Origin of the sequence: Nonomuraea wenchangensis (genome assembly GCF_900111685.1) — a bacterium.
Taxonomy (GTDB): domain Bacteria; phylum Actinomycetota; class Actinomycetes; order Streptosporangiales; family Streptosporangiaceae; genus Nonomuraea; species Nonomuraea wenchangensis.
This window is the reverse complement of record NZ_FOHX01000016.1, coordinates 113,581-169,765: the sequence shown is the minus strand read 5'-3', so window position 1 is coordinate 169,765 and position 56,185 is coordinate 113,581. Positions and strand designations below refer to the sequence as shown.

At 70.9% G+C, this 56,185-nt stretch carries 54 protein-coding genes (2 of these 54 running past the window's edge); 14 read left to right on the top strand and 40 right to left on the bottom strand.

Annotated features, from left to right (window positions below; genetic code table 11):
- The 3 genes in view from glpK to BMW85_RS36565 are tightly spaced (at most 57 nt apart) and all read left to right on the top strand, a layout consistent with a single transcriptional unit that may run on beyond the window.
- Positions 1-185, top strand: partial view of a glycerol kinase GlpK gene (glpK, locus tag BMW85_RS36575; protein WP_091090907.1) — the 3' portion only. The gene continues 1,297 nt to the left of window position 1, outside the view; the window shows 185 of its 1,482 coding nt (coding positions 1,298-1,482); its start codon lies off the left edge, out of view; it ends in the stop codon at positions 183-185.
- The gene (locus BMW85_RS36570) at positions 182-1,732 is read left to right on the top strand and encodes a glycerol-3-phosphate dehydrogenase/oxidase (RefSeq protein WP_091090905.1); all 1,551 of its coding nucleotides are present in this window, start codon (positions 182-184) and stop codon (positions 1,730-1,732) included. Before glpK ends, BMW85_RS36570 begins: the two co-directional genes overlap by 4 nt.
- 57 nt (positions 1,733-1,789) lie before the next feature.
- A complete protein-coding gene (locus tag BMW85_RS36565; RefSeq protein ID WP_091090902.1) occupies positions 1,790-2,293 on the top strand; it encodes a hypothetical protein in 504 nt (167 codons plus the stop codon).
- A 116-nt stretch (positions 2,294-2,409) separates the two neighbouring features.
- On the opposite strand, the gene BMW85_RS36560 is transcribed toward BMW85_RS36565, so the two are convergent.
- Genes BMW85_RS36560 through BMW85_RS36545 form a run of 4 tightly spaced genes read right to left on the bottom strand, consistent with a single transcriptional unit; the run spans position 2,410 to position 5,985 of the window.
- Complete coding sequence (locus tag BMW85_RS36560) at positions 2,410-3,819, bottom strand: NAD-dependent malic enzyme (protein ID WP_091090899.1); 1,410 nt, start codon at positions 3,817-3,819, stop codon at positions 2,410-2,412.
- Positions 3,820-3,875: 56 nt separating this feature from the next.
- The gene (locus BMW85_RS36555) at positions 3,876-4,505 is read right to left on the bottom strand and encodes a cytidylate kinase-like family protein (RefSeq protein ID WP_091090896.1); all 630 of its coding nucleotides are present in this window, start codon (positions 4,503-4,505) and stop codon (positions 3,876-3,878) included.
- Positions 4,506-4,514: 9 nt separating this feature from the next.
- Positions 4,515-5,450, bottom strand: coding sequence for a tetratricopeptide repeat protein (locus BMW85_RS36550; RefSeq protein ID WP_091090895.1), 936 nt, complete (start codon positions 5,448-5,450; stop codon positions 4,515-4,517).
- Positions 5,434-5,985 (bottom strand): MarR family winged helix-turn-helix transcriptional regulator, encoded by a 552-nt coding sequence (locus tag BMW85_RS36545; RefSeq protein ID WP_020546658.1) that lies wholly within the window; start codon positions 5,983-5,985, stop codon positions 5,434-5,436. Before BMW85_RS36545 ends, BMW85_RS36550 begins: the two co-directional genes overlap by 17 nt.
- Before the next feature lie 228 nt (positions 5,986-6,213).
- Between BMW85_RS36545 and BMW85_RS36540 the strand changes: the two genes are divergently transcribed.
- From BMW85_RS36540 to BMW85_RS49970, 3 genes are all read left to right on the top strand, one after another.
- Positions 6,214-8,418 (top strand): hypothetical protein, encoded by a 2,205-nt coding sequence (locus tag BMW85_RS36540; protein ID WP_091090892.1) that lies wholly within the window; start codon positions 6,214-6,216, stop codon positions 8,416-8,418.
- Positions 8,419-8,780: 362 nt separating this feature from the next.
- Positions 8,781-9,452, top strand: coding sequence for a DUF4230 domain-containing protein (locus tag BMW85_RS36535; RefSeq protein ID WP_091090890.1), 672 nt, complete (start codon positions 8,781-8,783; stop codon positions 9,450-9,452).
- Positions 9,453-9,592: 140 nt separating this feature from the next.
- Positions 9,593-9,745, top strand: a complete 153-nt coding sequence (locus BMW85_RS49970) for a hypothetical protein (protein WP_177241071.1) — start codon at positions 9,593-9,595, stop codon at positions 9,743-9,745.
- A gap of 169 nt (positions 9,746-9,914) precedes the next feature.
- On the opposite strand, the gene BMW85_RS36530 is transcribed toward BMW85_RS49970, so the two are convergent.
- From BMW85_RS36530 to BMW85_RS36515, 4 genes are all read right to left on the bottom strand, one after another.
- Positions 9,915-10,886 (bottom strand): NAD(P)-dependent alcohol dehydrogenase, encoded by a 972-nt coding sequence (locus tag BMW85_RS36530; RefSeq protein ID WP_091090888.1) that lies wholly within the window; start codon positions 10,884-10,886, stop codon positions 9,915-9,917.
- Positions 10,886-11,110 carry a helix-turn-helix transcriptional regulator gene (locus BMW85_RS36525; RefSeq protein WP_091090886.1) on the bottom strand — a complete coding sequence of 75 codons (225 nt, stop codon included), beginning with the start codon at positions 11,108-11,110 and terminating at the stop codon, positions 10,886-10,888. The genes BMW85_RS36530 and BMW85_RS36525 overlap by 1 nt, the downstream gene beginning before the upstream one ends.
- The gene (locus BMW85_RS36520) at positions 11,104-11,532 is read right to left on the bottom strand and encodes a hypothetical protein (protein WP_177241070.1); all 429 of its coding nucleotides are present in this window, start codon (positions 11,530-11,532) and stop codon (positions 11,104-11,106) included. Before BMW85_RS36520 ends, BMW85_RS36525 begins: the two co-directional genes overlap by 7 nt.
- 153 nt (positions 11,533-11,685) lie before the next feature.
- On the bottom strand, positions 11,686-12,873 hold the full coding sequence (locus BMW85_RS36515) for an acetyl-CoA C-acetyltransferase (RefSeq protein WP_091090884.1): 1,188 nt from the start codon (positions 12,871-12,873) through the stop codon (positions 11,686-11,688).
- Between the two features lie 85 nt (positions 12,874-12,958).
- Between BMW85_RS36515 and mce the strand changes: the two genes are divergently transcribed.
- The 3 genes from mce (at position 12,959) to BMW85_RS36500 (ending at position 16,118) form a co-directional block, all read left to right on the top strand.
- Complete coding sequence (mce, locus tag BMW85_RS36510; RefSeq protein ID WP_091090881.1) at positions 12,959-13,390, top strand: methylmalonyl-CoA epimerase; 432 nt, start codon at positions 12,959-12,961, stop codon at positions 13,388-13,390.
- A gap of 185 nt (positions 13,391-13,575) precedes the next feature.
- Entirely contained in the window at positions 13,576-14,865 is a 1,290-nt protein-coding gene (locus BMW85_RS36505; RefSeq protein WP_091090880.1) for a DivIVA domain-containing protein, read from the top strand.
- A 107-nt stretch (positions 14,866-14,972) separates the two neighbouring features.
- Positions 14,973-16,118, top strand: a complete 1,146-nt coding sequence (locus tag BMW85_RS36500) for an AI-2E family transporter (RefSeq protein ID WP_091090877.1) — start codon at positions 14,973-14,975, stop codon at positions 16,116-16,118.
- 21 nt (positions 16,119-16,139) lie between these two features.
- Here the strand turns inward: BMW85_RS36500 and BMW85_RS36495 are convergent, their stop codons facing one another.
- From BMW85_RS36495 to BMW85_RS36470, 6 genes are all read right to left on the bottom strand, one after another.
- Complete coding sequence (locus BMW85_RS36495; RefSeq protein WP_281249648.1) at positions 16,140-16,949, bottom strand: alpha/beta fold hydrolase; 810 nt, start codon at positions 16,947-16,949, stop codon at positions 16,140-16,142.
- A gap of 78 nt (positions 16,950-17,027) precedes the next feature.
- Positions 17,028-17,786: an SDR family NAD(P)-dependent oxidoreductase gene (locus tag BMW85_RS36490; RefSeq protein ID WP_091090872.1), complete on the bottom strand. Its 759-nt coding sequence runs from the start codon at positions 17,784-17,786 to the stop codon at positions 17,028-17,030.
- A gap of 140 nt (positions 17,787-17,926) precedes the next feature.
- Positions 17,927-24,241: an RHS repeat-associated core domain-containing protein gene (locus BMW85_RS36485; protein ID WP_091090869.1), complete on the bottom strand. Its 6,315-nt coding sequence runs from the start codon at positions 24,239-24,241 to the stop codon at positions 17,927-17,929.
- Between the two features lie 59 nt (positions 24,242-24,300).
- The gene (locus BMW85_RS52135; RefSeq protein ID WP_091091108.1) at positions 24,301-27,552 is read right to left on the bottom strand and encodes a LamG-like jellyroll fold domain-containing protein; all 3,252 of its coding nucleotides are present in this window, start codon (positions 27,550-27,552) and stop codon (positions 24,301-24,303) included.
- Between the two features lie 217 nt (positions 27,553-27,769).
- On the bottom strand, positions 27,770-28,474 hold the full coding sequence (locus BMW85_RS36475) for an alpha/beta hydrolase (protein WP_091091105.1): 705 nt from the start codon (positions 28,472-28,474) through the stop codon (positions 27,770-27,772).
- 18 nt (positions 28,475-28,492) lie between these two features.
- On the bottom strand, positions 28,493-28,783 hold the full coding sequence (locus BMW85_RS36470; protein WP_091090867.1) for an Rv1322 family protein: 291 nt from the start codon (positions 28,781-28,783) through the stop codon (positions 28,493-28,495).
- Between the two features lie 86 nt (positions 28,784-28,869).
- On the opposite strand from BMW85_RS36470, the gene nucS reads away from it, so the two are divergent.
- The 3 genes from nucS to BMW85_RS36455 all read left to right on the top strand — a co-directional run bounded on the left by nucS (position 28,870) and on the right by BMW85_RS36455 (position 31,792).
- The gene (gene nucS / locus BMW85_RS36465) at positions 28,870-29,532 is read left to right on the top strand and encodes an endonuclease NucS (RefSeq protein WP_091091104.1); all 663 of its coding nucleotides are present in this window, start codon (positions 28,870-28,872) and stop codon (positions 29,530-29,532) included.
- Between the two features lie 79 nt (positions 29,533-29,611).
- Positions 29,612-31,084, top strand: a complete 1,473-nt coding sequence (locus BMW85_RS36460) for an aldehyde dehydrogenase family protein (RefSeq protein ID WP_091090865.1) — start codon at positions 29,612-29,614, stop codon at positions 31,082-31,084.
- 144 nt (positions 31,085-31,228) lie between these two features.
- Entirely contained in the window at positions 31,229-31,792 is a 564-nt protein-coding gene (locus BMW85_RS36455; RefSeq protein WP_245775268.1) for a TetR/AcrR family transcriptional regulator, read from the top strand.
- 108 nt (positions 31,793-31,900) lie between these two features.
- On the opposite strand, the gene BMW85_RS36450 is transcribed toward BMW85_RS36455, so the two are convergent.
- From BMW85_RS36450 to BMW85_RS36435, 4 genes are all read right to left on the bottom strand, one after another.
- The gene (locus BMW85_RS36450) at positions 31,901-32,218 is read right to left on the bottom strand and encodes an STAS domain-containing protein (protein ID WP_091090861.1); all 318 of its coding nucleotides are present in this window, start codon (positions 32,216-32,218) and stop codon (positions 31,901-31,903) included.
- 77 nt (positions 32,219-32,295) lie between these two features.
- Positions 32,296-33,462, bottom strand: a complete 1,167-nt coding sequence (locus tag BMW85_RS36445) for a sensor histidine kinase (protein WP_091090859.1) — start codon at positions 33,460-33,462, stop codon at positions 32,296-32,298.
- A gap of 14 nt (positions 33,463-33,476) precedes the next feature.
- Complete coding sequence (locus BMW85_RS36440; RefSeq protein WP_091090857.1) at positions 33,477-34,586, bottom strand: ABC transporter permease; 1,110 nt, start codon at positions 34,584-34,586, stop codon at positions 33,477-33,479.
- Complete coding sequence (locus BMW85_RS36435; RefSeq protein WP_091090855.1) at positions 34,583-35,479, bottom strand: ABC transporter ATP-binding protein; 897 nt, start codon at positions 35,477-35,479, stop codon at positions 34,583-34,585. Before BMW85_RS36435 ends, BMW85_RS36440 begins: the two co-directional genes overlap by 4 nt.
- A 127-nt stretch (positions 35,480-35,606) precedes the next feature.
- Here BMW85_RS36435 and BMW85_RS36430 point away from each other — a divergent pair, with 127 nt between their 5' ends.
- A complete protein-coding gene (locus tag BMW85_RS36430) occupies positions 35,607-36,197 on the top strand; it encodes a cob(I)yrinic acid a,c-diamide adenosyltransferase (protein WP_091090852.1) in 591 nt (196 codons plus the stop codon).
- Between the two features lie 40 nt (positions 36,198-36,237).
- Here BMW85_RS36430 and BMW85_RS36425 read toward each other — a convergent pair whose 3' ends face one another.
- The 19 genes from BMW85_RS36425 to rpmE all read right to left on the bottom strand — a co-directional run bounded on the left by BMW85_RS36425 (position 36,238) and on the right by rpmE (position 52,456).
- The gene (locus BMW85_RS36425) at positions 36,238-36,615 is read right to left on the bottom strand and encodes a DUF2550 domain-containing protein (protein ID WP_091090850.1); all 378 of its coding nucleotides are present in this window, start codon (positions 36,613-36,615) and stop codon (positions 36,238-36,240) included.
- Between the two features lie 20 nt (positions 36,616-36,635).
- On the bottom strand, positions 36,636-37,037 hold the full coding sequence (locus BMW85_RS36420) for a F0F1 ATP synthase subunit epsilon (RefSeq protein ID WP_091090848.1): 402 nt from the start codon (positions 37,035-37,037) through the stop codon (positions 36,636-36,638).
- A 66-nt stretch (positions 37,038-37,103) separates the two neighbouring features.
- Entirely contained in the window at positions 37,104-38,552 is a 1,449-nt protein-coding gene (gene atpD / locus BMW85_RS36415) for a F0F1 ATP synthase subunit beta (RefSeq protein WP_091090845.1), read from the bottom strand.
- A 1-nt stretch (position 38,553) separates the two neighbouring features.
- Positions 38,554-39,456: a F0F1 ATP synthase subunit gamma gene (locus BMW85_RS36410; RefSeq protein ID WP_091090842.1), complete on the bottom strand. Its 903-nt coding sequence runs from the start codon at positions 39,454-39,456 to the stop codon at positions 38,554-38,556.
- 3 nt (positions 39,457-39,459) lie between these two features.
- Positions 39,460-41,109 (bottom strand): F0F1 ATP synthase subunit alpha, encoded by a 1,650-nt coding sequence (gene atpA / locus BMW85_RS36405; protein ID WP_091090839.1) that lies wholly within the window; start codon positions 41,107-41,109, stop codon positions 39,460-39,462.
- Between the two features lie 24 nt (positions 41,110-41,133).
- Positions 41,134-41,943 carry a F0F1 ATP synthase subunit delta gene (locus BMW85_RS36400; RefSeq protein ID WP_091090835.1) on the bottom strand — a complete coding sequence of 270 codons (810 nt, stop codon included), beginning with the start codon at positions 41,941-41,943 and terminating at the stop codon, positions 41,134-41,136.
- Entirely contained in the window at positions 41,943-42,497 is a 555-nt protein-coding gene (locus BMW85_RS36395) for a F0F1 ATP synthase subunit B (protein WP_091090832.1), read from the bottom strand. Before BMW85_RS36395 ends, BMW85_RS36400 begins: the two co-directional genes overlap by 1 nt.
- A 28-nt stretch (positions 42,498-42,525) precedes the next feature.
- Complete coding sequence (atpE, locus tag BMW85_RS36390; protein WP_020546689.1) at positions 42,526-42,756, bottom strand: ATP synthase F0 subunit C; 231 nt, start codon at positions 42,754-42,756, stop codon at positions 42,526-42,528.
- A 77-nt stretch (positions 42,757-42,833) separates the two neighbouring features.
- Positions 42,834-43,631, bottom strand: coding sequence for a F0F1 ATP synthase subunit A (gene atpB / locus BMW85_RS36385; protein ID WP_177241068.1), 798 nt, complete (start codon positions 43,629-43,631; stop codon positions 42,834-42,836).
- A 67-nt stretch (positions 43,632-43,698) separates the two neighbouring features.
- Positions 43,699-43,914, bottom strand: coding sequence for an AtpZ/AtpI family protein (locus tag BMW85_RS36380; protein ID WP_245775267.1), 216 nt, complete (start codon positions 43,912-43,914; stop codon positions 43,699-43,701).
- A 66-nt stretch (positions 43,915-43,980) separates the two neighbouring features.
- A complete protein-coding gene (locus BMW85_RS36375) occupies positions 43,981-44,403 on the bottom strand; it encodes a Cg1360 family ATP-synthase-associated protein (protein ID WP_091090828.1) in 423 nt (140 codons plus the stop codon).
- 130 nt (positions 44,404-44,533) lie between these two features.
- On the bottom strand, positions 44,534-45,820 hold the full coding sequence (locus BMW85_RS36370) for a glycosyltransferase family 4 protein (protein WP_177241067.1): 1,287 nt from the start codon (positions 45,818-45,820) through the stop codon (positions 44,534-44,536).
- Between the two features lie 57 nt (positions 45,821-45,877).
- Complete coding sequence (locus tag BMW85_RS36365) at positions 45,878-47,143, bottom strand: serine hydroxymethyltransferase (protein WP_091090826.1); 1,266 nt, start codon at positions 47,141-47,143, stop codon at positions 45,878-45,880.
- A gap of 52 nt (positions 47,144-47,195) precedes the next feature.
- Positions 47,196-47,570, bottom strand: a complete 375-nt coding sequence (locus BMW85_RS36360) for a hypothetical protein (protein WP_091090824.1) — start codon at positions 47,568-47,570, stop codon at positions 47,196-47,198.
- Positions 47,570-49,444, bottom strand: coding sequence for a collagen-like domain-containing protein (locus tag BMW85_RS36355; protein ID WP_091090822.1), 1,875 nt, complete (start codon positions 49,442-49,444; stop codon positions 47,570-47,572). Before BMW85_RS36355 ends, BMW85_RS36360 begins: the two co-directional genes overlap by 1 nt.
- Before the next feature lie 117 nt (positions 49,445-49,561).
- Positions 49,562-50,209 (bottom strand): L-threonylcarbamoyladenylate synthase, encoded by a 648-nt coding sequence (locus BMW85_RS36350; RefSeq protein ID WP_091090819.1) that lies wholly within the window; start codon positions 50,207-50,209, stop codon positions 49,562-49,564.
- 21 nt (positions 50,210-50,230) lie between these two features.
- Complete coding sequence (prmC, locus tag BMW85_RS36345) at positions 50,231-51,085, bottom strand: peptide chain release factor N(5)-glutamine methyltransferase (protein WP_091090817.1); 855 nt, start codon at positions 51,083-51,085, stop codon at positions 50,231-50,233.
- A complete protein-coding gene (gene prfA / locus BMW85_RS36340) occupies positions 51,082-52,134 on the bottom strand; it encodes a peptide chain release factor 1 (protein ID WP_091090814.1) in 1,053 nt (350 codons plus the stop codon). The genes prmC and prfA overlap by 4 nt, the downstream gene beginning before the upstream one ends.
- 103 nt (positions 52,135-52,237) lie before the next feature.
- The gene (gene rpmE / locus BMW85_RS36335; RefSeq protein WP_091090811.1) at positions 52,238-52,456 is read right to left on the bottom strand and encodes a 50S ribosomal protein L31; all 219 of its coding nucleotides are present in this window, start codon (positions 52,454-52,456) and stop codon (positions 52,238-52,240) included.
- Between the two features lie 198 nt (positions 52,457-52,654).
- On the opposite strand from rpmE, the gene BMW85_RS36330 reads away from it, so the two are divergent.
- Positions 52,655-53,689, top strand: a complete 1,035-nt coding sequence (locus tag BMW85_RS36330; RefSeq protein ID WP_143082522.1) for a hypothetical protein — start codon at positions 52,655-52,657, stop codon at positions 53,687-53,689.
- A 25-nt stretch (positions 53,690-53,714) separates the two neighbouring features.
- Here BMW85_RS36330 and BMW85_RS36325 read toward each other — a convergent pair whose 3' ends face one another.
- The 3 genes from BMW85_RS36325 to rho all read right to left on the bottom strand — a co-directional run.
- A complete protein-coding gene (locus BMW85_RS36325) occupies positions 53,715-54,350 on the bottom strand; it encodes a response regulator (RefSeq protein WP_091090806.1) in 636 nt (211 codons plus the stop codon).
- 9 nt (positions 54,351-54,359) lie between these two features.
- Positions 54,360-55,619, bottom strand: a complete 1,260-nt coding sequence (locus BMW85_RS36320; protein ID WP_177241066.1) for a sensor histidine kinase — start codon at positions 55,617-55,619, stop codon at positions 54,360-54,362.
- Between the two features lie 149 nt (positions 55,620-55,768).
- On the bottom strand, positions 55,769-56,185 hold the 3' portion of the coding sequence (rho, locus tag BMW85_RS36315; RefSeq protein ID WP_091090803.1) for a transcription termination factor Rho. 1,653 nt of this gene lie beyond the right edge of the window; the window shows 417 of its 2,070 coding nt (coding positions 1,654-2,070); the start codon falls outside the window, past its right edge; the stop codon is at positions 55,769-55,771.

Here is a 56,185-nt window from a genome sequence, read left to right as displayed (position 1 = left end):
CGTACGCGGCCGGCCTCGCCACCGGCTACTGGCCGGACCTCGACAGTCTGCGCGCCAACTGGCACAAGGCGGCCGAGTGGCGGCCGGAGATCGACGAGGCGGCCCGCGAGCGCGAATACCGCAACTGGAGGAAGGCCGTGGCCCGCACCCTCGACTGGGTCGATGAGCAGGAGTTCCAGCAATGATGATCAGTACGGGGACCGACCGCGCGGAGACCAGGGAGGAGTTGTCCACCACCACCTACGACCTGCTGGTCATCGGCGGCGGCATCCTCGGCACGTCCGTGACCTGGATGGCCGCCCAGGCCGGGCTGCGGGTGGCCATGGTGGACGCGGGCGACTTCGCCGGCGCCACCTCCAGCGCCTCGTCCAAGCTGGTCCACGGCGGCCTGCGCTACCTGCAGACCGGCAACGTCCGGCTGGTCGCCGAGAACCACCGGGAGCGTCGCGCCCTCGCCGCCGACATCGCCCCGCACCTGGTCAAGCCGCTGACGTTCCTGGTGCCGATCTATAAGGGCGGCCCGCACGGGGCGGCCAAGCTGGGCGCGGGGGTGTTCCTGTACTCGGCGCTGTCGGTGTTCGGCGACGGCATGGGCCGGGTCATCACGCCGCACCAGGCCCTGGCCAGGGTGCCCGCATTGCGCGCCGAGGGGCTGCGCGCCGCCGCCGTCTACGGCGACCACCAGATGAACGACAGCCGCGTCGCGGTCATGACCGTACGCGCGGCCGTGGACGCCGGCGCGACCGTGCTCAACCACGCCGAGGTCGTCGGCCTGCGCAGGAGCGGCGGCACGGTGACCGGCGCCGAGCTGCGCGACCGGTTGGAGGGCGCCGAGTTCGGGGTGAGCGCCCGTCTCGTGCTCAACGCCACCGGCCCGTGGGTGGACCACCTGCGGCGCATGGAGGACCCGGGCGCGGCCCCCAGCATCCGCCTGTCCAAGGGCGCCCACCTGGTGCTGCGCCGGCACGAGCCGTGGAAGGCGGCGCTGACCACGCCGATCGACAAGTACCGGGTGTCGTTCGCCATCCCGTGGGAGGACCACCTGCTGCTCGGCACGACGGACGAGGCGTACGACGGCGATCCGGCCGACGTGCGGCCCACCGAGGCCGACCTCACGCAGATCCTCGACGAGGCCGGCCACGCGGTGCGCGACACGCAGCTCCGGCGCGAGGACATCACCTACGCCTTCGCCGGTCTGCGCGTGCTGCCCGGCGGCCCCGGCGAGGTGACGGCGGCCAAGCGGGAGACCGTGGTGACGCGCGGCGCGGGCGGCATGCTGTCGGTGGCGGGCGGCAAGTGGACGACCTACCGGCACATCGGCCGTACCGTCCTCGACACCCTCGCCCACCTGCCCGGCCGGCCGCTCGGCGACGACCTGGCCGACATCCTGCCCGCCGTGCCGTTGCCCGGCCTGGCCAGCCCCGACGCGGTGGCCCTGCGCCTGTGGACGGACCGCGAGCGCGGCGCCCGCATGGACCCGCTGGTGGCCCGGCACCTGGCGACGCACTACGGGTCGATCGCGTTCGACCTGGCCCGGCTCATCAGGGAGGACCCGGCGCTCGGCGAGCGCATCCACCCGGAGGGGCCGGACATCTGGGCGCAGGCCGTCTACGCGCGCGACCGCGAGTGGGCGGCGACCGTGGACGACGTCGTACGCCGCCGTACGACGCTGACCGTCCGCGGGCTCGACACGCCGGAGGTACGGGCCCGGATCGCCGGGCTGCTGGGCTGAGCCCGCCGCGCGGGCGGCGGGAGGTGGCTGGGGCCGCTGGCGGGGAAGGGGGTGGGCATGAGCACTCCCATCAACGAAGCCCTGCTCCGCCACTTCCGCGACCTGCGGGACGGCGTGCACGGCCAGGCCGTCTCCCGGGAGGACAAGGAGCGTGTCTTCGCCACGGCGGTCGAGCTGCTCGACCCCGTGGCGCGGCGGGTGCTGGCGGAGTTCGACGCCGACCTGCTGCTCGGGACGGGCGAGGTGGTGGCCAGCGGGGTCACCCGTTCCAAGGAGGGCGGGCTGAACGCGATGTGGTCGCTGACGTGGCCGGAGCAGCGGGCCGCCCAGGAGCAGCCCATCGCCGTCGTCGCCCACTACGGCGCCGGCTTCCACCACCCGCACCTGCGCGGGAACACGGTGGGCGACTGGCCGATGAACGTCTTCGACGCCGCCGACGCCGAGGCGCAGGCCGACACGCTGCGCGTCATCGCCGCCGGCGACGCCCACAACCTGGTCTTCCAGGAGTCCTACCGCCTCATGCCCGCCCTCACCCGCTCCGCGCCCACCGCCCGGCACTGAGGGCGCTGGGGGACGCCCGGGTCAGGCCCCGATGAACTGGTCAGGCCCCGGTGAACTGGTCAGGCCCCGGTGAACTGGTCAGGCCCCGGTGAACTGGTCAGGCCTCCGTGAGCTGATCAGGCCTCGGTGAAGCCGCGGGCGCGACCGCCCGCGGACTCGCGAACCGCCGCCGCCACCGCGCCCGCCACGTCCGGGTGGAACACGCTCGGGATGATGTAGTTGGGGCCCAGCTCCTCGGGCGTGACCACGGCCGCCAGCGCGTTGGCCGCCGCCAGCAGCATCTCCTGCGTCACCCCTGCCGCCTGCGCGTCGAGCAGCCCGCGGAACACGCCGGGGAAGGCCAGCACGTTGTTGATCTGGTTGGGGTAGTCGGAGCGGCCGGTGGCCACCACGGTCGCGTGCTCGCGGGCGTCGTCGGGCGACACCTCGGGCTCCGGGTTTGCCAGCGCGAACACCACGGCGCCCTTGGCCATGGTCGCGATGTCGTCGCCGGTCAGGATGCCCGGCGCGGACACGCCCACGAAGACGTCGGCGTTCTTGAGCGCGCCGCGCAGGTCTCCGGCGTAGCCCTCGGCGTTGGTGTGGTCGGCGATCCAGCGCAGCGACTCGTCGAGGTCGTCGCGGCCCTTGTGCACGGCTCCGAGGTAGTCGCAGACGACCACGTTGCGCGCCCCGGCGGCGAGCAGCAGTCGCAGCACGGCGTTGCCGGCCGCGCCCGCGCCCGCCATCGTGATCCTGACGTTCTCCAGGCTCTTCTCGACGACCCGCAGCGCGTTCTGGAGCGCCGCCAGCACGCAGATCGCGGTGCCGTGCTGGTCGTCGTGGAAGACCGGGATGTCGAGCAGCTCGCGCAGGCGCCGCTCCACCTCGAAGCAGCGCGGCGCGCCTATGTCCTCCAGGTTGATGCCGCCGAAGCCGGGCGCGATGACCTGGACGGTGCGCACGATCTCGTCGACGTCCTGGGTGTCGAGGCAGATCGGCCAGGCGTCGATGCCGGCGAAGCGTTTGAACAGCGCCGCCTTGCCCTCCATGACCGGCAGCGCCGCCTCGGGGCCGATGTTGCCGAGCCCCAGCACGGCCGAGCCGTCGGTGACGACGGCCACGGTGTTGCGCTTTATGGTCAGGCGGCGCGCGTCCTCCTTGTTGCGCGCGATCGCCATCGACACCCGCGCCACGCCCGGCGTGTAGGCCATCGACAGCTCGTCGCGGTTGCGCAGCGGCACCTTCGACTGCATCTCGATCTTGCCGCCGAGGTGCATGAGGAACGTGCGGTCGGACACCTTGTGGATGACGACGCTCTCGACGGCCTCGAGCTGGTCGACGATCGCCTGTGCGTGGTCGGTGTCGCGGGCGGCGCAGGTCACGTCGATGCGGAGCTTCTCGTGGCCCGCGTTGGTGACGTCGAGTGCGGTCACCACCCCCCCGGCCGACTCTACGGCGTGGGTGAGCTGGCTGACGGCCTTGCCGCCGGCCGGCACCTCGAGACGCACGGTGATGGAGTACGACACACTCGGGACGGTCGCCACGTCAATCGCTCCTTCGGGACTGACCAAGAAGTCCTCCCATGTTAGGGGGCGTTCGGTCAGTCGAGTGCCGCGGAGGCCAGGACGATCAGCTCGACGCAGGCCGCGACGGGGATCCTGGTGCTGTCGACGACCAGGTGGTAGTGGCCCGGGTCGGCCGGATCCGCCCGGTAGAAGTGCCGCCAGTAGGCCGCGCGGGCGCGGTCGTTGTCGTCCAGGACGCGCCGGGCCTCGCCCTCGTCCGTCCCGGCGAGCGCGGCCGCCTGGCGGACCCTGCGCGGGAGCGGGGCGTCGAGCCGGACGTGCAGGGCGCCCGGCTCGTCGGCGAGGACCAGAGCGCCGGCCCTGCCGAGGAAGACGCCGCCCCGCTCGCGGGCGGTCTCGCGCATCATGCGCTCGGCGCGGCGCACGAACTCCTCCGGGGCGTGCGGCAACGCGCCAGGAACGTACATGTCGACGCCGCCGAAGGCGACGGTGGGCAGCCGCATCGCGCCGTAAATCAGCCGGCCCAGCCCGTGCTCGGCGCGGTCGTCGTGGGCCAGCGCCTCCTCCAGCGTGCAGCCGAGCTCCCGGGCGACGGCGCTGGGGATGGCGCGGTCGACGAAGGGCACGTCAAGGCGCTCGGCCACGGCCGGGCCGATCTGACCGCCGGCCGTGCCGTATGTCGCCGAGATGGTGACGACCCGCATATCCCCAGGCTAGAACAGCGCGCTCGCCAAAGCTCTGCGCGCTTTCGCCAGAGAAGGGTCATCGCTCGGCAAGGTGTCGAACAGGCCGAGCAGGTGACGCCGCGCCCGGTCGCGATCGTCGCCCGAGGTGCGCTTGACCACGGCGATGACCCGGGCGAACGCCTCGTCGACCGCGCCCGACAACATCTCGAGGTCGGCGGCCAGCAGGTGGGCGTCGAGGTCGGCGGGGTCCTGCAGGCGGCGCTGGAGGTCGCCGGGGTCGACGCCCTCCGTGCGCTTGATCAGGGTGACGCCGGCCAGGCCCATCTTGGCGTCCTCGTGGCCCGGGGCGCGGGCCAGCAGCCGCTCGTAGGCCGCGGCCGCCGCGTCGAGGTCGCCGCGCTCGACGGCCTCCTCGGCCGCCGCGAGGTCGGGGTCGGCGGGCGGGCCCGCCGGAGCCTCCTCGCCGCCCTCGGCCGTGGACGGCCGGGCCGCGGGGTTGGCCTGGTAGAACTGCTCGACGGCGGCCATCAGCTCGTCGAGCCAGCGGCGCACCTCCTGCTCGGGCAGCACCTGCTGGAAGCCGGTGACGGCCTGACCCTGGAAGATCGCCAGCACGGTGGGCACGGCCTGCACGCGCAGCGCGGCCGCGATCTGCGGGCTGGCGTCGACGTTGACCCTGGCCAGCACGGCCCGCCCGCCGAGGTCGCCGACCACCTTCTCCAGCACCGGCCCGAGCTGCGCGGAGGCCGGCGCGCGGGGGGACCAGAGATCGAGGACGACCGGCACCTGCATGGAGCGGTCGACGACATCGGTCGTGAACGTCTCCTCGGTCACCTCGACGACCGAGGCCGACGCGGCCTGAGGACCTGCGGCCTCACGCCGGGCCTGCGCCTCCAGTGCCTGCTTACGAGCGCCCAGATCGATCGCCCCGTAGAGCGACCCGGGCCTAGAGAAGTCCGCCATGCCCTTCATCTTGCCGCATGGACGAGCCGTCGAAGTCACCCGCCGCGACCCGCAACGTGCGCAACTGGTCGAACAGGCCGTGGAGTTCGTCCTCGGCGTACATCGCCAGGCCGAACTCGGCGTCCATGAGGTCGCGGGTGGCGCGGCGGACGACGTCGCGGCCGGCGTCGGTGATCTCGGCGAGCACGCCGCGGCCGTCGCGCGGATTGGGCAGCCGGCGGACGTAACCGGACTTCTCCAGCCTGTCCACCGTGTTCGTGACGCTGGTGGGGTGGACCATCAGCCGCTCGCCGATCTTCGACAGCGGCAGCGCGCCGGTCTTGCTGAACGTCAGCAGGACGAGCCCTTCGTACCGCGCGAAGGTCAGCCCGTAGGGCTTCAGCAGCCCGTCGAGCTGCGACAGCAGGATCTGGTGCGCTCTCATGATCGAGGTCACGGCCGCCATGGCGGCGGAGGGCCCGAAGTGGGCGCGCCAGCTCTCCGCGGCGCGGTCGATGGGGTCGAACGGCAGGTTGAGCGGCTTCTGCTGTGACACGCAGCTACGTTAGCGCGCCTCTCGTCCCGGTTCGTCGGGCGATCTGGAGCGACAGGCGATCCTCCTTGACCAAGAATCCGGACATCAATCATCACGCTCAGTTATGGTTCTCGTACGTATGGTGACGCGGAAGCCAAGTCCATCAGCCTGTGGGGACCGGCCGGACTTCCCGCTTCCGTCTTGCCGAGGGGCACGGGGGGTGCTTGATGGACGTCAACGGGGCAAAGGGTGCGTGAGCACGCGGGCGTTTCACGGGAGGAGCTGAAGCAGAGCGCGGCCGTCACGGTTGCCGTGCTGCTCGCTGTCGGCTTGATCGCGGCGTGGAACGTCCTGATACCGGGCGTGGACGCCTGGGAGAACATCGTGGCCGCGGTCATCGGCTCGCTCCGGCTCACCGGGCCGGTGGCGGCGGCCTTCGCCGCCTGGGTGGCGCTGCGCAAGCGCCGCGCGCTGCGCGGCCGGTCGCTCACCACCTGGCGGGCGTTGAAGGCGCCGCTGGCGATCGTGCTGGTGGTGCTGGGGTCGTTTGCGGCGACGGTGCTGGTGCTGGCCGTCAAGACGGTCCTCACGGACCAGGCGGGCCGGCTGAGCCTGCCGGGGCTGGGCATGGGCATGGCGGGGCTGGCGCTCTACTCGGTCATCGGCTGGGTGGCCGGGTGGGTGCTGCCGAAGGCGTTCACGCCGCCGCTGGCCGGGCTGGCCTGCTACGCGGCGTTCTCGTGGCTGGCCGACGACCGGGGCTGGGCGGACAAACTGGCGCCCGGCACCGGCGAGCCCTACGACCTGTTCCAGGAGCTCAGCGGGGCCGCGTTCTTCGACCAGACGATCTGGCTGCTCGGGCTCACCGCGGCGCTGCTGCTGGGCTGGGCGGCGACGGTGACGCGGCAGGCGCTGGTGCTGGCGTGCGCGCTGCTGTCGGTGCTGGCGGCGGGCATGGGCGTGTCGCGGGTGCTGGCCCAGACCCGGCCGGCCGCCGCCGAGGACATCGCCTACGCCTGCCAGGACTGGCCGATCACAGTGTGCGTGCACCCCGGGATGCGGGCCGGGCTGACCGAGCTGGGGGCGGTGTTCACCCAGATCGCCATGCGGCTCGATGGCACGCCGGCGGCGTTCAAGCGGGTGGAGCAGCGTCCGCTGGAGGAGAAGCTGCGGCCCTCGCTCGGCCTCGCGCCCATCCACCTTCCCGACCTTTCCGCCGGGTTCGCGGAGAAGGCGGCGTACGAGTACATCGAGGCGCTGTCCGACCCCTGCCCCGGCGTGGTCGCGGAGGGCTACCGCGAGATCGTCATGGTCTGGCTGCGCGGCGAGCCGCCGGCGGGCGGGCCGCTCGCCGAGCACCAGTACGCCACCTCGTGGTTCTCCTGGCTGAGCGAGCACCAGCGGCGCGAGTGGCTGCGCATGTTCTACAGCGACTTCCGCAACTGCCGGCTGTCGAGCACGCACTTCGGCGGCAGCCCCGCCCGGCCGCAGCTCGTGCCGCAGGCGGTGCAGCCGTCGCCCGACTCGACCCACGTCTACCCGGTCTACCCCGACCCGGCCGCCACGCCGGCCGCCCCGCCCACGTCGTACGGCAGCACGCCGGGCACGTCCGGCACCGCGCCCTCCCTGGGCTACGCGCCCGAGCCCGCGCCCGGATGGGTGGCGGCGGGCCCGCCCACCTGGTCCACAGCGGGCGCCGCCACCGAGCCCGGCCCGGGGTACGGCGGGCACACCGGCCGGGGGCCGTTCGGCTGGGCCTCCCACGACCACTGGCACGGTCGGGGCTGGGGCCCGAGAGACGGCACGACGACCGCTGGTGCGAGAGGCGGCACGGCTGCCGGGCAGCCCACCGCTGGTCCGGGAGGCGGCACGGCGACCGGACAGCCCGCCACCGGTCCAAGGGGCGGCACAGGGGCCGGGCAGCCCACTGCCGGCGACGCCCCGGCCCCGCGCCCCACTGCCCCCGGCCACACCACGCCCTCCGCCCCGTCCGGCCACGGCCCGCTCGGCCACGGCTCATCCGGGAACGCCCCCTGGGCGCATGGAGCCCCGCGCTCTGGAGCACCACGCGCTGGAGACCCACGCACCGGAACACCGGGATCGGGAACACCACGCGCTGGGGATTCGCGCACCGGAACACCGGGATCGGGAACACCACGCGCTGGGGATTCGCGCAGTGGAACACCGCGCATCGGAGACTCGCGCACGGGAGCGGGGCGCGCTTGGGCCCACGGCAGGACCGACGCTCTCGGGTCCCGCGACGAAGGATCGCGCGGCCACTGGCCCACCGTTGACGCGACGCCCGGCGACCGGGCTTACGCCGCCGAGCCCCAGAGCGTCCGGAGTCAGGGCGCCCAGAGTCAGAGCGTCCGGGGTCAGGGCGCCCAGGCTCAGGGCCTCCAGAGTCAGGGCCTCCAGAGTCAGGGGCTCAGGACGCCCGGTGGCAGGGCGTAGGACGACCGGACAGCCGGGAGACGACGCCGAGGGGCGGTGCGCGCGCGTCGGCGTGACGCGACGACCGGCCATCCCGCCGCCCGCAGAGCGGCATCTCATCGGCCGGCGGCATCCGGACCTAAGGCCGCGCACGGGAGCCGGGCGCGCGCCGGGAGGCGTCCAGCCTGCCCCCACCCGCGCATAACGGCCGCACGCCCCAGGACGCGTCCGGCGCGTCCCGCCTCCCCTCCCCCTTACGCCGTCGCCCAGCAGCCGGCCGGGGTGAGTGTGAGGTCTCTCGCGCAGTGGGTGTAAGCGGGCGGAATCGGAGATGTCACCCTGGGGCTGGCACTGATGATCGCTGTGCGGGTAGTCATGCCACCATGACGACTTCCCGTACGACGCCACCGGAGGTCACCCCCGTACGGCGTCGCTGGTGGCGATACGTGGCGGTCCTGCTGGTCCTGGCGGGCCTGCTGGTGGTGGCCGGCCGGGTGGCATGGACGTACCTGGACCCCACGGGCGAGCGGACCATCGACCGCAGCCAGCCGGTCCTCCTCGAGTCCCTCAAGGACCTCAGCCGTTTCGAGGCGGCGACCGGCACCTTCCAGGTGGTCGTGGACCTGGAGAAGGACGCGAACTTCCTGCCTGACGCGATCAAGGGCACCAGGACGTTGTTCGTCGGCGCGGGCGGCGTGGACGCCTACGTGGACTTCTCCTCCATCGCGACGAACGCGGTCACGGTGTCGAAGGACCGTACGGAGGCGACGATCCGCCTCCCCCACGCCCAGCTGGAGAAGCCGAACCTCGACAACGACCGCTCGTACGTCTTCGCCCAGCAGCGCGGCCTGTTCGACCGCGTCTCGGACTTCCTGTCGGGCTCCCCGGGCGACCAGCGCGAGCTGTACCTGCTGGCGGAGAAGAAGATCACCGAGGCGGCCGTGGCGAGCGACCTGCGCGCCCGCGCGGACGCAAACACCAAGGCGATGATGACGGGCCTGCTGAAGTCGCTCGGCTTCACGAAGGTCACCGTCAAGTTCACCGACGAGCCCTGAGCCGCAACGTCCTAGGTACCTACCTAGGACTCCTGACGCCCGGAGATAAGGCATAAGCCCGATGTGCCGGGGAGGGCCTTAGGAGCAATCTTGAGAGTGCAGACGACAGGCAACGCGAAAAAGCCCAGAGGAGCACTCGAATGAACGCCGAACTCGAATACAGCGTCATGCAGCACCACGCCTCCGAACTCCGTCGGGCCGCCGCCGAGCAGCGGCGCGTACGGGAGGCGCTGCGCGGGCCGCAGGCCGAGCGCCGCCACCGCTCGTTCTTCGCCCGCTTCCGTTCCGCATGACCGCCTGCAAGCAGCCCGGCCGCCGCCTCCCTCGCGGCCGGGCTGAGCAGCCCCCGTAGGGGGCGCCCGGAGCATTCCTGGTCGAACAGCTCCGGGAGCGTACGCGAAGCCCCGGTCCATCCTGGTCGGACCGGGGCATCGCGCTGTCCGGGCACGAGGGCCCGACGGCTCACACGGTGATGACGAGCTTGCCGCGCGCGTGCCCCTTCTCCAGCTCGCGGATCGCCTCGGGCACCCGCTCCAGCGGGTACGTCGCGCTGACGACCGGCGTGATCCGCCCCTCCCCCGCCAGCTCGGCCAGCGTCAGCAGGTCGGCCTCGCGGGGGAAGGCGAAGAACATCCGGGGCCGCTTGCGGGTGAACGGCCCGTACAGGGCGGTCCGCAGCTGGCGGTCCAGCCCGGCGAGCCACCGGCCGCCGCCCTCCCCGCCCACGATGACGTACGTGCCGCGCGGCGTGAGCGCCCGCCGCAGGTGGGACAGCCGGCGCAGGCCCGCGATGTCGATGATGAGGTCGTACGGGGGCCGGCTGCCGTCCGTGAAGTCCTCGCGCGTGTAGTCGACGACGTCGTCCGCGCCGATGGAGCGGACGAGCTCCTCCTTCGCCCCTGAGCACACGCCCGTGACGTGCGCGCCGAACGTCTTGGCGAGCTGCACGGCGAACGTCCCGACGCCGCCGCCCGCGCCGGTGATGAGCACGCGCTGCCCGCGCCGCACCTGCCCGGAGTCGCGCAGCGCGCGCAGCGCGGTCATGCCCGAGGTGGGGATGGCGGCGGCCTGCTCGTACGTCAGGTTCGCGGGGATCGCCGCGAGCCGGTCCACGCGGGCGCAGGCGTGCTCGGCGTAGGCCGCGCCGCAGGTGCCGAAGACGCGGTCGCCGGGCTTGAAGGCGGTGACGCCGGTCCCGACGGCCGTCACCTCGCCCGCCACGTCGGCCCCGACCCAGGGGCTCCTGGGGCGGCGCAGGCCGATGCCGAGCCGCATGACGTACGGGAGGCCGGTGAGCATGTGCCACACGCCCTGGTCGACGCCCGCCGCGTGGACCCGTAACCGCACCTCGCCGGCGCCGGGCTCGGGCTCGGGCACGTCGGCGAGGCCGAGGACGCGGGGCGGGCCGTACACGCTTCTGATGATCGCTTTCATCAGTGGTCTCCGTCCGGGTACTGGAACACGTCGTCGAGCGGGACGCCGAAGACCCGCGCGATCTGGAAGGCCACCTCCAGGGACGGTGAGTACCGGCCCTGCTCGATGGCGATGATCGTCTGTCTGGTGACGCCGATGCGGTCGGCCAGCTCGGCCTGGGTCATCTCGCCGTGCGTGAAGCGCAGGGCGCGGATCGTGTTGGTGACCTTGGTGGGCTTCACCATCCCGGCAGCCCCCGCCGGTAGGCGACGATCTTGAGCGTGGACCCGAGGACGGCCGACAGGACGAACCCCAGGTAGATCACGTTGGCGATCCAGAAGTGCGGGAGCTCGGCCATCGCCATGGCCAGCGCCGCCACGGCGCCCGCGACGAGGAACCACTGCCCGGTGTACTCGCCGTAGCGGTGGATCTCGCGGTCCCGCTGGTCCTTCTTGCCGACCTCGGCGGGCGCGGTGGTGCTCACCGCGATGAACAGCACCATCGAGGCCAGGAACGCCCCTCCGATGCTCCACAGCAGCGGCGCCACGTAGGGGACTTCGGTGAGCGGCACGGAGCCCGCCCGGCCGAGGATCGTGGCGACGTAGATGCCGTACGCCGCGACCGTGACCACCAGCATCACCCAGGCGCGTTTCTCTTCGGAAGCCATACTTGGAATGTAAAGCAGCGCAGACATCATGTCTAGGATTTTTTACATCGCGACGCAGAGTGACGCGACGATCGCACGCACGCGAACGGCCCGGCGACGGTCAGAGGCGACCATCACCGGGCCGGTGAGCGGTGATCAGAAGAAGGACAGGGGTCAGGACTTCGGCACGCTGATGAGCAGGGCGTCGCCCTGGCCGCCGCCGCCGCAGAGCCCGGCCGCGCCGAGCCCGCCGCCCCTGCGCCGCAGCTCGTGGGCGAGGGTGAGCACGATGCGCGCCCCGGAGGCCCCGATCGGGTGCCCGAGCGCGATGCCGCCCCCGTTGACGTTGACCTTGTCCAGCGGCACGCCCAGCTCCTTGGCCGACTGGACCACCACGCTGGCGAACGCCTCGTTGATCTCGACGAGGTCGAGGTCGTCCGCGCTGACGCCCTGCTTGGCCATGGCCTGCTTGATGGCGTTGGCCGGCTGGGACTGGAGCGAGGCGTCGGGCCCGGCGACGTTGCCGTGCCTGCCGATCTCGGCCAGCCACTCCAGGCCCAGCTCCTCGGCCTTGGCCTTGGACATGACGACGACCGCGCAGGCGCCGTCGGAGATCTGGGACGCCGAACCGGCCGTGATGGTGCCGTCGGCGGCGAAGGCCGGGCGGAGCTTGGCAAGCGTCTCCGCCGTGGTGTCGCCGCGTACGCCCTCGTCCTCCTTGACCAGCACCGGCTCGCCGCGCCGCTGCGGGATCGGCACCGGGACGATCTCGTCGTCGAAGACGCCGTTCTTGATGGCGGCGGCGGCGAGCTGGTGGGAGCGGGCCGAGACCGCGTCCTGCTCCTCGCGGCCGATGCCGAGGCGGGTGTTGTGACGCTCGGTGGACTCGCCCATCGCGCACTGGTCGAAGGCACAGAACAGGCCGTCGTGCGCCATCGAGTCGACGACCTCGGAGCCGCCGTACTTGACGCCCTTGCGCAGGCCGGGCAGCAGGTGGGGGGCGTTGGTCATGGACTCCATGCCGCCGGCCACCACGATCTCGAACTCGCCGGCCCTGATGAGCTGGTCGGCCAGCGCGATCGCGTCGAGGCCGGACAGGCAGACCTTGTTGATGGTGATGGAGGGGACGGTCATCGGGATGCCGGCCTTCACGGCGGCCTGGCGGGACGGGATCTGCCCGGCGCCGGCCTGGAGCACCTGACCCATGATCACGTACTCGACGGCTTCGGGGGCGACTCCGGCACGTTCCAGAGCGGCCTTGATCGCGATGCCGCCCAGCTCGACGGCCGACTGGCCGGACAGGGAGCCGAGCAGTTTCCCGATGGGGGTGCGAGCTCCGGCGACAATGACGGACCTGGACATGACAACGGCCTCCTGTGCTCGCGCGTCGGGTCTTTGACACGATACCCACGGGTACAACGTCGCTCGCCATGGAGGTAGACCACACATGTTCATGCGGATCGACCACATAGGGATCGCCTGCCACGACCTGGAGGAGAAGATCCGCTTCTTCTCGGAGACCTTCGAGCTCACGGTGGTGGCCCGCGAGGTCAACGAGGAGCAGGGGGTCAAGGAGGCCATGCTGCACATCGCCGACGGCGAGGGCGGAGGCTCCTACATCCAGCTCCTGGAGCCTCTCTCCGAGGACTCGCCCGTGGGGAAATTCCTCGCCAGGCGGGGTGAGGGTGTGCACCATGTCGCGTTCGGTGTACGCGATGTCACCGAAACCATGGCTAAGATCGGCGCAAAGGGTGTGAGGCTGCTGGACGAGCGTCCCAGGCACGGTTCCATGGATTCGCGGATCGCCTTCCTGCATCCCAAGGATGTGGGCGGAATGCTGACGGAGCTGGTCCAAGCTGCCGATCCCGACAAATCGTAAAAAAAGCTCATATGTAACTAGTCACGCAGAAAATTGGACGGGGCTTCGCGGGTGGCACCGGCGGAGTACGCTGGTCCTCCCAACCGGACAGGGAGCCTGCCGTGAGGCACAGGCTCCCGGCTCGGATGCCCCGAACCCCCCGTCCGGCACGTGTAGCCGTCTCGACAACCCAGGATCGAGCCTCCATGCAGTCCGACATCGACGCCCAGCTCAACAATTTCTTCGAGGACGCACCCGCACGCGAATTCGATGTGGTGCTTCGCGGTTACGACCGGCATCAGGTCCACGACCACCTCAAGCAGCTCGACCAGGAGATTCGCCAGGCGCGCGAGCAGATCACCGGCCTGCAGCGCGACCTGTCCGACTCCCAGCGCCAGCTCCAGGAGCAGGAGCGCCCGACCTACTCCGGTCTCGGCGCCCGCATCGAGCAGCTGCTCCGGCTGGCCGAGGAGCAGGCCACCGAGCTCGTCCAGGCCGCCAGGTCCGAGGCCAACGAGATCAAGGCCGCGGCCAAGGTCGAGGCCGCCGACCTGCGCGCCGCCGCCGAGGCCGAGGCCGCCGAGAAGCGCGCCCAGGCCACCCGCGAGAGCGACGAGATGCGCACCGCGGCCGAGCGCGACGCCGAGGAGATCCGGGGCACCGCCCGCCGCGAGGCCGACGAGCTGACCAACACCACCGAGCGTGAGGTCGCCAAGCTCCGGGCCACGGCCGACCACGAGGTCGCCGAGAAGCGCGCCGACGCCGAGCGTGAGATCGCCAAGCTCCGCACCACGACCGAGCGCGAGGTCGCCCAGCTCCGGGCCTCGACCAAGCGCGAGCGCGACGAGGTGCTGACCACCGCCAAGCGCCAGGCCGACGAGATGCGCGCCCAGGCGCAGCGGGTGCTGGAGGAGTCGGAGGCCAAGCGGGCCCAGGACGAGGCGGAGTTCGAGATCCAGCTCGCCTCCCGCCGCGAGGAGGCCGAGCGCCAGGAGGCCGAGCGCCACGCCACCGCCCAGGCCGCCACACAGAAGCTGGTCGCCGAGGCCGAGCAGCGCGCCGCCACCGCCGAGTCGCGGGCCACGAAGGCGACCCAGCAGGCCGAGCAGACCCGCCGCGAGGCCGACCTGCACGCCAAGCAGCTCGTCGCCAACGCGCGCAAGAACTCCGAGTCCATCGTGGCCGAGGCGAAGTCGAGCGCCGAGACCATCGTCACCGAGGCGAAGACCGAGGCCGAGCGCACCCGTACGGCGATGCAGCGCCAGGTCGACGAGCTGACCCGCCAGCGGGACAGCATCACCAGCCACCTGGCCCAGCTCCGTCAGCTCCTCGGCGGCGCGGCGCTGCCCGGCATGGAGCCGGAGCCCGCGGTCACCGCGGCGCCGCCGAAGCCCGCGATCCCGGCGCCCGCGCCGGCGGTCGAGGCGCCGGCCACGACGCCCGCGCCCAAGATCGAGGCCAAGTCCGACGACGACGCGGAATGGTGGCAGGAATAACGATTCACCACACGGGGGCTGCTTGACGGCTGGGAGAGAGCCTGGCGATCGCTTGATCGCTAGGCTCTCTCTGTGTTTTCGGCCCGATAGTGAGGAGTTGCTGGCACGTGTCCGCTAATGCCGAGACCGCCGCCGAAGAGGCCGAGCCCAAGGCTCAGGACGGGCCGTCCAAGGTCGAGGACGGCCCGGGGCACGGTGGCCCGGCGCAGCCGTACGGCCTGCCGGGCAAGCCGCTCGCCCGCGGCCCGTTCCTGTTCGGGCTGGTCGGCGGCCTGGGGGTGCTGACCGCGATCGCGATCGCGCAGATGGTCGTCAACTCGCTGAGCACGATCATCCTGGTCGTGGTGGCGATGTTCCTGGCCGTCGGGCTCAACCCGGCCGTCGAGGCGTTGCAGCGGCGCGGCCTCGCCAGAAGGGCCGCGATCTCCATCGTGTTCATCGGGGTGATCGTGGCGTTCGTGCTGTTCGGGCTGGCGATCGTGCCGCCGGTGGGGCGGGAGCTCGCCGACTTCGTCGCGGCGGTGCCGGGCTACGTCAACGAGCTGAGCAACCATCCGACGCTGCGGCAGCTCGACGCCGACTACCAGATCATCCCGCAGGTCGCCCAGTTCGTGACGACCGTGCTGGGGCCGTCGCTCGCGACCGGCATCATGGGCGCGAGCCTGGTGGTGCTGGACGGCGTGTTCACCACGGTGACGCTGCTGGTGCTCATGCTCTACTTCCTCGGCTCGCTGCACACGATCAAGGCGTACATGCTGAAGCTGGTGCCGGCCTCACGCCGGGAGCGGACCAGCGCGATCAGCGAGGAGATCCTGACCGGGATCGGCGGCTACGTCGCCGGCAACGTGCTCATCTCGGTCATCGCGGGCGTGGTGACCTGGATCTTCCTGTCCATCGTGGACGTCAGGTATGCGCTCGCGCTCGCCCTCATCGTGGCGCTGACGGACCTGATCCCGCTTGTGGGCGCCACGATCGGCGCGGTGGTGGTCTCGGCCGTTGCGCTGCTGCAGTCGGTGCCGGCCGGCATCGCCTGCGCGATCTTCTTCATCATCTACCAGCAGATCGAGAACTACCTCATCTACCCCAGGGTGATGAAGCGCTCGGTGGACGTGACGCCGGCCGTGACGGTGATCGCCGCGTTGTTCGGCGGGGCGCTGCTCGGCATCGTCGGCGCGCTGCTCGCGATCCCGGTGGCCGCGGCCATCGCGCTGATCATCCGCGAGGTGGTGATCCCCCGGCAGGCCCGCTCCTGAGCGGGCCTCCGCACGAGCCCGTCACCGGCGGGCGGCGCCGAGCTCGGTCTGCAGGAACTCCGACACGGCCGCGTTGAAAGCCTCCGGCTGCTCGACCGCGCTGAGGTGGCCGGCCTTGGGGATGACCTCCAGCCGCGCGCCCGGCACCGCCTCCGCCATGGCCTTGGCCTCGGCGGGCGGCGTCAGGTCGTCCTCCTCGCCCACGACGACCAGCAGGGGGACCTTCAGCGCCGCGAGCGTCTCGGTGGAGTCCGGCCGCCCGGCCATCGCGCGCTGCGCCCAGGCGACCGCGCCCGGCGGGGCGGACTGCACCAGCCCCTTGACCCGCCCGAACACCATGGCGCGCCGCTCCTTGGTCGTCGGCCCGATGAGCCCCGGCAGCACCTCGCTGACCAGCACGTCGCTGCCCTCGGACAGCACGGCCCGCGCGATGCGCTCCCTGTTGTCGCGCGCCGGAGCGGCGTCGGGGACGGCCTTGGTGTCGGCGAGGATCGCGCCGAGCAGCCGGTCGGGGTGCCTGCGGCAGAACGCCAGCGTGACGTAGCCGCCCATGGACAGCCCGCCCACCACCGCCCGTTCGATGCCCTCGTCGTCGAGCAGCCTGGCGACGTCGTCGGCCATGAGGTCGAGCGAGGGGTCGTCCTCGCCCAGCCGGGAGCCGCCGAAGCCGCGCAGGTCGGGGGTGATGACCCGGCAGACCTTGGCCAGCCCTTCCCGCTGGGCCAGCCACATGGCCGACGACAGCGGGAACGCGTGAAGCAGCACAACCGGGAGCCCGGTCCCGGACGATCTCGTGTAGAGCTGCACGGCCCCCACGGTAACGCGGATCACGCCTGTGAGCACACGATGTCGCATGCCTATATGCCGCAAAGCGCGCGACCGCTTCCACCGGACCCGCTGGACAGCAGGTCAGACCGCGGTGGCGCCGCCGTCGATGAAAAGGACCTGCCCGGTCATGTACGCCGAAGCCCCGCTCGCCAGGAAGATCGCCGGCTGGGCCATCTCCTCGGCGGTCCCCCAGCGCCGCATGGGCACGGTGGCGATCGTGGCCGCCCCGCCGCTCCCGTCGTCCCAGAGGTTGCGGTTGAGCTCGGTGGCCGTCCAGCCGGGGCACAGGGCGTTGACCCGTACGCCGGCCCGCGCCCACTCCAGGGCCAGCGTCTTGGTGAGCGCGACCAGCCCGGCCTTGGCGGCCGCGTACGGCGCCAGGAAGGGCGCGCCGAGCGCCGCGACGGAGGCCACGTTGATGACCGACCCGCTCCCCCGCTCCAGCAAGTGGGGCGCCACCGCGTGGCAGACGACCATGGCCGAGTCGAGGTTGAGCCGCATGAGCTTGTCCCAGCCGGACAGCCGCAGGTCCTTGAACTCGACCATGAAGTTCGAGCCGCCCGCGTTGTTGACGACGATGTCGAGGTGGCCGAGCCCGTCGATGGCGGCGGCCACCATGCTCGCGGCGGCGTCGCGGTCGGTGAGGTCGGCGGGCAGCACGACGGCCCGGCGGCCGAGCGCCTCGATCTCCTTGGCGACCTCGGCGAGCGCGTCGGCCGACCGGGACACCAGGGCCACGTCGGCGCCGGCCGCCGCGTAGGCGAGCGCGATGGCCCGCCCGATGCCCTTCGATGCCCCCGTGACCAGGGCCTGCTTACCGTTGAGATCGAACGCGCCCACGCCGCCTCCTCCGTTGCGTGCCAGCCGAACCGAACAAGATTCTATGGAGGTGGCGTCCGGGAACGCCACCGGCGCGGAGCCTCGTGAGCTCCGCGCCGGCGCGCTCGCGGTCATCGGGCCGGAAGCCCGCATCGGTCAGGTCACATGCCGCCGAAGAATCCGTCGATGATGTCGGCGATGCTGTCGATCATCTTGGGAGCCCGGTTGAAGGTCTGCATGGCCTGACCTGTCCTGTTCGGTTCGAGCTCGACCTTCTCGGGCCTGAAGATCTGCTTCTCACCCTGGCCCGAGCCGCCCCTGTTGGGCAGGTTGGACGGCGGCCGGCCCTGCGGGTACAACCGGCCGTTGCCGTACACGGTGTACGACTGCGTCGGCTGCGTGGTCCCGTCGTTCCGGTACACCTGGCTCGGTCTCGGCTGCGCCGGCTGCCGGTTCGCCCGCGGCGGCGAGGACCGCTGCGTCGCACGATGGCTGGTGGGCCGCCGCGCGGGAGCGGACCTGGCCTGCCGGATGCCGGCGGGAAGGCGGCCGCGGTAGTGGTTGCGCTTGCGCGCCTGGAGCGCCATGCGCCGCTTGAACGCCGCCTCCCGGGCCTCCTTGCGCGCCTTCCTCGCGGCCTTCATGGCCGCCCGCCGCTTGGCCGCCGCCTGGCGGGCCCGCTCGAGCTTCTCGCGAGCCCTCTTGCGCGCCGCCTGGAGGGCCTTCTTCCTGGCCTCGCGCATGGCCTTCTTCCTGGCTTCCTCCCTCGCCTTCCTCTTGGCCGCCTCGATGGCCCGCTTGCGCGCCTCGGCGAGCGCGCGCTTCCTGGCCGCCTCCCTGGCCCGGGCGAGCGCCGCCCGCCGCAGCGCGGCCGCGGCCGCCCGCTGCGCCGCCTTCTTCGCGGCGTAACGGATGCCGACCCGGACGACCACCGCGACCACGAACCACACCCACTGCCCGTCGGGGTCGCTCATGGTGACGGGGCTGTTGCCGGCGTAGGCGTAGGCGTTGAGCTGCTGCGGGTCCACGTCGTCGATGACCGGGTCCACCGACAGGAAGCGGCCGAGCTTGGGATCGTACTCACGGGCGCCCAGGTGGACCAGCCCGGTCGTGGCGTCCTTGGTGCCGCCGACGAACCCGCGATCACCCGGCCACCAGGCGGGTGGCGAGCCGCGTTCCTCGCCGAACGGGGTCGTCCTGCGCACCGCCAGCTCGCCCGTCGCGGCGTTCACCGCGGCCTGCGCCGTGCTCTGGTGGTCGCTGACCAGGAAGAACACCTGGTTGTCCGGCGTGCGGACGGCGATCGGCTCCTCGTTGACCGTGTAGTAGCGGGTCTGCTCGACCACGTTCTTGGCGTAGTCGAGACGCAGCTCCATGTCGTCGATGTAGAGGGTGGCGTCGGTCGGCGTCTTGCGGATCAGCCGGTCGCCCTCGGCGTCGTAGATGAAGGAGGTCGTCTTGCCCGCCTCCGTCACCGACTCGAGGTTGCCCTCGGCGTCCCAGACCAGGGCCTGGTCGGCGTTGCCGATCTTGCGCCTGGTGGTGTTGCCGGCCGTGTCGTACTCGAACAGGTCGGCGCCGACGCTCTGCAGCGCGTGCGGCTGCTTGCCGCCCGGCTGCGGGTAGGCGTAGGACCGGCTGGTCTCGGCCGTGCCGCCCCAGGCGTGCTTGGTCTCCTTGATCCGGTTGCCGGTCACGTCGTAGGCGTAGCTCACCGCGTACGGTGCCACGCCGCCGATCGTGGCGGACTTCGGCGAGCCGGACGCGCAGTCGTCCGTGGCCGTCCACGCCGAGCTCAGCCGGCGCTGGTGGTCGTAGGTGAAGCACTGCGTGTCCTGACCGCCCGCCTCGGCGATCTTGGTGATGTTGCCGACCGCGTCGTAGGTGTAACCGAGGTTGAGGTCGGTCGCGGACGAGCCCTCGCGGTCCAGCCGGAAGCTGCTCAGCCGCCGGGTGGACTCGTCGTGGTTGTACGTCAGCCACGCCTTCTTGCTGCCCGAGCCGCCCAGCTCGTACTGGAGGGTCTCGCCCAGCTTGGAGTAGCGGGCCGCGTTCACGTACGTCGACAGACCGGCGACCTTGACCACCTGGCCGAGGCCGTCGTAGCTGTAGACGACCTGCTCCTCCGCCAGCCCCCCGACGCCGGGGAAGCTGACCGACTGCACGTCGTCGTCGGCCGTGTAGCGCGTGTTGAGCAGGTAGGAGCCGGCCAGCTTGCCCTCACGCTCGGGGATGGTGACCGTCTCGCGCAGCGGCCGGTAGTTGATGTCGATCGCGTTGATCTCGGCCTTGTACGCCTGCCCGCCGATGTAGCGGATGCTGGCGTTCATGTGCCCCTTGGCCAGGGCGTCGTACTTCCACTCTGCCAGCAGCGGGCCGGTGGCCGAGCCCTCGCGCATCTCCGTCTTGCGGCCCATGGCGTCGTAGACGTAGTACAGCGTCTTGCCGCGCGCGTCGGTCGTGCTGACCAGCTCGTCGGCGTCGTTGTACGTCATCGTCGTGACGCCCTTGTCGGGGTCCTCGGTCTTGATCTCCCGGCCGCGCAGGTCGTAGTGGTGACGCCACACGTTGCCCGCGGCGTCGGTCACCGTGGACAGGCGGCCGGCATGGTCGTAGGTGTACTTGGTGGCCTCGTACTCGCCGGTCGGGGCCGGGCCCTTGTACTGGCGCAGCTCGATGAGCCGGTCCTCGGCGTCGCCGATGCGGGTGGTCGCGGTGCCGCCCGGCGGCGGCGTGATGTGGATGCGGTCGCCCTCGTTCACGACCGACACCCGGTACTTCTCCGCGCCCTTCGACTTGAGGATCTGCGCGATGGCCTCGCCGGTGCCGTCGAAGTTCGTCACGACCTGGTTGGGCACCGCGGCGTCGGCGACGCCGAACAGGTCCGTGCCGGGGTTGCCGGTGGCGAAGTAGCCGGTGTTCGACTTGTACTCCTCGCCCTGCGAGTTGTAGTACGTGTCGGTGATCGTCCGGCCGTCGCGCAGCGCCGGATCCTGCGTCTGGTCGTCCCTGGGCGCGGGCTCCTGGGTCTGGCGCTCGCGCATCAGGCCGTCGTACAGCTCGTAGCTGGTGACGTAGCCGCCGCCGTCGTCGCGCAGGGTCTTGGTGGCGACGTAGCTGGGGCCGTTGGACCGGATGACGTAGGAGTACTCGGTGTTGGGCGACTGCTGGGCCTCCTTGCTGCGGTCGGGCTGCCACACCTTGACCAGCCGGCCGAGCGCGTCGTGCTCCATCTCGCTCCGCCGGTTGTTGGCGTCGATCTCCGCGACCGGCTCGCCCCACGCCGGCTCGATGAGCACGCGCTCGACGTGGCCGAGGTTGTTGGTCTCGGTGACCTCGGTGGCGTGCCCGCCGGCGGCCGGGGAGTAGGCGGTGATGGACTTCGTGCCGACGGTGTCGGTCTCGCTGGTCTCGCGGCCGTACACGTCGTACGTGCGCGTGGTGTCGGTCATCGTGCCGCCGTCGTCGCCGACGACGACCTGGACCGACGTCACGTCGCCCTTGCTCGGGGCCTGGCCGTGGGCCTGGCCGTCGTACTGGATGCGCTCGTCGGAGATGAGGTCGCCGGTGGCGAGCGTGGACACGCCGGCCGAGCAGGGGGCGGCGACCTTGTGGACGCGGCTGGTGAAGTCGAGCATCCAGCTCGTGTCGTTGCGCGCGTAGGTGTAGCGGGTGCACTGGTCGTCGTCGGCGGTGGACAGGTCGCCCTTGTCCTCCACCGAGAGCAGAGTGCCCGTGGCGTCGTACGAGCGCTCCTCGCCGGTGCGCCGCCACTTGCCGCCGGCCACCGCCTTGCGGGTGACCATCGACTGGGCCTGGACCACGTACGCGGTCTTGGTGATGCCGCCCTGCGTGGACTCGGCGGTCTTCACCGACCACGGCTTCTCCACGGTGGCGCTGAGCAGCGCGCCGCCGTCGCCGTCGTAGAGCATCTCCTCGCGTTCGAAGCCCGCGTACTGGTCGAGGTCGTCGAGCTTGACGCCCTCGCTGTCCTCGACCTGGACGGCGCGCTTGGAGCCGTCGGCCTGCTTGTCGCCGTGCATGCCGCGGAAGTAGCGGAACTCGGTGAGCGTGCGCTTGGTGTCCTGGCCGTCGCCCTCGCGCACCTTGACCCGGCCGAAGCCGCGCCATTCCGACCAGGTGCGGTGCTCGGGCTTGACGAGGATGTTGTCGGCGTAGTGCCAGCCGCCGCCGCCCAGGTATTCGTAGGAGGTGATGACGGGGGTGCCGCCGGCGACCCGGTCCACTTCCATGGTCTGCGCGACCACGTACTTGTGGAACCAGTCGACGACCTCGGCCTCGTCCGGCGGGGCCCAGCGCTGCGGGAAGCAGAGCTTGGTGTTCTTGTCGGCGGCCGGCAGCGCGCCCGGCGCGCACTCGGCGGCCTTGTAGTTGACGCGCAGCTCACCGCCGGTGCCGTTGTCCACCGCCTGCACGCGCCACTTGACCAGCGGGGCGCGGCCCTCGTTGGCGTCCACCCGGTTCGGGAGCTGGACGCCGATGAAGCTCGTCTTCGGCAGCGAGAGCGTGCCGCCGACGTGGCCGGTCTGCTGGATCGAGGCCAGCCAGAGCGACGGGCTGAGGCCGTCACCGGTGGCGGGGAACTGGTGGGTCAGCGTCCAGGAGTCCACCGGCGCGTACGTGCCCGCGGCGGTGAGGATCTGCGTGGTGACCTTGGTCAGCCGCTTGCGGGTGAAGAACGTCGGCGTCAGCCGGTCGGTGCACTTCACGCCCGAGTCGCAGATCTGGTCGAACGGCACGTCCGGCCAGTGCGCCGCCGTGTCCTTCTTCAGCTGCTCGGGGGCGCAAGTGATGGTGCCGCTCGGCAGGCAGCGCTCGGCCACGTCGAACACCACCCGCGAGGCGGGCTGCTTGGTGAACAGTTCGTTCTTCAGGTAGCCGTAGTCGATGCGGCTCAGGTAGGCGGCGCGGTCGTAGACGGTGCCGGACTCGGGCTTGCCGTTACGGCCGTAGTAGTTCTTCTCCTGCGCGTACCAGTAGGTGATGGAGTTGCCGTGCGGGTCCACGACGTAGTCGAGGTTCCAGCGGTACGCCTGCTGGCACCAGGCGTTGGCCGGGGTGCTGTTGTAGCAGGGCTCGCCGCTGTTGTTGCCGAACACCGGGACGGTCTGCACCGACTTGGTCTCGGCCTTGCCGGTGGCCCAGCCGGGCAGCCGGTTGAGCCCGAAGGTGTACTGGGTGCCGTCCTGCGTGGTGACACGCCAGTACTCGCCGTTGTTGTCGCCGTTCGTGGCGCCGGTCAGGTACTCGATCCTGATGCCGTCGTCGCTCTTGGGCCGCCACTGCTTGGTGGTGGCGTCCTTGACCAGCTCCACCGACGAGTCGCCGAGGGAGAGGACGGCGTTGTCCTGGTCCCAGCACAGGTCGCCGGTCTTCTTGCCGTCGAGCGTGCACGACTTGTAGCGGCGCTCGACGAAGCCGCCGGGGTTGAGCTCGAAGCCCTCGCCCACCCAGGACGACTGGTTGTTCGTCGAGACGGTGCGGCCGTCCACGCTCTGCGAGGAGTAGCCGAGCCCGACCTCCGGCTCGTCGCCGCCCAGCGCGGGCGGGACGCGCAGCGGGTAGCCCCAGTTGAAGTCGCCGGACTGGGCGCCGACGCTCCACTGCGCGGACGGGCCCAGCGGGCTGGCCGAGTGGTCGCCGGACGAGCCGGAGGCCGCAGCGGTCAGCGCGTACAGGCCGGCCGTCTCGAACTCGGCCGTCACCGTGCCCTCGGTGGTGTCGTTGGCGCTCTTGACCGGGGCGGGCGCCGGACAGTCCGCGGCGCCAGTGAGCGCGCACTCCTCCAGCTTCACCACCCGCAGGCGGGCGCCGTAGTCGCCGCCGTAGGCGTAGCGGAATTTGGAGTAGTCGATCTGGAGCCGGGTCGTCGCCTTGCCGGCCGAGCGGGCCGCCACCCCGTTCTCGCTCGATGAGACGCGCATCGTCAGGCCGAGCCGGTCGGACTTGGCGGGGTCGAGCAGCTCGACCTTGACGGGGGTCGCCGCCTCCGCGGCCTCCGCCGCCTCGGCGGTCTTGGCGTTCTTCGCGGCCTTCTGCTGCGGAGCCAGCCTGACGGGGAAGTCACCCGCGGCGAGGGTTCTCGCCGCGGCGTCCGTGCCGCCCAGCTCGGCGGTCTGCGGCTTCGGCCAGCTCACGCCGGGCGGGGCCGTCCAGACCTGCTTGGTGACCGGATTGTCCAGCGGGGGCAGGACCGGGACCTTGGTGCCCTTGACCGGGGTCTCCTTCTGCACCTGGGGAGCAGGGCGAGGGGCGGCCTGGGCGGGCAGGGCGTACGCCATGGGGGCGATGAGGATGACGGACAGGACCGTCGCCAGGCGGCGCGGCCATGGGGACTCGGGCTTCGGGTGGAGGAAGCGGTTCCAGTAGGGGTCGGGGGCGTCGCCGAATTCCGAGGTTTCCGGAGGGCGATTCCACCTGGATTCGGGCAGCTCTAACTCACTCGGCAGATCCATGAACTCTCCCAGTCGGGTGGTGCTGCTCTTCGAGGGGGTGTACTGGGCGAAAAGACTGGCTATTGGGCGGCGAGCTGGGCGATCTGATCGGCGTTGAGCACGCCGTCATAGGTGCGGACGTCGTCGACGGTGCCCGGCCAGTAGCCGGTCAGGGCGCCCACGCTCTTGGTCCGGCCCAGGTGCAGCGGTCCGGTGGCGTTCCAGGTGCTGGTGTGGCCGGTGACCGTGGTGGCGGACAGGCGGCCGTTGACGTAGATGCGGAGCTGTCCGGTAAGGGCGTCGTAGACGCCGGCCAAGTGGGTCCACTCCATCGCGTTGGCGAGGGAGTCGGAGCGGGTCCGTACGAGGGTCGCGGTGTCGGTGTCGGCCGAGGCCATCCCGAACACCCAGCGCTGCTGCGCGGTGTCGTAGCCGAGCTGGAACCCGGCGGCCCGGTTGCCCGCCTGGGACACCGCGGTGACGTCCTTGGTCGGCAGGTAGTCGAGCTGGGTCCACAGGGCGACGGTGAATCCGGTGGCGGTGGAGACGGCCGGCTTGGTGGTCTGGGCCGCGCCGGTGACGCCGTCGAGCGCGAGCGCGCCGTCCAGCCAGCCGGAGGTCCAGGAGGCGGCCCCGGCGAGCGTGGCGGGCGTGGCCCGGCCGGAGGAGTCGGCGGCGGCGGTGCCGCTCTCCTCGTCCAGCGTCCAGTGGCCGACCAGCGTGGACGCGCTGTTGATCAGCTCGGCGACCTCGTCGGCGAACATGGCCCGGCCGTAGGCGCGCACGTCGTCCACGTCGCCCGGCCAGAACTCGGCCGCCGCCCCCGCCGCCTTGCCGCGGCCCGCGACGAAGGAGCCGGTGGCGTTCCACGGCTGGGTGAAGGCGACCGTGGACTCCAGGCGGCCGTTGACGTAGAGCGAGAGCTGCCGGGACGCCGTGTCGTAGACGCCGGCCAGGTGGGTCCACTCGTTCAGCCGGGGCGCGGCGGCCGACAGGGCGCGCGTGGTCGCCGCGCCGTCGGCGTCGGCGGCGGTGCGGGTGAACGCCCAGCGGTCGTCGCTCTTCGAGTACTGCAGGGCGAACGCGCCGGTCCTGCCGCCCTCCTGCGTGACCAGGGTCGCGGTGGCGGCGTTGGAGGTCAGGCGGGCCCAGGCGGCGACGGTGAGGTTGCGGCTCGTGTCGAGGACCGGGCCGGAGGTCTGCGCGGAGCCGTTGGCCAGGCGCAGCGCCGAGCCGGTGCGGCCGGTCGTCCACGTCGCGCCGGTCAGCGTCACGGGGCGGGCGCCCGCGGCGTCGGCGGAGGTGCTTCCCTGGCCCTCGTCGAGCGGCCAGTGCCCGGCCGGCGGGGAGCCGGAGTTGACGTTGAAGACGTACGTGCGGATCGGGCCGAGCTGCCCGGCGTGGTCCTTGCTGCGGACCGACAGCACGTTGGGGCCGTCGTGCCTCGGGGTGATCTGGATCGTGGCCTTGCCTTCCGCGCCCGCCGCGACCGCGGTGTTGGGGCCGGTGTCGAGTCCGTAGAGGTAGGAGGCCACGTCGGTGACGCCGTTGGGGCCGAAGTTGAACGTCCCCGCCAGGCCGAGGCCGTCGGACCAGGTGTTCTCCGGGTATTCGGAGGAGGTGATCGCGGGCTGCGTGCCGGGCGCGGTGGCGTCCACCGTGGCCTCGCACCAGGGGCTCCAGGCGCTGTTCGCCTTGCCGTCCTCGCCGCGTACCCGCCAGCGGACCAGTGCGCCGTCGGCGTACAGGCTGGTCGGGACGGTGGCGGCGAAGGCGGTGCCGGAGGAGCCGGTGGCGGTGACGTACTCGCCGGTCTTCACGCCGGCGGCGTTGTACCACTCGAAGCGGCCCTTGACCGAGTTGTCGGCGTCCTTGAGCTTGGCCCACAGCTTGGGCGTGGCGGTGCTGATGATCGGCCGGTCGGCGCCGGAGACGCAGGGGCCGCCCGGGTCGGACCAGACGTCGGCGGCGACCGGGTCGTTGGGGATGGAGTTGTACTCGATGACCGCGACGGGGTTGTTCTTGAACTTCTTCCAGGCGTACACGTCGGTCTCGCTGGTGGCCCGGAGGCCGACGGTCATCTGGTTCCACTTCTTGGCCGCGGCGTCGGCGGCCCAGGAGGTGATGTCGAACTCGACGCCGCCGGGCATGCAGGAGGCGCCCCAGCCCTTGGCCACGTTCACCGTGCTCAGCAGCCTGGTCCAGGACGGCTGCTTGTTCCAGGTGGTGCTGGAGCTGATCGCGCCGGTGCCCCACGCCTCGACCTTGCGGGCGCTGCACGAGTACGACCACGTCTCGTACGTCCGCAGCGTCGCCTTGACGATCTGCTTGCCGTGGATGGTCGCGCCGGTCGCCATCTGGAAGAACGAGCGGTTCTTCTGCGACTCGACGTGCCCCACCCGGGCGACGTCGCTGGAGTTGAGGTAGTTGGAGTTCGGCCAGTTGCTCCAGACCGCGGTCCACGAGCCGCGCGAGGCCGAGAAGTAGGGGTCGAGGTAGACGGGGAACTGCGTCCCCGGGTCCGTCAGCATGGCGCGGTCCGGCTTGAGCCGCAGCTCACGGCCCTTGACCGTGACGCCCATCGTGGCCTCGCGGGCCTCGGGCGAGCGGCCTTCCCTGAGCGCCTTCGGGCTGGTCATGCCCTCGGAGTCCCACATCTTGGGTGTGGGGGCGAGGAAGAGCGCGCCGCCGGCCTCGTCGAGCGCCCGCAGGTTGCCCGCGGCGTCGGTCTTCACCGTGAGCCCTTCGGCGTCCAGCGGGTACGCCAGCTCGGTCAGGGCCTCCGCCGCGGCCCGCGTCTTGACCACGAGCAGGTGCGAGAAGCCGTCCACGTCGGCCGTGACCTGGAGGTCGACGCCCGGCCTGACCTCGGCGTAGGTGGCGGTGTCGCCGTTCAGCGTGGGTTTGGGCAGCGGGCCGGTCCAGCCGAGCTCCAGGGTCTTGCCGCCGCGCGACAGGCGGGCCAGCGGGCCGTCGCCGCCGCCGGAGAAGGTGACCCCGACCGCGGCGGCGGCCGGCTCGATCGCGCCGTCGGGGCGCAGGCGGAGCGTGGTGTCCACGGGCACCCAGCCGCCGTCCCTGCGGACCTGGATCGGGCGTACGTACTGCTCAAGAGTGAATGTGCCGTCGGGCTTGGCGAAGACGCGGCGGGTCTCGCCGCGCATGGACTCGATCTCGACCAGGCGGTTGTCCCGGCGGGCCAGCGCCGCCGCCTGCCGCTCCGCGCTCTCCTGGCCGGGCGGCCCGGCCTGCTCCGGCGGCGCCGCGGCATACGCCGCCGGAGGGGTCTCGGCCGCGGCCGGTGGTGCCTGTGTCAGGACCACCGCCACCATCGGAAACGCCATAGCCGCCGCACCAAGTAAACGCACGACCCGCATTTGTGCCTCGCCCACGCTGAGCAGGGGTTACGCGCGGAACGGACACCGTCCGGCGTCTCCACGATCTTCGATTGACGCTCGGATTGTCACCCTGTGTCAGACGTGGAGTCCAGAGTTCTGCTCATTATGTTCACGAAAAGCTTCAAACTTCGCGTCCGCGCGCAAATCCTCGTCAGACCTCGGTGGGAAGCGGGTAGGCCGCCGGGTTGACCCGCTTGACGATCTCGTCGAGCACGATCCGCACGTACGGCTCCCCCACCCACAGGTGCTTGGCGCCGTCGACGCCGACGACCTCAGCCTGCGGCACCCGCGCGAAGCGCTTGCGCGCCTCCTCCGGCCGCAGGTAGTCGTCGAACTCCGGCACCAGCGCGGTCAGCGGCCGGCCGAACGCGGCCCAGGCGTCGAGGTCGTCGTCGGTGGCCCGGTGCAGCGGCGGCGAGAGCAGGATCGCGCCCTGCACCAGCGGGTCGTGCGCCCACTTCAGCGCCAGCTCGGTGCCGAACGACCAGCCGACCACCCAGACCTTCGGCAGGTCGTGGAACTCGGCGTACTCCAGCGCGGCGGCGACATCGTAGCGCTCACCCTCGCCCCGGTCGAAGGCCCCCCCGGAGGTGCCGCGCTCGGAGGAGGTGCCGCGCGTGTTGAAGCGCAGCACCGCCAGGTCGGCGAGGGCCGGCAGCCGGTTGGCGGCCTTCTTGTAGAGGTGGCTGTCCATGAAGCCGCCGTGGGTCGGCAGCGGATGCAGGGTCACCAGGGTCGCGACCGGGGGCCGGTCGGCCGGCAGGGCCAGCTCGCCGACCAGGGTCAGGTCGTCGGCCGTGTGCAGCTCGATCGGCTCCCGCCGGGCCGGCAGCACCGTCGCCGCGCGAATCTCCACCATCGTTCCTTTCGGGGGCTAGTAACGGCTGCGGCCGGGGCCGCGATCGAGCCTCTTGCGCCAGCAGGGCTGGTGCCAGTGGCGGCGTTCCTCGTCGCCGCCCGTCCAGGCGGGCCAGGCCACCAGGTGCGGCTGACCGGGACGGATCTCCTGGTCGCAGCCGGGACAGCGGTAGTTCTTCGCCGACGAGGCGCCCGTGAGCATGCGGACCTTCCAGTCGCCGTCCGGCCACTCCTCCACCTTGTCGAGGCCGGTCGGGAAGCCGAAGGGGCGGGAGGACTCCCTGCGGCGGGCCCGTCGTGGGCTCATCCCGTGCCGCCTCCGGACCCGCGCGAAGTCATGCCCCCGTCGAACGCCATGACCCCAGTTTTCCAGAGCCGCTAAGGTGGGTGGTCATGCGGCTGGTCATCGCGCGATGCAGCGTGGATTACGTAGGACGGCTCACGGCTCACCTGCCGATGGCGCCGAGGCTCGTGCTCATCAAGGCGGACGGCAGCGTGAGCATCCACGCCGACGACCGCGCGTTCAAGCCGCTCAACTGGATGAACCCGCCGTGCAAGCTCAAGGAGGACGGCGGCACCTGGACGGTCACCCACGGCAAGACCGGCGAGAAGCTGGTCCTGACCATGGACGAGATCCTCCACGACTCCAGCCACGAGCTGGGCGTCGATCCCGGGCTGATCAAGGACGGCGTCGAGGCCCATCTGCAGGAGCTGCTCGCCGAGCACATCACGACGCTGGGCGAGGGCTACTCCCTGATCCGCCGCGAGTACATGACGGCCATCGGCCCCGTCGACATCCTCTGCCGCGACGGCCTCGGCGCCACCGTGGCCGTGGAGATCAAGCGACGGGGCGAGATCGACGGCGTCGAGCAGCTCACCCGCTATCTGGAGCTGCTCAACCGCGATCCGCTGCTCGCGCCGGTCCGCGGCGTCTTCGCGGCCCAGGAGATCAAGCCGCAGGCCCGGGTGCTCGCCACCGACCGCGGGATCGACTGCGTCACGCTCGACTACGACGCGCTGCGCGGCATCGAGCCGGAGAACCCGACCCTGTTCTGACCCGCCTTTCCGACGCACCGCAGGTCGTCACGCCCCCCTTGCCCTAGTAAGCGATGGCTTACCGGATTATCGTGACGCCATGACCACGGTGACGTTCGACTCACTGAACCCGGCCACCGGCGAGATCGTCGGCAGCCACCCGAAGCAGGGCCCCGACGCCGTCCGCGAGGCGGTCGGCCGGGCCGACGCGGCCGCCGCCTGGTGGGCGGGCCTCGGGCACGCCGAGCGCCGGCGCCGGCTGCTCGACTACAAGGCGGTCGTCACCCGCGACCTGCGGGAGCTCGCCCGGCTCGTCCACGAGGAGACCGGCAAGCCGGTCGGTGACGCCACGCTGGAGATCGTGCTGGCGATCACGCACATCGACTGGGCCGCGCGCAACGCCCACAAGGTGCTGGGCCGCCGCCGGGTCGCGACCGGCATGATCGGCCTCAACCTGGCAGCCACGCTCGAATACCTCCCGCTCGGGGTCGTCGGCGTGATCGGCCCATGGAACTATCCGGTCTTCACGCCGATGGGCTCCATCGCGTACGCGCTGGCCGCCGGCAACGCCGTGGTGTTCAAGCCGAGCGAGTTCACCCCCGGCGTCGGCGTACGGCTGGCGGAGCTGTTCGCCGAGGCGGTGCCCGAGCAGCCGGTGTTCCAGGCGGTGACCGGCCTGGGCGAGACCGGCGCGGCCCTGGCCGCCGACCCGCGCGTGCGCAAGATCGCCTTCACCGGCTCGACGGCCACGGCCAAGCGCGTCATGGCCGCCTGCGCCGAGAACCTCACGCCGATCGTGGCCGAGTGCGGCGGCAAGGACGCCTTCATCGTCGACGCCGACGCCGACCTCGGCGCCGCCGCCGACGCCTGCCTGTGGGGCGCCATGTCCAACGCCGGGCAGACCTGCGTGGGCGTCGAGCGCGTCTACGTCGTGGACGCGGTCTACGACGGGTTCATGCGCGAGCTGTCCGAGCGGGTGACCAAGGTGCGGGCGGGCGAGGACTACGGGCCGATCACCATGCCCGCCCAGGTCGAGGTCATCAAGCGGCACATCGACGACGCCGCCAAGGTGGGCCGGGTGGTCACCGGCGGGCCCGGGTCGGTGCGTCCGCCGTTCGTGGACCCGGTCATCGTCGAGGACGTGCCCGAGGACTCCGCCGCCGTACGCGAGGAGACCTTCGGCCCCACGATCACCGTCCGGCGCACCCGCGACGCGCAGGAGGCGCTGGAGCTGGCCAACGCCTCGTCGTACGGGCTCGGCGGGACGGTGTTCTCCAGGAACGCGCGCCGGGCGACCGAGCTGGCCCGGCTCATGCGGACCGGCATGACGGCGATCAACTCCGTCATCTCGTTCGCCGGGGTGCCGTCCCTGCCGTTCGGCGGCGTCGGCGACTCGGGCTTCGGGCGCATCCACGGGGCCGACGGCCTGCGCGAGTTCAGCAGGCCCAAAGCGATCTCCCGGCAGCGTTTCGCGATGCCGGGGATGAACCTGACCTCGTTCTCCAGGGGGCCCGCCGAGCTTGAGCGGCTGATCAGGCTTGTCACGTTCTTGCACGGCCGACGTAAAAGATAATCTTCGTACTCTTTCCCTTAACGGATCATCCGTCCATAATTGTGTGCTCTGGGGGCCACGATCATGTTGGACGGGTGGAATGTGAACCGGTCTTACCGGGGAATGTCGGCTGAGCAAAGGCTGGCGGACAGACGGGAGCGGCTGATGACGGCCGCCTACACGCTATACGCGAAGCCGGGATTCGCGGCGACGACGATCGAAAGGTTGTGCTCGGAGGCGCGGATCTCGAACCGCGCCTTCTACGAATGTTTCGGCGGACGCGAGGAGCTCCTTCAGGCGCTGCACCAGCGGTGCGTGGAGGAAAGCCTGAGCGTCGTGGCCAAAGCGTTACAGGAGGCACCGGACACCCTCGAAGGGCGCGTACGCGCGGGGATTCGCGCCTATATCGAGTTCGCCACGGCCGACTGGCGCCGCGCCCGGATCATGCACGTCGAGGTGCGCAGGTCGGGCGATGTGCTGTCAATGTCACGCCAGCGGGCCATAGAGTCCTTCGCCCGCGTCATCCAGGAGGCCGCCGCGGATTTTCCGCAGGATCCGCACGTGAATCGGCGGCTGCTGACGCTCGGCATCATTGGGGCGTTGCAGGAGTTGCTCATCGAATGGCTGCTGGCCGAGACGCAGCCGGCGATCGACGATCTCGTGGCGACCGCGGTGCACATCTTCATGCGGAGCCTCGGCGCGCCCCGATCCGGGACGGTCCCGGGATAAAATGCCGCAGAATTCCGCCATACGGGATGCGCGCCATCCGTAATCCGGATTTTGTCTAAGTCGAGAATGAGCGGGCGGCGGCTGATCGCCGCCCGCCGCTATATGTCCTCAGGCCACCGCGGCAGCCGGAACCTCCACGAGCAGGACCCGATTCAGCCGGGTCACCGCGAGGATCCGCATGATCCTCGGTGGCACCCCCCGTAGGACGAGGCGGCGTTGCGCGCCCATCGCGCGCCGATGCGCCCCCACGAGCACGCCGAGACCGGTCGCGTCGATCATCTCCAGCTTGGAGAGGTCGAGGATCAGGTCGCCCTCGCCGGCGTCGAGAGCGTCGTGCAGCCGCTCGCGCACCCCCGCAGACGTGCCGGCGTCGAGCCTTGCCCCGATCCGCACCACCTGAGCTCTCGGATTGCCTTGGACGCGCATGCCACCTCCTCAGTCACGCGCACAGCCGGTCGCGCCCGTGCGCACACGTGCACGGGACGGACCTCTGCATGTCACCCCTACCCATCCACAGGCAGCGACACGACAGCTTCGAGCAGGAACTCTCCGTCCTCCGTCGGGCGGGCGCGCACCGCCCCGCCCACGGTGGCCAGCCGCTCCGCCATGCCGGTGAGTCCGCTGCCCGGATCGGCGGCCTGCCGCCGGGCGACACCGTTGTTGCGTACGGACAGCTCCGCCCGCTCGGGAGTGAAACGGATCGTGATCTCGCAGAACGTCGCCGTGCTGTGCTTGAGCACGTTGGTGACCGCCTCGCGCACCGCGTAGGCGAAGACGGGGGCCAGCCCGGCGGGGAGCTCGCGATAGGGCAGGCGCACCTCGCAGCGGACCCCGGCCGCTTCGAGCACTCCCTTCACGCTATCCAGCTCGGCCGTCAAGTCAAGCTCGCGGTAACCGCGCACGGCCTCGCGCAGCTCGCGCAGGGCCCTGCGGGTGAGCGTGTTGATCTCGGTGAGCTCGGCCCTCGCCGCCGCGGGATCGGCCTCCGACAGGCGCTTGGCCAGCTCGGTCTTGACCGCGATGGCCGAGAGCTGATGGCCCACCAGGTCGTGCAGGTCGCGGGCGAAGCGCAGGCGCTCCTCGGCCAGCGCCAGCCGCGTGTGCGCCTCCCTGCCCCGGTGCGCCTGCTCCGCCAGCATCCAGATCCACAACCACAGCCGGCCGGACGGGGGCATCGTCAGGCACCAGATGGCGTAGACCACGCCGAAGTAGACCACGGCCTCCGGCAGCTCCAGGTCCGCGCCGCTCACCCCGGCGTCGGTCGCCACGCCGAGCAGCCCGAGCGCCACGGCGACCACGAAGGCCCCCACCGACTGCAGGATCGCCGTGCGCTTGGAGACCCTCAGCGTGGCCGTGTAGACCCAGACCATGATGAGGAAACCCCAGCCGAAGGGGTCTCCCCCGCCCGCCGCCGTTCCGATCACCGCGAGGACCGCGCTCACCACGATCTCGCGGCGGGGGTAGCGGCCGGCCATCACGGCGTCGATGGCCCGCCAGGCGAGCCAGGTCAAGCCCACCGCCGCTGCGAACGCGGGCACGGCACGCCACCAGGGGAACCTCCCCTCGCCGAACAGCACCACGCTGCCCAGCGCGAGGAAGGCCCACAACATGACGAGACCGGCGATCAACGTGATCCACGTGATGCGCCGGGCCCGTTGGAGCGCTTCCATCTGCCGCCGTCCGCCTACCCGGCGCGCAGCACTTCGGTGAGCTTGAGCCGCGCTCCCGTGCGCAGCACCGCCCGGCGGTACACGCCGGCGCCGAACGACAGCACCGCGAGCACGGCCACCAGCATGGCCGCCATGGACGCCGCCACCTGCCACAGCGGCACCTCGGTGGCCGCCATCCGCACCGGCATGACCATGGACGAGAACGGCGGGATGTACGACATGACCGTGGCCAGCGTGCCCGTGGCGTCGGTGGTGGCGTAGAAGGCCACGAAGTACGTCACCATGATGGTCATGGTCAGCGGCGTGATCACGCTGCCCACCTCCTCCTGGCGGGAGACCAGCGAGGCGAACGCGGCCGACAGCGTCGCGAAGAACGCGTAGCCGAGCACGAACCACACCAGCACCCCGACCACGAGCCCGCCGATGCCGGGCGGGAAGTCCGCGGCGATGCCGGAGGCCGCCGCGGCGCCGAGGCCGACGCCCAGGATCACCACGAGGTTGATCAGGCCGAGCACGCCCAGGCCGATGATCTTGCCGGCGAGCAGCTGCCAGGGCCTGATCGAGGAGAGCAGGATCTCCACGATCCGGCTGCCCTTCTCCTCCACGACGCCCATCGCCACCATCGACACCTGACCGATGATCAGCATGAACAGCACCAGCACGAGCACCACGGCGATCCCGGTGCGGGCCGAGTCGTAGCGCGCGTCCTCGCCCACGGTCTCCATCTGCAACGGCGGGATCGACACGCCCGCCGCGCCGAGCTTGACCTCGCGGTTCACGCTCTGCAGCAGCACGCCGAGCTCGTCGTCGAGCTGGCCGTCGGCGAGCACCTTGGTCCCGCCGACCACCACGGCGTCCACGTCGCCGTCGAGCACGGCCTGCCGGGCCGTGGCCTCGTCGGCGAACTCCTTCCACTCGAACTTCGCCTCCGGCGCCGCCCGGTCCAGCGGCAGCCGCTCGCTGTTCACGGTGCCGATGGTGTAGGAGTCGGGGCGGTCCATGAGCTTGGGCGCGAACGAGACCGCCGCCACCACGAGAGCCGTCACCAGCAGGCCGATGACGAATCCCTTCGTGCGGATCTGCGTCGCCACCTCTCTGCGGGCGACCAGCATCACACCGTTCACGCCACGGCCTCCTTGAAGATCTCGGTGAGGGTCGGCTGCTCGACGCCGAAGTGCTCGACGCGGCCCGCCTTGATCGCGCGGCGCAGGACCTCCTGGTCGTCCGCGCTGGTCGTACGCAGGACGTGCCGGTCGCCGTTGACGGTGACCGTGCCGGGCAGGCCGTCCGCCCATCCGGGAGCGGGGTCGCGGACCACCACGCGCAACGTGTCGCTCTCGGCGGCACGCAGCTCGGCCACGGTGCCGGAGGCCACCATGCGCCCGCGCGCCACGATGCCGACCGCGTCGCACAGCCGCTCGACCAGGTCGAGCTGGTGGCTGGAGAAGATCACCGGCACTCCGCCCCTGCACCGCTCCTGGAGGGTGCCGGCCAGCGCGTCCACGGCGATCGGGTCCAGGCCGGAGAACGGCTCGTCCAGCACCAGCACCTCGGGGTCGTGCACCAGCGCGACCGCGAGCTGCACGCGCTGCTGGTTGCCCAGCGAGAGCGCCTGCACCGCCTCGTTCCTGCGCTCGGCGACGCCCAGCCGCTCCATCAGCTCCTCGGTGGCCTTGTGCGCGGCCGGCGCGCTGAGGCCGTGGAGGCGGCCGAAGTACTCGATCTGTTCGGCGACGCGCATCTTCTGGTAGAGCCCGCGCTCCTCCGGCATGTAGCCGAAGCGGCGCCGCGCGTCGTAGTCGAGCGGCCGGCCCTGCCAGCTCACCGAGCCGGAGTCGGCCTGGAGCACGCCCATGACGATCCGCATGGTGGTCGTCTTGCCGGCGCCGTTCGCGCCCACGAACCCGTACATCTCACCAGGCCGCACGCTGAAGCCCACACCGTCCAGCGCGACCTTCCCGCCGGGGGCGTCGGGGCCGCCCGCGAAGCGCTTGCGCAGCTCGCTTATCTCCAGCATCAGGTCCTCTCCTTCGTCATGGGTCCATAGTGGCGTTCGCACCGTTCGCCCAGGTAGTCGCCGATATCACCAGGCGGACATGCATCCCGCGTCCGATCGGGATGACTTTTGTCATTACGCTGGGGCCATGACGCGCGCCGACAAGGACAAACCGGTCGTTCTCTCCCGCATCTACACCCGTGCCGGCGACGACGGCACCACCAGGTTGAGCGACATGAGCACGACCGCCAAGACCGATCCCCGGCTGGCCGCGTACGCCGACGTGGAGGAGGCCAACGCCCACCTCGGGCTGGCCCTGTCGTTCGGCACCCTGCCGGGCGACCTGGCCGAGCTGCTGGCCCGGCTCCAGAACGAGCTCTTCGACGTCGGCGCCGATCTCGCCACGCCGGTCACGGACAACCCCGAGTTCCCGCCGCTGCGGGTCGAGCAGTCCTACGTCGACCGGCTGGAGGAGCAGTGCGACCGCCTCAACGAGGGCCTCAAGCCGCTGCGCAGCTTCATCCTGCCGGGCGGCGACCCCGCGACGGCGGCGCTGCACGTGGCCCGCGTGACCGTACGCCGGGCCGAGCGCACCACCTGGGCCGCCCTTGAGGTCCACGACGACATGAACCCGCTGACCGCGAAATATCTCAACCGGCTGTCGGACCTGCTGTTCATCGCCTGCCGCGTGGCCCACGGCGGCCAGGAGATCCTGTGGAAGCCCGGCGGCACTCGCTGAGCACCCCCGGCGCGGCGCTCAGGCCCGCGCTGAAGGCCCGTCAGGCCACGTCGAGGTAGGCACTGGGCGGCGCGGACTCCAGCCACGCCAGGAAGCCCGTGAGCGCGTCGGCGCTCATCGCCAGCGACACGTCCCGCGTGCTGCCGCTGCAGTCCACCGCGTAGAGCCCGTCGCCGAGCTCGCGACGGGCGGAAACGACGAGGCCGCGCCTCGCGATCGCGTGGCGCGGCCTCAGTCGGACGCCCAGGAGCGGAATCCAGTGGAGTTCCCCGTCTGCGTAACGGGCCACCCCGCTGCGCCAGCCGCGGGCACCGACCCGCAACCGGCAGGGTACGTTGCCGCGCGATCGCAACATGAACACGCGCGACACCACGAGGGCGGCAAGCAGCACTACGAGAACCACAACCGTCGCCACCATGCCGCCCCCCTGTAGCTCTGTTATACGTCTTCCCCCGCCGCGCGGAGCCGGGCCCTGGCACGCTTGGCCTCGATCGCCGCGTCGGCGTCTTCCTGGTTGGCCTCGATGGAGGCCTGAGCCCGGTCGAGCGCGTCACGGGCAGCCGCGACGTCGACCTCCGACCCGAGCTCGGCGACCTCGGCGAGCACGGACACCTCATTGTCGGCCACGGAGATGAACCCGCCGTGAACAGCCGCCACGAGGTCGACCTCGCCCTCCCGCTTCACGCGCAGCACGCCGCCCTCGACGAGAACGCCGAGCACAGGTGCATGTTGCGGCATAATACCGATCTCGCCGTCCACGGTCTTGGCAATCACCATGTCGGCCTCGCCAGACCAGATCTCACGCTCGGGTGAGACAACCCCTACGCGTAGCTTCGCCACTTGTGCAGGTTCCTTTCCGATCAGGTGGCGGCGCGGGACCGGGCCCGGGCCGCCACCGTATGGCGATTAGCGACGCTGGAGTTCCTTGGCCTTGGCCACGGCCTGCTCGATGCCGCCGACCATGAAGAACGCCTGCTCGGGCAGGTGGTCGTACTCACCCGCGCAGAGGCCCTTGAAGGAGGCGATGGTCTCGTCCAGCGGCACGGTCTCGCCCGGCTGACCGGTGAAGGCCTCGGCCGCGTACATCGGGTGCGACAGGAAGCGCTCGATGCGGCGGGCCCGCTGGACGGTGACCTTGTCCTCCTCGGACAGCTCGTCGATGCCGAGGATCGCGATGATGTCCTGGAGCTCGCGGTACTTCTGCAGGATCCGCTTGGTCTCCTGGGCCACCCGGTAGTGCTCCTCGCCCACGATCTGCGGGTCGAGGATCCGGGAGGAGGAGTCGAGCGGGTCCACCGCGGGGTAGATGCCCTTCTCCGAGATCGGCCGCGACAGAACGGTCTGCGCGTCGAGGTGCGCGAACGCGTTGTGCGGGGCCGGGTCGGTGATGTCGTCCGCGGGGACGTAGATCGCCTGCATGGAGGTGATCGAGTGACCGCGGGTCGAGGTGATGCGCTCCTGGAGCACGCCCATCTCGTCGGCCAGCGTGGGCTGGTAACCCACGGCCGACGGCATGCGGCCGAGCAGGGTGGAGACCTCGGAACCGGCCTGCGTGAAGCGGAAGATGTTGTCGATGAAGAGCAACACGTCCTGCTTCTGCACGTCGCGGAAGTACTCCGCCATGGTCAGCGCCGTCAGCGCGACCCGCAGACGGGTGCCCGGCGGCTCGTCCATCTGGCCGAAGACGAGCGCGGTGTCCTTGAGGACGTCCGCCTCCTCCATCTCCAGCCAGAGGTCGTTGCCCTCACGGGTGCGCTCGCCCACGCCGGCGAAGCACGAGGTGCCACCGAAGTTACGGGCGACGCGGCGGATCATCTCCTGGATGAGGACCGTCTTGCCCACGCCGGCGCCGCCGAACAGGCCGATCTTGCCACCCTGCACGTAGGGGGTGAGCAGGTCGATGACCTTGATGCCGGTGACGAGCAGCTCGGTGCGGGACTCGAGCTGGTCGAAGGCCGGGGCCGGACGGTGGATGCCCCACCGCTCGGTGATGTTCAGCGACGAGGTCGGGACGTCCAGCGTCTCGCCCAGCGCGTTCCATACGTGGCCCTTGACGACGTCCCCGACGGGCACCGAGATCGGGCCGCCGGTGTCCTGGACCGCCTGGCCGCGGACCAGGCCGTCGGTGGGCTGCATGGAGATGGCGCGGACCAGGTTGTCGCCGAGGTGCTGGGCGACCTCCAGGGTCAGCGTCCTGGTCTCGCCGCCGAGGGTGACCTCGACCTTGAGCGCGTTATAGATGTCGGGCATCGTGTCGACGCCGAACTCCACGTCGACGACGGCGCCGGTGACGCGCGCCACACGGCCGGTGCCGGCCGCGGCGGCTTCTACAGTTTCAACAGCCTCTGCAGTCATTTCACTCTTTCCCCGCTGCGGCGTCAGCGAGCGCGTTGGCGCCACCGACGATCTCGCTGATTTCCTGGGTGATCTCGGCCTGGCGAGCCTGGTTCATCTGCTGGGTGAGCACCCGCATCAGCTCGTTGGCGTTGTCGGTCGCCGACTTCATGGCGCGCCGCCTGGCGGCCTCCTCGGAGGCCGCCGACTGCAGCAGCGCGGTGAAGATCCGGGATTCCACGTAACGCGGAAGCAGCGACTCCAGCACGTCGCCGGCGGTCGGCTCGAACTCGAAGTACGGCGGAATCTGCGTGGACTCCGTGGCCTCGGTCTCCTCGACCTCCAACGGCAGAACGCGCTTGACGACGACGTTCTGGGTCAGCATCGAGACGAACTCGGTCGAGACGATGTGGATCTCGTCGATGCCGTTCTCGTCCTTGAACGAGTCGATGAGGACACCCGCGATCTCCTTGGCGTCGGCGTAGGCCGGCTTCCTGGAGAAGCCGACCCACTCGCCGCCCATCGTCCGGTTGCGGAAGGAGTGCCAGGTGACACCCTTGCGCCCGGAGACGAACGGGATGACCTCGAGACCACGGCTCTCCAGCAGCCCGCGCAGGGCCTCGGCCTCACGCAGCACGTTCGCGTTGAAGCCGCCGCAGAACCCGCTGTCGCTCGTGACGATCAGGACGCCCGCCTTGGCGGGGTTGTCCTTCGCCACGGTCAGCGGATGGTCGACGCTGGCCGCGTTGCTGACGACGCCGGTCACGGCGCGGGTGATCTCGCGCTCGTACGGCAGCGCCGCCTGCATCCGTTGCTGCGCCCGCACGATCCGTGAGGAGGCGATGAGCTCCTGGGCGCGCGTGATCTTCGCGGTCGACTTGACCGAGCTGATCCGCCGCCGCAGCAGCCTGAGCTGGGCACCCATGGATTACTTCCCCGTCGCCGGGCGGACGACCTTCTTGATCTTCTCCTGGCCGACCTCGCCGGCCTCCAGCGGCGCGACCGGCTCGTCCTTCACCAGCAGCTCGCCCGAGGAGGTGGTGAAGCCCTTCTTGAACTCCGTGATGGCGTCCTTGAGGGTGGTGACCGTGTCGTCGCCCATGTCCTTCGTCTCGCGGATGCTGTCGAAGACGCCCTTGCGCGAGGACTGCAGGTAGTCGAGGAACTCGGCCTCGAACCGGCGGATGTCCTCGACCGGCACCTCGTCCAGCTCACCGGTGGTGCCGGCCCACACCGACACGACCTGGCGCTCCACGGGGAACGGGGAGTATTGGGGCTGCTTGAGCAGCTCGACCAGCCGCTGACCGCGCTCCAGCTGAGCCCGGGAGGCGGCGTCGAGGTCGGAGGCGAACGAGGCGAACGCCTCCAGGTCGCGGTACTGGGACAGCGACAGCTTCAGCGTGCCGGCGACCTTGCGCATGGCCTTGACCTGCGCGGAACCGCCGACTCGGGAGACGGAGATACCGACGTTGATGGCCGGGCGGACACCGGCGTTGAACAGGTCGGTCTCCAGGAAGCACTGACCGTCGGTGATGGAGATGACGTTGGTCGGGATGAACGCCGACACGTCGTTGCCCTTGGTCTCGATGATCGGCAGACCCGTCATCGAACCGCCGCCCATGTCGTCCGACAGCCTGGCGCAGCGCTCCAGGAGCCGGGAGTGGAGGTAGAAGACGTCGCCGGGGAAGGCCTCGCGGCCCGGCGGGCGACGCAGCAGCAGGGACACGGCGCGGTAGGCGTCGGCCTGCTTGGTCAGGTCGTCGAAGACGATGAGGACGTGCTTGCCCTGGTACATCCAGTGCTGGCCGATGGCCGAACCGGTGTAGGGGGCGAGGTACTTGTAGCCGGCCGGGTCGGAGGCGGGAGCGGCGACGATGGTGGTGTACTCCATCGCGCCGGCCTCCTCGAGCCGGGCCTTGACCTGCGCGATCGTGGAGCCCTTCTGGCCGACCGCGACGTAGACGCAGCGGACCTGCTGCGTCGGGTCGCCGGAGGCCCAGGCCTCGCGCTGGTTGAGGATGGTGTCGACGGCGATCGCGGTCTTGCCCGTGCCGCGGTCACCGATGATCAGCTGGCGCTGGCCACGGCCGATCGGCGTCATGGCGTCGATCGCCTTGATGCCGGTCTGCAGCGGCTGCTTCACCGGCTGCCGCTGGACGACCGAGGGGGCCTGCAGCTCAAGGGCACGCGTGCCCTCGGCGGTGATGGCGCCCTTGCCGTCGAGGGGGTTGCCCAGGGGGTCGACCACACGGCCGAGGAAGTCGTCGCCGACGGGCACGGACAGGACCTCGCCCGTCCTGCGGACCGTCTGGCCCTCCTCGATGCCGCTGAAGTCGCCCAGGATCACGACACCGATCTCACGGGTGTCGAGGTTGAGCGCCAGGCCGCGCGTGCCGTTCTCGAACTCGAGCAGCTCGTTCGCCATCGCCGAGGGCAGGCCGGAGACATGGGCGATGCCGTCGCCGGCGTCGACGACGGTCCCGATCTCCTCGCGCGCGGCGCCTTCCGGTTCGTACGCCTGGACGAAGCGCTCAAGCGCGTCCCGGATCTCGTCCGGCCGGATCGTAAGCTCCGCCATCTCTACTCTGTCTCCCTATTTCGCCTAGCCGGCCAACCGGCGGCGGACTTCTTCGATTCGTCCCACGATGGTGGTGTCGATGATCTCGTCGCCGATGCGGACCGAGAACCCACCGAGCACTCGCTTGTCCACCTCGACATTCAGGTGCACGTCACGCCCGTACGAGGTGCGCAGCCACGACGCCAGGCGTCGCTTCTGCGCCTCGGTCAGCTCGACCGCGGTGCGCACCACCGCCACGAGGCGCTGGCGCTGCTGGGCCACGAGCTGGCCGAACTCCTCGAGCCCTGCTTCCAGGCTACGTCCTCGCGGGTGCAGAACCACCTGCGTGATGAGGCGCAGGCTGGTGGGCGCAACCTTGCCGCCGAGCAGGTCGCTCAGCAGCTGCCGCTTGCCGGCGGCGGGGGCCGTCGGGTCGGCGAGCGCGCGGCGCAGGTCGGGGCTGCCGGCCACGACGCGTCCGAAGCGGAAGAGCTCGTCCTCCACGTCGTCGAGCCGCGACTGGCCCTCCGCCTCCGCGGCCGCGGCGATCACGCCCAGCCGTTCGAGCACGTCGGCGAGGTCGCCGGCCCGCGACCAGCGAGCCGCGACCGCGCTCTCGACGGTGGCCAGCGCGGCCGCGCCGACCTTGCCCTCAAGCAGCGCGCGCACGGTGCGCGTCTTGGCCTCCGCCGGCCTGGCCTGGTCGGACAGGGCGCGGCGCAGGCCGTGCTCGCGGTCGAGCAGATCCGCCACCGCGAACAGCTCGTCGGAGAGCGTCCCGAGGTCGGCAGTGCCGGCCGCCGCGTTGAACCGCTCCTCGACCTCGGCCAGCGACGTCCTGCTCAGACCGCGCATCAGCGCACCGCCTGCGCGTTGGAGCTCTCCAGCTCGTCGAGGAACCGGTCGACGATGCGGCTCTGCCGGGCCTCGTCCTCCAGCGACTCGCCCACGATGCGGCCCGCGAGCTCGGTCGACAGGCGGCCGATCTCGGTGCGGAGCTGCGCGAAGGCGGCCTGACGGTCGGCCTCGATCTGCACGTGCGCGGCCTCGACGAGGCGGCGGGCCTCGGCCTGCGCCTCCTCGCGGAGCTCGACCTTGATCTGCGCGGCCTGCTCGCGGGCGTCCTCGCGGAGCCTGGCGGCCTCGCGCCGGGCCTCCTCAAGGTTGGCCGCGTACTGGCGCTGGAGCTCCTGCGCCTGGGCCTGGGCCTCTTCGGCCCGCTTGATGCCGCCCTCGATCGCGTCCGTCCGCTCAGCCAGCGTCTTCTGGATGCGCGGCACGAGCATGCGCCCGACGACGAGGAAGACGACGAGGAACGCGAAGATACCGACGACGAGCTCGTACGTGTGCGGGATGAGAGGGTTGCCTGCCCCCTCCGCGGCGAGGAGCGAAGCTGCCTTAACAACCATGTTGCAGCCTTTCGTCAGTTGAGGGCTGTCAGATGCCCGAGAAGATGAACGGCGCCACCAGGCCGATCAGGGCGAGGGCCTCGGTGAGGACGAAGCCGAGGAGCATGTTCTGGCGGATCAGGCCGTAAGCCTCGGGCTGGCGCGCGATGGCCTGCACGCCCTGACCGAAGATGATGCCGACGCCGATGCCGGGGCCGATGGCGGCGAGACCGTAACCGATGGCGGTGACGTTGCCGGAGACCTCAGCGAGAACGCTCATTGTTCTTATTCCTTTACTTAACGGCCGGTGAAGTGGGTATCACCGGTCATGGACATTCCGTGTGGTGTGCGTGGGACTCAGTGCTCAGCGTGCAGCGAGTTGCCGATGTACATCGCCGCCAGCATCGCGAACAGGAAGGCCTGCAGGAACTGGATGAACATCTCGAAGCCGGTCAGGACGATGGTCATCAACACACCGAGGACACCGACAGGGGCGCCCAGCGGGGTCAGCTTCTCGAACAGGAACCAGAAGCCGACCATGCTGAAGAAGGCCAGCAGCATGTGACCCGCGAACATGTTCGCGAAGAGTCGTACCGCGTGCGTGAAGGGCGCGATGATCAGGTTCGACAGGAACTCGATCGGCGCGAGCAGCACGTAGATGAACTTGGGCAGGCCGGGGGGGAACATCATGTTCTTGAAGTAGCCGACCGGGCCCTGGTGCTTCATGCCGAGGTAGATCTTGAGGATGTAGATCAGGCCGGCGAGCACCGCGGGGAAGGCGATGTGCGAGGCGACCGGGAACTGCAGCACGGGGATGACGCCCATGAGGTTCCACACCAGGACCAGGAAGAAGATCGAGACCAGCAGGCCCATCCACCGGTCGGCGTCCTTGCCCAGGAAGGGCCGGGCGACCTGGTCGCGGACGAACATGTAGCCGTACTCGACGACGTTCTGCAGACCCCTCGGCACCACCTTGGGGTTGGCGAAGGCGCCCCAGCACAGGACGATCACCACGACCGAGGCGAGCAGGGCGAGCAGGACCGGCTTGGTGAACCAGTCCACCCCCGGGATGATGGGGGGCAGGTTGAACAGCTCTTCAGGCGTAGGCGCCCCGAACTGATCGCCATGAGGAGCGAGGACCGTCAGCGCACTCACGCGGCGTTCCCTTCAACGTCGTAGTGGATCACAAGAGTTACCTCGGCGGAGTGATCGCTGCGCCGGGTTAGCGACCGAACTTCCGGTAGGCCAGGTAGCCGGCGAGCACAACCCCAAGAACCACGCCTATGGGGAAGAACGCGGACATGCCCAACCACCGGTCCAGCAACCACCCGAGACCGCCGTAGATGGCCATCCCTGAGAGCAGATAGCTGGGGACTGACCACATGGCGTCGGCGAAGTCGCGACCGTCTGTCTCCGGTCGGCGTTCCTGTGCGCTCATCGCGGCCCCGACGATAGCAGGCGAGTAGAGGACTAGTCATATCGGGCCCCGCCCAAGGGAACGGCCTCATGAGTCACCCTGTCCGGGGACCTTGGCCTCGGGGTCGACGTACAGCATCTTGGTCTTCATGAAGGCGCGGACCTCGAACCCGGTCCACACGAGGGTGCAGATCACGACCGACCAAGCGAAAGCGAGGGTGTTCCAGACCGTGGTGTCGCGGAACGCGTTGAGCACGATCATGATGACGACGACCTTGACGAGATAGCTCACCATCGCCGCGATCGCCATCACCTGCGGGGACACCCGGGCGGCGTAGGAGACCGCCACCACACTGATGCTGAAGAAGACCCCGACCAGCAGCGTGCCCAGGGCGGCGCCCAGCGCACCCTTGCCGCCGGCGGTCAGAAGAGCGACGACCACCGCGGCCACCCCGACCACGAGGGTCGGAATCGCGGCGCTCTTGAGTACGCGCACGTCGTTGGCCTGCATCGGTGCTCCATCAGCGAGTTATCAAGCGAGCGTTTGCTACCCCGCGGACAAGTGCATCGGGGGTCCCTGCTCGTGAAAGATATCACAAGCTCACGGAAGACCGCTTTTACCTGCCGTTTCTAGTTCGCGATCAAGAACGGCTCGGAAAGGCGGGAATGACCGGATTGCCGTCGGCCGCCGCCGAACGCTGCGCCCCCGGCCCGCCCGGCGGCTGCATCCGCCGCCCGACCTCGGGCTCCGGCGGGATCGGCGGCATCGGGCCCGTGGGCGGGCCGTCGTCGTCGGACCGCTTGCCGCGCGAGGCCGCGTGCGTGCCGGCCCGGCCCCGCCAGCGCGGCAGCGCCATCAGCACGAGCACCACCAGCGCGAACACGATGACCACCGGGAACAGCAGCACCGGCACGCCGATCGTGGACATGCCCACGATGCCGAAGGCGAACAGGAACGCCCAGGCGTACATGATGAGCACCGACCTGCGGTGGGAGTGGCCGATGTCCATCAGCCGGTGGTGCAGGTGGCCACGGTCGGGCGCGAACGGCGACAACCCCCGCGAGGTGCGCCGCACGACCGCCGTGATGAGGTCGACCAGCGGCAGGATCAGCACCGCCGCCGGCAGCAGCAGCGGCAGCAGCACCGGCACCTTGTTCATGCCCTCGATGATCCCCGGGTCGACCGGGGTGGTGACGATGGACGAGGCCAGCACGAGCCCGATGAGCATCGCCCCGGTGTCGCCCATGAAGATCTTCGCGGGATGGAAGTTGTGCGGCAGGAAGCCGAGGCAGGTGCCGATGAGCAGGGCCGCGATGGCCGCCGTCGTGGTGATGCGCGGGCCGCTGATGTTGACGGCCAGGAAGATCGAGTAGGCCCAGGTGGCCATGCCCGCGATGCAGACGATCCCCGCCGCGAGGCCGTCGAGGCCGTCGACGAAGTTGACCGCGTTGATCGTGACCACCACGACCATGATGGTGATCACGGTGCTGAGCGTGGGGTCGAGGCTGATGGAGCCGCCCCAGTTCTGGGGCAGCGGGATGTAGAGCAGGCGCAGGTCGAAGAAGACCAGCACGCCCGCCGCCGCGACCTGGCCGCCGAGCTTGATGAAGGCGTCCATGCCCCACCAGTCGTCGAGGAACCCGGTCAGCGTGATCAGCCCGCCGGCCACGATGAGCGCCGTGACCGCGTTGACGTCGGTCTCGGTCAGTGCCTTGCCCGTGTGCGTGAGCTGGCTGGCGACCAGCAACCCCGCCACCAGTCCGCCGTACATCGCCAGACCGCCCAGGCGGGGCGTCGGCGTGGTGTGCACGTCGCGATCACGAACCTCCGGCATGGCGCCGATGCGGATCGCGAAGCGGCGCACGAGCGGAACCAGCAGATAGGTCACCGCCGCCGCGATGAGCGCCATGAACAGGTATTCGCGCACGAGCCTAGTCTCCCGGATGTCCCGGCCATGTGTGACCGGAAAACGACACAGACCAGCTTAATATTCGCTGAGATATGGCCGATATATGGCCAGCAGCGCCTCGACTCCCTCCCTGACCTCCTCGGCGGCGCCCGGATCGCGGACCGCTGCCGCCACGAGCCTGCCGACCTCCTTCAGCTCCTCCGGCCCCAGCCCCTGCGTGGTGACGCAGGGCGTCCCCACCCGGATTCCCGAGGTGACAGCCGGGGGCTCCGGGTCGTACGGGATGGCGTTGCGGTTGAGCGTGATGCCCGCCGCGGCGCAGCGCCGCTCGGCCTCCGCCCCCGTCACCCCCGTGTCGCGCAGGTCCACCAGCGCCAGATGCGTGTCGGTGCCGCCCGAGACCGCCCGCATCCCCTCCGCGCCCAGCGCCTCGGCGAGCGCGCGGGCGTTGGCGACCACCCGGCGCGCGTAACCGGCGAACTCCGGCCGCAACGCCTCGCCGAACGCCACCGCCTTGGCCGCCACCACGTGCATCAGCGGCCCGCCCTGCAGGAACGGGAACACCGCCCGGTCGATCCTGTCGGCCAGCTCGGCGGTGCACAGGATCGCCCCGCCGCGCGGCCCGCGCAGCGTCTTGTGGGTGGTGAACGTCACGATGTCCGCGTACGGGACCGGCGACGGGACCGCACCGCCCGCCATCAGCCCGATCGGATGGGCCGCGTCCGCCAGCAGCCACGCCCCCACCTCGTCGGCGATGCCGCGGAAGGCCGCGTAGTCGATCAGCCTCGGGTACGCCGTGGCGCCGCACACGATGACCTTCGGCCGATGCCGCAGCGCCAGGTCCCGCACCTCGTCGTAGTCGATCAGTTCGGTGTCCCTTCGCACCCCGTACGGCACGACGTCGAACCACCGTCCCGAGAAGTTCACCTTCGAGCCATGGGTGAGATGGCCGCCGTGCGGCAGGGCCATGGCCAGCATCGTGTCGCCGGGACGGAGGACCGCGGCGTAGGCGGCCAGGTTCGCCGAGGCGCCGGAATGGGGCTGGACGTTGGCGTGCTCGGCGCCGAACAGCCTGATGGCGCGCTCGACGGCCAGCCGCTCGGCGCGGTCCACCACCTCGCAGCCGCCGTAGTAGCGACGGCCCGGGTAGCCTTCGGCGTACTTGTTGGTCAGAGTCGAGCCCAGAGCGGCCAGGACGGCGGGCGAGGTGAAGTTCTCGCTCGCGATGAGCTGCAGGCCGTGGCGCTCGCGGGCCAGCTCGTCGAGCAGCACCTCGGCGAGCTCGGGATCCTTCCGCCGCAGCAGCCCGAAGTCCGGGCCGTAGTAGGGTTCCGCACCCATTCCCCCACTGTACGACCCGGTGTCCGGTTCTCCCAGGAGCGGGGCCGGACGTCTAGGGGAAGGCGTGGGGGGCGCTCGTCTTCGCCGGGATCCAGCGGGGCGTGTCGTGAGCTTCGTCACTGATCGCCGTCAGCACCGCGTGCCGGTAGACGGCCAACCTGGTGCGCCACTCGCGGATGTCCTGGACGTACCGCTCGCCTACCGGGGCGTCCCACGTCTGGGGGCTCCTGGCCAGGTTGAACGCCTTGTCCAGGGTCGTCCTGAGTGACTCCAGCTGGGGCAGGACGGTCTGCCAGGCGATGACCAGGCGCTGGTACTCCGGGTTGAACTCCCAGGCGGCGGGCTGGTTGTCCAGGGGGCCGGTGGAGGTGGCCGGGGGGCGCTCGTCCACCGCTTTGGGGCGGGGCGCCGGCGGGTCGACGTACATCACGCGTTCCTTTCCGGCGTCTGGGCGGTTCGGCGGTCTGGCCGGTCGGCTTGGTCGGGCCTGTCGGCTTGGTCGGGCCGGTCGGCTTGGTCGGGCCTGGCGGCATGGCCGGGCCGGTCGGGCTCGATCGTGCCCGGTGGGCCGTCGGGGCGGATGCGGTCCTGGACGGGCCAGGCGCCGGTGCCGTGGTCGCCGGGCTGGATCCGTACGGACGGGAGGTCCTGGGGCTGAAGGTCGCGGTGATGGTCGGCGACGATGCGCGGGGCGTCCTGATCGAGCTGTGTCACCTCGGCGGACCCCACGTCGCCACCGGCCACGGCCCACCCGGGGACCTCTCCCCCAGCCGTGATCCGCACCTGTGCACCACCTTGAGCCCCGCCGCCCTCCGCCCCTGGGGCGTCGGCCGCCGGCGGTGTCGGCGGGATGACCACTCCTTGGTTCCCGCCCGGCGCCGAACCGGCGTCATCGCGGGCCGTGCCCGCGTCACCCGGCGTCGTGCGGTCGCCGCTCGGCGTCGTGCGCTCACCGTCCGGCGTCGTGCGTTCGCCGCTTGGCGTCGTCGTGCCGGTGTCGCCGGGAGCGGTACCTGTGTTGCCGTCCTGGTTGGAGCCGCCACCAGGTGGCGTGGGATCCGCGCCACCGGACTCCGAGCCGATGCCGCCAGGGGTCGCGCCCGTGCCGCCTGAGGGGGCGCCGGCGTCTCCCGTGCCTGTGCCCCCAGTCGTCGTGCCGTTGCCGCCCGGGGTGCGGTCGGTGGTGGAGTCGCAGCCTGTGCCCGTACCCGTGCCCGTGCCGGTACCCGTGTCCGTGCCCGTGTTCGGGGGCTTGTCGTCGATCGGCGTGATGGTCGTCGCGTTGCTGTCGTCGCGTGGGTAGGCGGCATCGACGGTGCCGGGGGCGGTGGGGTGAGGGGTGCCGCTGGTGGGGTCGTTCGGGTTGATGGAGCCGGAGGCGCCGTCGGGGCGGATGTCGCCTCCGGCCCATTCGCCCTTGCCGTACTCGCCTGCCGGCGCCTCGACGCGTGGCATGTCCTGAGGTGGGATGGCGCCGGTGTCGGTCGTGGGCGGTTTGGGCATATCGGCCGGTTGGATCTGGTCGGCGTTCCTGAGCATGTCCTCGACCTGCTCGGCCGTGGGCGGGTCCAAGGGGATCTGGAGGACTTTGACTCCGTCCACTTCGACGACGTGGGGTTTTGTGGCTGCTGTGTCGTCAGGGTGGTTTTTAGCGGGGGTGTCGGTGACGCCGTTGTCGTCCCTTCTCGTCCCCGTCCCCGTGTCGGTGCCTGTGCCTGTGTCCTTGTCGGTCCCGGTCCCGGCGTTCTTGTCCCCGGTGCCGTCACAGGTCTTCCCGTCGGCGTCGGGCTTCCCGTCGGAGCCCTTCTTCCCGTCAGCGTCAGGCTTCCCGTCAGAACCCGTCTTGCCGTCCTCCCCCGTCTTCCCGTCGGCGCCCTTCTTCTCATCAGCGCCCGTCTTGCCGTCAGCACCCGTCTTGCCGTCGGAGCTCTTCTTCTCGTCAGTGTCGGTCTTGCCGTCAGCGCCGGTCCTGCTGTCCGCGCCCGTCTTGCCGTCGGCGTCGGTCTTCGGGGTTTCGTGGGTGCCAGGGGACACTGGGTCTGCGCGGCGGGTGGTGTCGGGTTTGTCCGGCTTTTCGGCCCGTTTCTCCAGCACCGCGAGCCGCCCGTTCACGTCCTTGACCATGGCGTCGACGGCGTCGGCGACCTGGGCGGGCCGGTGCGTGGTCCGTGCCGACACCCCGGCGCGGCCGAGCGCGGACCGGACGCGGTCCTCGACCGCCCGCATCTCCGTGGCCGCGTGCTTCGCCTCGGTCAGCAGCTCGCGCACGAGCTTGGGATCCATGCCGTCGTACTTGCCCATGGGCCACTCCCCGACGTCTCGCCGCTCCGGGCCTCACCGTAATCACGGCCGGAGCGCCACCGCAGCCGGGATAAGCAGACGGTATACGTCGAGCGGCAGGTCACCCCGCCCGGAGGGTCAGTCGTCGGTGGCGACGTACCCGATGATGCCGCGCAGCTTCTGCACCGGGATCGCCCCCTGCCGCAGCAGTCTGGGCACGGCGGTGGTGAGGTCGAGGATGGTGGAGGGCGTGTTGTCGGTGGTCTTGCCGCCGTCGAGGTAGACCGCGACCGACTCGCCGAGCTGCGTCTCCGCGTCCTCGGCCGTCGTGGCCGCCGGGGCGCCGGAGCGGTTGGCGCTGGAGACGGCCATGGGGCCGGTCTCCTTGAGCAGTTCGAGCGCCACCGGGTGGAGCGGCATGCGGACGGCGACCGTCCCCTTGGTGTCGCCCAGGTCCCAGGAAAGGGCCCTGTTGGCCTTGCAGACGAGCGTGAGCGGCCCCGGCCAGAAGGCGTCGATGAGATCCTGCCCGTACGGCCCCAGGTCGTCCACGAGCGCTGTGGCCGCTCGTACGGTGCCCACGAGCACCGGCGGCGGCATGTCACGCCCGCGCCCCTTGGCGTCGAGCAGGGCGGTGACCGCGGCCGGGGTGAAGGCGTCGGCGCCGATGCCGTAGACGGTGTCGGTGGGCAGCACCACGAGCTCGCCCCTGCGTACGGCCTCCGTGGCCTCCTTCAGCCCCTCTGCCTTCTGCTCCGGGTCTGAGCAGTCAAAGCGTCGTCCCACGGCGTACTCCTCGGTGGTGACTCAGTCCTGGCCCAGGCGGGCCGTGACGAAGCGGTCCCTTCTGGTGAGGTCCTGGCGCAGGCGCACGTCGCGCCAGCCGTTGTCCTCGGGGAAGGTCAGGTAGACGGCCCGGCCCTGCTGGTCGGCGTGCTCGACGGCGACCCAGCCGCCCGGCCGCAGCAGCCGGCGCGCGGTGCGCTCGACCGCGCGGACCTCTTCGAGCCCGTCGTCGCCGGAGCCGTAGAGCGCGCGGGCGGGATCGTAGTCGCGGACCTCGGGGTCGCGCGGGATCGCGCCGGGCGGGATGTAGGGCGGGTTGGAGATGACCAGGTCGACCTTGCCGTCGAGCTCGGGCAGCGCCTCGGCGAGGTCTTCCGGGTGCAGGTGGGTGCGGCCCTGGCCGAGCTCGGTGATGTTGCGCTTGGCCCAGGTGTAGGCCGCGGGATCGACCTCCACGGCGTGCACCTCGGCCAGCGCGACCTCCTGGGCGATCGACAGGGCGATGGCCCCGGAGCCGGTGCCGAGGTCGACGACGAGCGGCGCGTTGACGTCCATCTCGCGCAGCCGTTCGATGGCCCAGCCGGCCATGACCTCGGTCTCGGGGCGCGGCACGAACACGCCGGGCCCGACCGCGAGCTCCAGATAGCGGAAGTAGGCGTGGCCGGTGATGTGCTGCAGCGGCTCGCGGGCCTCGCGCCGTGCGACGCCCTCCCAGAACAACGCGTCGAAGTCGGCGTCCTTGACCGTGTGGAGCTCGCTTCTGCGCACGCCGTGGACGAACGCCGCGATCTCCTCCGCGTCCGTACGCGGTGAGGGCACGCCTGCCTCAGCCAACCGGGCGGTGGCGAGGGCGATCTCGTCCAGCAGCAGACTCATGAGTGTTGTGCGAGCTTCTCCGCCATCTCGGCGTCGATGAGGGACTGGGTGACGGCGTTGAGCTCGCCGTCGAGCACCTGGTCGAGGTTATACGCCTTGAAGCCGACGCGGTGGTCGGAGATGCGGTTTTCCGGGAAGTTGTAGGTGCGGACGCGCTCCGAGCGGTCGACCGTGCGGACCTGGGACTTGCGCTCGGCCTGCGCCGCGGCCTCGGCCTCCTCCTGGGCGATGGCCAGCAGCCGGGCGCGCAGGATGCGCATCGCCGACTCCTTGTTCTGGAGCTGGCTCTTCTCGTTCTGGCAGGAGACGACGACGCCGGTCGGCAGGTGGGTGATGCGGACCGCGGAGTCGGTGGTGTTGACGCTCTGGCCGCCGGGGCCGCTGGAGCGGTAGACGTCGATGCGCAGGTCGTTGGGGTCGACCTGGACGTCGACCTCCTCCGCCTCGGGGTAGACGAGCACGCCGGCGGCGCTGGTGTGGATGCGGCCCTGCGACTCGGTGACGGGCACCCGCTGCACGCGGTGGACGCCGCCCTCGAACTTGAGCCTGGACCACACGCCCTCGTCACCCTTGGCCTTGATGGCGACCGTGACGTCCTTGTAGCCGCCGAGGTCGGACGGCTGGGAGTCGATGACCTCGGTCTTCCAGCCCAGCCGCTCGGCGTAGCGGAGATACATGCGCAGCAGGTCGCCGGCGAACAGCGCGGACTCCTCGCCGCCCTCGCCCGCCTTGATCTCCATGATGATGTCCTTGTCATCATTGGGATCGCGCGGGATGAGCAGGTGCTTGAGCCGCTCCTCCAGCTGCGGGACGCGCGCCTCCAGCTCGGCGGCCTCGGCCGCGAACGACTCGTCCTCGCCGGCGAGCTCCTTGGCCGCGTCGAGGTCCTCGCGGACCGAGCCCAGCTCCCGATAGGTGGTCACGATCGGGGTGAGCTGGGAGTAGCGGCGGCCCAGGGTGCGGGCCTTGGACTGATCGGCGTGCACGGCGGGGTCGGCGAGCTGCAGCTCCAGCTCGGAATACTCCTTGAGCAACTCGTCGAGGTTCACCGTGGGTCCTTGAGGTGTGGGAATCGGCTGAGGGCGTGGTGTCGCTTACCGACAACGCCGACCCGGCGCACGCGGGTGTGCGGCCGGGCCGGCGTGTGGTGAGCTACTTGCCCGCGGCCTTCTTGCCGAAGCGCTTCTCGAAGCGCGCCACCCGGCCGCCGGTGTCCAGGATCTTCTGCTTGCCCGTGTAGAACGGGTGGCAGGCCGAGCACACGTCGGCGTGGATCACGCCGTTCTTGGCGGTGCTGCGGGTGGTGAAGGTGTTACCGCAGGAGCAGGAGACCTGCGTCACGTGGTAATCGGGGTGGATGTCGCTCTTCATCGCTGTCCTCTCGGGCTGCGGCCGCCGGGTCGCCGCTAGGCATGGCGTGAACCGGAACCGCAAAATGGTCAGCTACCAGTGTGCCAGATCGTGCAACCATCCCAGGCCATCGTGCATTCCCGCGCACCTCCCCCGCACTCCGCGCGCCGCCGCAATAGGCTCCTTTGCACCATCCCTCACTCTTGTTAGGAACTCCGGATGAGAAGAAGGCTGAGGTCGCTGCTCGCGACCGCCATGGGGGCCGCCGTTCTCCTGGGAGGCACCGGCACGAGCGTCGCCGACGCGACCGGCCGCAGGGCCGCCGGCGACTTCACGGGAGAGGCGTCCGCCAGCGCCTCCGTCCCGCTGCAGAACGAGGTCGAGGGCACTGTGACGCTCAACCTCAAGAACCCGGCCCAGGTCACGGGCGTGACGGGCGGCATCGAGGCGCCGGGCAGGGCCGTACGTACGGTGACGTTCGACTTCCGCCCCGGCGACACGGCGGACACGCAACGGATCACCGGCAGATGGCGGATCGCCGCGGACGACCCGGCGGGCGAGTGGAAGCTCAACGTCGCCGTCGCCCGCGACGGCGGCACGAGCAACACGCCCTTCGTCGTACGGGTGGCCGGCAAGCAGGGCATCACCGCCGCGAAGATCACCCCCGATCCGGTGAGGCTGGTCACCGGCAAGGACGTGAAGGTCACGGTCGAGGCGAGCGTGAAGGACGCGTCCAAGGTGTCGGCCAAGCTGGTCAGCGCGGGCGGCGGCGAGTTCTACGACCTGGGCGACCTCGCCAGGGAGTCGGACGGCAAGTACCGCGGCACCACCTACTTCTCCGACGACACCGCGCCGGGCGACTGGACGCTGGAGGTCTACGCGCACAAGGGCGGCCAGACGCTCAAGGGCGTGGCCGGCTTCACCGTCGCCGAGCCGGTCAACGGCGCCTCCAAGAAGGCGCGGTCGAGGGTGACGATCTCGGCCCCGGCCAAGGTCGCGGCGGGCAAGAAGGTCAAGGTGTCGGGGAAGGTCTACCGCGGCTCGAAGGCGTACCCGCGCAAGATCGTCGAGATGTACTTCAAGGTCAAGGGGACCAAGACGTACAAGCTGCTCGGTTTCGCGAAGACCACCTCGACCGGCAGGTACGCCAAGACGTACACGGCCCGCAAGGACGGCTACTACCGCGTCAGGGTGCCCGGCACGAAGACGACCAGCGCGTCGCTGTCGCCGCAGGAGTTCGTGGACGTCCGCTGACTCACCTGCTGATTCACCTGCTGGCTCACCGGCCGAGGTAGGTGAGCACGGCGAGCACCCGCCGATGGTCCTCGGGCGCCGGCCCGAGGGCCAGCTTGGCGAAGATGCCGGAGATGTGCTTCTCGACCGCGCCCTCGGTGACGACCAGCCGCGCGGCGATGGCGGTGTTGGAGCGGCCCTCCGCCATGAGGGCCAGCACCTCGCGCTCGCGCGGGGAGAGCGAGTCGAGCGGCGCGCCGCGGCGCTGCCTGCTGAGGAGCTGCACCACGACCTCGGGGTCGATGACGGTGCCGCCCGCCGCCACCTGCCGCACCGCCTCCAGGAACTCGGTCACGTCGGCCACCCGCTCCTTCAGCAGGTAGCCGACGGCCCGGCCGATGAGGTCGCCCGCGTAGCGCTCCTCGACGTACTGGGACAGGACGAGGATCGGGAAGTCGGGGCGCTCGGCGCGCACCCGCAGCGCCGCCCGCAGGCCCTCGTCGGTGTGCGTGGGCGGCATGCGTACGTCGACGATGGCCAGGTCGGGCCGGTGTGCGCGCACGGCGGCCTCCAGCGCCGGGCCGTCGCCGACGGCCGCGACCGTGTCGATGCCGCCGTCGGCCAGCAGCCGGGCGAGCCCTTCACGCAGGAGTACGGAGTCCTCGGCGATGACCACGCGCATGGCCCATGCTTACCACTCGCAGGGCAGCTCCGCGCGCACGATCGTGGGGCCGCCGACGGGGCTGTGCACGACGAGCACGCCGTCGATGGTGGCCGCCCGGTCCGCCAGTCCCGCGAGCCCGCCGCCGGGGGTGACGAGGGCGCCGCCGACGCCGTTGTCCCACACGTCCACGACCACGGCGGCCCGTTCCCTGAACACCGACACCGACGCCTCCGTGGCGACCGCGTGCTTGGCCATGTTGGCCAGCGCCTCGGCGACGATGAAGTACGCGATGCTCTCCACCGCGGCGGGCGGCCGTTCGGTCAGCTCGACCGTGACGTCCACCCGGACGGGGGCCCGCGCGGCCAGGCCGGACAGCGCGGCGTCGAGCCCGCGGTCGCTGAGGATGGCCGGATGGATGCCCCTCGCGAGGTCGCGCAGCTCGGCGATGGCGGCCTTGGTGCCGGCGTGGGCCTGGACGATGAGGTCGCGCGCCGTCTCGGGGTCGGTGTCGAACTTGGCCTGCGCCCGCCCGAGGTCCACCGCGACCGACAGCAGCCGCTGCTGCGCGCCGTCGTGCAGGTCGCGTTCGATCCTGCGCCGTTCGGCCTCGGCCGCGTCCACCCCGCGGGCGCGGCTGGCCCGCAGCCGCTCCTCCTCGGGGGCGCCGAGCAGGACGGTCGCGAGTGTCCCGTGCAGCCAGCCCATCGCGCGGGCGAGGTAGGCGGTCAGCACGAGCAGCACGAGCCCGGCGGGCACGCACAACCAGGCGGCGACCTCGTCCTCCACCAGGTAGGCATCACCTTCGGCCCGGCTCACCTGCAACATGACCGGCGCGAGGAGCAGCCCCGCCGTCGTCAGCCACAGCCCGAACGACACCACCGTCTCGACCGCGCCGAGCGGCACCAGCATGAGCAGGTAGCCCAGGTCCTTCCAGGTCGCGGGGTCGGTGACGAGCCACTGGATGTGCGCCCCCACCCCGCCCTCCGGCCGCCGCCGGTACGGGTCCGCGATGCGCACCCCGAACGCCGCCCGCAGCACCCGCCGCTCCAGCATCGCCCCGCCGCGCCACATGAGCACGGTCGCCATGGCGAGCGGCACGCCCACCCACACCACCGCCAGGGCGAGCGAGGCCGGCACCGCGAACGACAACACCATGAACCAGCCGATCCCGACAACCCCGCTGACCAACAGGTACGCCGCGGCCCGCCACGTCATGGGGTCGGCCAGCACCCCCAGCGGCCCTTTGGGCCCCCAGGGCACCCGGTCCTTCAACGCCACGGATCGCATGACGCAAGCCTGCACTGCCCGGCCTCGCGCGGGAATGGAGGTGACTCGCGTTCCAGGGTGGGGCTAACCCCCGTATCGGCCCCGGGGACGCCCCTCGAACGCGGAAAGGGCGGCAGGTGAGTCACCTGCCGCCCTTCGCCGTCGTGCCGCTAGTCGCGGTCGCTGCTCACCGTGGTCTTCTGGACCTGGAGCAGGAATTCCGCGTTGGACTTGGTCTCCTTCATCTTCTCCAGGAGCAGCTCCAGCGCCTGCTGCATGTCGAGCGCGTGCAGCACCCGGCGCAGCTTCCAGACGATCTGGAGCTCTTCCCTGGCCATGAGGATCTCTTCCTTACGGGTGCCGGACGCGTCGACGTCCACCGCGGGGAAGATGCGCTTGTCGGCCAGGGACCGGTTGAGCTTGAGCTCCATGTTGCCGGTGCCCTTGAACTCCTCGAAGATGACCTCGTCCATCTTGGACCCGGTCTCGACCAGGGCCGTGGCGAGGATCGTCAGCGAGCCGCCGTTCTCGATGTTGCGGGCGGCGCCGAAGAAACGCTTGGGCGGGTAGAGGGCCGTGGAGTCGAC

Excerpts from the sequence above, each read along its gene's own strand:
- BMW85_RS36515 (WP_091090884.1), bottom strand. The coding sequence starts at position 12,873 with ATGTCCAGGTCCGTCATTGTCGCCGGAGCTCGCACCCCCATCGGGAAA.
- BMW85_RS36450 (WP_091090861.1), bottom strand. The coding sequence starts at position 32,218 with ATGCGCGTCCAAGGCAATCCGAGAGCTCAGGTGGTGCGGATCGGGGCA.
- mce (WP_091090881.1), top strand. The coding sequence starts at position 12,959 with ATGTTCATGCGGATCGACCACATAGGGATCGCCTGCCACGACCTGGAG.
- BMW85_RS36330 (WP_143082522.1), top strand. The coding sequence starts at position 52,655 with ATGAGAAGAAGGCTGAGGTCGCTGCTCGCGACCGCCATGGGGGCCGCC.
- prmC (WP_091090817.1), bottom strand. The coding sequence starts at position 51,085 with ATGAGTCTGCTGCTGGACGAGATCGCCCTCGCCACCGCCCGGTTGGCT.
- BMW85_RS36530 (WP_091090888.1), bottom strand. The coding sequence starts at position 10,886 with ATGAAAGCGATCATCAGAAGCGTGTACGGCCCGCCCCGCGTCCTCGGC.
- BMW85_RS36555 (WP_091090896.1), bottom strand. The coding sequence starts at position 4,505 with ATGCGGGTCGTCACCATCTCGGCGACATACGGCACGGCCGGCGGTCAG.
- nucS (WP_091091104.1), top strand. The coding sequence starts at position 28,870 with ATGCGGCTGGTCATCGCGCGATGCAGCGTGGATTACGTAGGACGGCTC.
- atpD (WP_091090845.1), bottom strand. The coding sequence starts at position 38,552 with ATGACTGCAGAGGCTGTTGAAACTGTAGAAGCCGCCGCGGCCGGCACC.
- BMW85_RS36355 (WP_091090822.1), bottom strand. The coding sequence starts at position 49,444 with ATGGGCAAGTACGACGGCATGGATCCCAAGCTCGTGCGCGAGCTGCTG.
- BMW85_RS36520 (WP_177241070.1), bottom strand. The coding sequence starts at position 11,532 with ATGGCTTCCGAAGAGAAACGCGCCTGGGTGATGCTGGTGGTCACGGTC.
- BMW85_RS36375 (WP_091090828.1), bottom strand. The coding sequence starts at position 44,403 with ATGCAGGCCAACGACGTGCGCGTACTCAAGAGCGCCGCGATTCCGACC.
- BMW85_RS36470 (WP_091090867.1), bottom strand. The coding sequence starts at position 28,783 with ATGAGCCCACGACGGGCCCGCCGCAGGGAGTCCTCCCGCCCCTTCGGC.
- BMW85_RS36435 (WP_091090855.1), bottom strand. The coding sequence starts at position 35,479 with ATGCTGGAGATAAGCGAGCTGCGCAAGCGCTTCGCGGGCGGCCCCGAC.
- BMW85_RS36425 (WP_091090850.1), bottom strand. The coding sequence starts at position 36,615 with ATGGTGGCGACGGTTGTGGTTCTCGTAGTGCTGCTTGCCGCCCTCGTG.
- BMW85_RS36360 (WP_091090824.1), bottom strand. The coding sequence starts at position 47,570 with ATGTACGTCGACCCGCCGGCGCCCCGCCCCAAAGCGGTGGACGAGCGC.
- BMW85_RS36485 (WP_091090869.1), bottom strand. The coding sequence starts at position 24,241 with ATGGATCTGCCGAGTGAGTTAGAGCTGCCCGAATCCAGGTGGAATCGC.
- BMW85_RS36455 (WP_245775268.1), top strand. The coding sequence starts at position 31,229 with ATGACGGCCGCCTACACGCTATACGCGAAGCCGGGATTCGCGGCGACG.
- BMW85_RS36380 (WP_245775267.1), bottom strand. The coding sequence starts at position 43,914 with ATGAGCGCACAGGAACGCCGACCGGAGACAGACGGTCGCGACTTCGCC.
- BMW85_RS36565 (WP_091090902.1), top strand. The coding sequence starts at position 1,790 with ATGAGCACTCCCATCAACGAAGCCCTGCTCCGCCACTTCCGCGACCTG.
- BMW85_RS36325 (WP_091090806.1), bottom strand. The coding sequence starts at position 54,350 with ATGCGCGTGGTCATCGCCGAGGACTCCGTACTCCTGCGTGAAGGGCTC.
- BMW85_RS36430 (WP_091090852.1), top strand. The coding sequence starts at position 35,607 with ATGACGCGCGCCGACAAGGACAAACCGGTCGTTCTCTCCCGCATCTAC.
- BMW85_RS36445 (WP_091090859.1), bottom strand. The coding sequence starts at position 33,462 with ATGGAAGCGCTCCAACGGGCCCGGCGCATCACGTGGATCACGTTGATC.
- BMW85_RS36525 (WP_091090886.1), bottom strand. The coding sequence starts at position 11,110 with ATGGTGAAGCCCACCAAGGTCACCAACACGATCCGCGCCCTGCGCTTC.
- BMW85_RS36505 (WP_091090880.1), top strand. The coding sequence starts at position 13,576 with ATGCAGTCCGACATCGACGCCCAGCTCAACAATTTCTTCGAGGACGCA.
- BMW85_RS36570 (WP_091090905.1), top strand. The coding sequence starts at position 182 with ATGATGATCAGTACGGGGACCGACCGCGCGGAGACCAGGGAGGAGTTG.
- BMW85_RS36365 (WP_091090826.1), bottom strand. The coding sequence starts at position 47,143 with ATGGGTGCGGAACCCTACTACGGCCCGGACTTCGGGCTGCTGCGGCGG.
- atpE (WP_020546689.1), bottom strand. The coding sequence starts at position 42,756 with ATGAGCGTTCTCGCTGAGGTCTCCGGCAACGTCACCGCCATCGGTTAC.
- atpA (WP_091090839.1), bottom strand. The coding sequence starts at position 41,109 with ATGGCGGAGCTTACGATCCGGCCGGACGAGATCCGGGACGCGCTTGAG.
- BMW85_RS36535 (WP_091090890.1), top strand. The coding sequence starts at position 8,781 with ATGACGACTTCCCGTACGACGCCACCGGAGGTCACCCCCGTACGGCGT.
- BMW85_RS36460 (WP_091090865.1), top strand. The coding sequence starts at position 29,612 with ATGACCACGGTGACGTTCGACTCACTGAACCCGGCCACCGGCGAGATC.
- BMW85_RS36320 (WP_177241066.1), bottom strand. The coding sequence starts at position 55,619 with ATGCGATCCGTGGCGTTGAAGGACCGGGTGCCCTGGGGGCCCAAAGGG.
- BMW85_RS36550 (WP_091090895.1), bottom strand. The coding sequence starts at position 5,450 with ATGGCGGACTTCTCTAGGCCCGGGTCGCTCTACGGGGCGATCGATCTG.
- rpmE (WP_091090811.1), bottom strand. The coding sequence starts at position 52,456 with ATGAAGAGCGACATCCACCCCGATTACCACGTGACGCAGGTCTCCTGC.
- BMW85_RS49970 (WP_177241071.1), top strand. The coding sequence starts at position 9,593 with ATGAACGCCGAACTCGAATACAGCGTCATGCAGCACCACGCCTCCGAA.
- BMW85_RS52135 (WP_091091108.1), bottom strand. The coding sequence starts at position 27,552 with ATGGTGGCGGTGGTCCTGACACAGGCACCACCGGCCGCGGCCGAGACC.
- BMW85_RS36400 (WP_091090835.1), bottom strand. The coding sequence starts at position 41,943 with ATGCGCGGTCTGAGCAGGACGTCGCTGGCCGAGGTCGAGGAGCGGTTC.
- BMW85_RS36410 (WP_091090842.1), bottom strand. The coding sequence starts at position 39,456 with ATGGGTGCCCAGCTCAGGCTGCTGCGGCGGCGGATCAGCTCGGTCAAG.
- BMW85_RS36395 (WP_091090832.1), bottom strand. The coding sequence starts at position 42,497 with ATGGTTGTTAAGGCAGCTTCGCTCCTCGCCGCGGAGGGGGCAGGCAAC.